Source organism: Colwellia aquaemaris (assembly GCF_057548755.1).
Genome location: NZ_BAAJLV010000012.1, coordinates 1 through 57671, shown reverse-complemented (window position 1 = coordinate 57671; position 57671 = coordinate 1). Strand labels below are relative to the sequence as shown.

At 38.4% G+C, this 57671-nt stretch carries 49 protein-coding genes, 5 tRNA genes, 1 rRNA gene and 1 pseudogene; 20 read left to right on the top strand and 36 right to left on the bottom strand.

All coding sequences use genetic code 11. The features are described from left to right. Positions 1-391: 391 nt before the first annotated feature. From AC27HL_RS19125 to AC27HL_RS19085, 9 genes are all read right to left on the bottom strand, one after another. A complete protein-coding gene (locus AC27HL_RS19125) occupies positions 392-763 on the bottom strand; it encodes a DoxX-like family protein (protein ID WP_487082651.1) in 372 nt (123 codons plus the stop codon). A 110-nt stretch (positions 764-873) separates the two neighbouring features. After that, positions 874-1224: a VOC family protein gene (locus tag AC27HL_RS19120; RefSeq protein WP_487082671.1), complete on the bottom strand. Its 351-nt coding sequence runs from the start codon at positions 1222-1224 to the stop codon at positions 874-876. 110 nt (positions 1225-1334) lie between these two features. Then, entirely contained in the window at positions 1335-1661 is a 327-nt protein-coding gene (locus tag AC27HL_RS19115; RefSeq protein ID WP_487082650.1) for a hypothetical protein, read from the bottom strand. Positions 1662-1768: 107 nt separating this feature from the next. Then, positions 1769-2104, bottom strand: coding sequence for a hypothetical protein (locus tag AC27HL_RS19110; protein WP_487082526.1), 336 nt, complete (start codon positions 2102-2104; stop codon positions 1769-1771). Positions 2105-2530: 426 nt separating this feature from the next. After that, positions 2531-2896 (bottom strand): hypothetical protein, encoded by a 366-nt coding sequence (locus tag AC27HL_RS19105; protein WP_487081932.1) that lies wholly within the window; start codon positions 2894-2896, stop codon positions 2531-2533. Positions 2897-3008: 112 nt separating this feature from the next. Continuing rightward, positions 3009-3698 carry a hypothetical protein gene (locus tag AC27HL_RS19100; RefSeq protein WP_487082649.1) on the bottom strand — a complete coding sequence of 230 codons (690 nt, stop codon included), beginning with the start codon at positions 3696-3698 and terminating at the stop codon, positions 3009-3011. A gap of 115 nt (positions 3699-3813) precedes the next feature. Then, positions 3814-4353, bottom strand: a complete 540-nt coding sequence (locus tag AC27HL_RS19095) for a hypothetical protein (protein WP_487082648.1) — start codon at positions 4351-4353, stop codon at positions 3814-3816. A gap of 116 nt (positions 4354-4469) precedes the next feature. Further along, positions 4470-4679, bottom strand: coding sequence for a DUF7336 domain-containing protein (locus AC27HL_RS19090; protein WP_487082647.1), 210 nt, complete (start codon positions 4677-4679; stop codon positions 4470-4472). Between the two features lie 459 nt (positions 4680-5138). Next, positions 5139-5510: a DUF6334 family protein gene (locus AC27HL_RS19085; protein WP_487082646.1), complete on the bottom strand. Its 372-nt coding sequence runs from the start codon at positions 5508-5510 to the stop codon at positions 5139-5141. A 248-nt stretch (positions 5511-5758) separates the two neighbouring features. On the opposite strand from AC27HL_RS19085, the pseudogene AC27HL_RS19080 reads away from it, so the two are divergent. Continuing rightward, positions 5759-6725, top strand: a pseudogene (locus AC27HL_RS19080) (integron integrase). Between the two features lie 216 nt (positions 6726-6941). Here AC27HL_RS19080 and AC27HL_RS19075 read toward each other — a convergent pair. The 9 genes from AC27HL_RS19075 to AC27HL_RS19035 all read right to left on the bottom strand — a co-directional run bounded on the left by AC27HL_RS19075 (position 6942) and on the right by AC27HL_RS19035 (position 11064). After that, positions 6942-7018, bottom strand: a tRNA-Asp gene (locus AC27HL_RS19075). Positions 7019-7062: 44 nt separating this feature from the next. Further along, positions 7063-7139: transfer RNA gene (locus AC27HL_RS19070), tRNA-Asp, on the bottom strand. Positions 7140-7189: 50 nt separating this feature from the next. Beyond that, positions 7190-7266 (bottom strand) — tRNA-Asp (locus AC27HL_RS19065). A 50-nt stretch (positions 7267-7316) separates the two neighbouring features. Next, positions 7317-7393 (bottom strand) — tRNA-Asp (locus tag AC27HL_RS19060). A gap of 49 nt (positions 7394-7442) precedes the next feature. Further along, positions 7443-7519, bottom strand: a tRNA-Asp gene (locus AC27HL_RS19055). A gap of 157 nt (positions 7520-7676) precedes the next feature. Then, positions 7677-9065, bottom strand: coding sequence for a TIGR03503 family protein (locus AC27HL_RS19050; RefSeq protein ID WP_487082645.1), 1389 nt, complete (start codon positions 9063-9065; stop codon positions 7677-7679). Further along, entirely contained in the window at positions 9053-9787 is a 735-nt protein-coding gene (dnaQ, locus tag AC27HL_RS19045; protein WP_487082644.1) for a DNA polymerase III subunit epsilon, read from the bottom strand. Before dnaQ ends, AC27HL_RS19050 begins: the two co-directional genes overlap by 13 nt. 27 nt (positions 9788-9814) lie before the next feature. Continuing rightward, entirely contained in the window at positions 9815-10306 is a 492-nt protein-coding gene (locus AC27HL_RS19040; RefSeq protein WP_487082643.1) for a DUF2919 family protein, read from the bottom strand. Between the two features lie 8 nt (positions 10307-10314). Next, complete coding sequence (locus tag AC27HL_RS19035) at positions 10315-11064, bottom strand: DUF599 domain-containing protein (protein ID WP_487082642.1); 750 nt, start codon at positions 11062-11064, stop codon at positions 10315-10317. Between the two features lie 296 nt (positions 11065-11360). On the opposite strand from AC27HL_RS19035, the gene AC27HL_RS19030 reads away from it, so the two are divergent. The 3 genes from AC27HL_RS19030 (at position 11361) to AC27HL_RS19020 (ending at position 17146) form a co-directional block, all read left to right on the top strand. Continuing rightward, positions 11361-13739: a carbohydrate binding family 9 domain-containing protein gene (locus AC27HL_RS19030; protein ID WP_487082641.1), complete on the top strand. Its 2379-nt coding sequence runs from the start codon at positions 11361-11363 to the stop codon at positions 13737-13739. A gap of 189 nt (positions 13740-13928) precedes the next feature. Continuing rightward, positions 13929-16217 (top strand): carbohydrate binding family 9 domain-containing protein, encoded by a 2289-nt coding sequence (locus AC27HL_RS19025; protein ID WP_487082640.1) that lies wholly within the window; start codon positions 13929-13931, stop codon positions 16215-16217. A 98-nt stretch (positions 16218-16315) separates the two neighbouring features. Further along, positions 16316-17146: a substrate-binding periplasmic protein gene (locus AC27HL_RS19020; RefSeq protein ID WP_487082639.1), complete on the top strand. Its 831-nt coding sequence runs from the start codon at positions 16316-16318 to the stop codon at positions 17144-17146. Positions 17147-17160: 14 nt separating this feature from the next. Here AC27HL_RS19020 and AC27HL_RS19015 read toward each other — a convergent pair whose 3' ends face one another. Beyond that, positions 17161-18384 (bottom strand): RDD family protein, encoded by a 1224-nt coding sequence (locus tag AC27HL_RS19015; protein WP_487082638.1) that lies wholly within the window; start codon positions 18382-18384, stop codon positions 17161-17163. A gap of 337 nt (positions 18385-18721) precedes the next feature. Here AC27HL_RS19015 and cysK point away from each other — a divergent pair, with 337 nt between their 5' ends. Together cysK and AC27HL_RS19005 are read left to right on the top strand one after the other, a co-directional pair. Next, entirely contained in the window at positions 18722-19702 is a 981-nt protein-coding gene (gene cysK / locus AC27HL_RS19010) for a cysteine synthase A (protein ID WP_487082637.1), read from the top strand. Positions 19703-19870: 168 nt separating this feature from the next. Continuing rightward, positions 19871-20305, top strand: a complete 435-nt coding sequence (locus AC27HL_RS19005) for a hypothetical protein (protein WP_487082636.1) — start codon at positions 19871-19873, stop codon at positions 20303-20305. Positions 20306-20389: 84 nt separating this feature from the next. Here AC27HL_RS19005 and ggt read toward each other — a convergent pair whose 3' ends face one another. Together ggt and AC27HL_RS18995 are read right to left on the bottom strand one after the other, a co-directional pair. Then, positions 20390-22147: a gamma-glutamyltransferase gene (gene ggt, locus AC27HL_RS19000; RefSeq protein ID WP_487082635.1), complete on the bottom strand. Its 1758-nt coding sequence runs from the start codon at positions 22145-22147 to the stop codon at positions 20390-20392. A gap of 61 nt (positions 22148-22208) precedes the next feature. Further along, positions 22209-22820 (bottom strand): tRNA-uridine aminocarboxypropyltransferase, encoded by a 612-nt coding sequence (locus AC27HL_RS18995; protein WP_487082634.1) that lies wholly within the window; start codon positions 22818-22820, stop codon positions 22209-22211. A gap of 285 nt (positions 22821-23105) precedes the next feature. Here AC27HL_RS18995 and rrtA point away from each other — a divergent pair, with 285 nt between their 5' ends. Beyond that, positions 23106-23657, top strand: coding sequence for a rhombosortase (rrtA, locus tag AC27HL_RS18990; RefSeq protein WP_487082633.1), 552 nt, complete (start codon positions 23106-23108; stop codon positions 23655-23657). Positions 23658-23666: 9 nt separating this feature from the next. Here the strand turns inward: rrtA and AC27HL_RS18985 are convergent, their stop codons facing one another. After that, positions 23667-25145, bottom strand: a complete 1479-nt coding sequence (locus tag AC27HL_RS18985) for an FMN-binding glutamate synthase family protein (RefSeq protein ID WP_487082670.1) — start codon at positions 25143-25145, stop codon at positions 23667-23669. Between the two features lie 345 nt (positions 25146-25490). On the opposite strand from AC27HL_RS18985, the gene AC27HL_RS18980 reads away from it, so the two are divergent. Continuing rightward, on the top strand, positions 25491-26234 hold the full coding sequence (locus tag AC27HL_RS18980; RefSeq protein ID WP_487082632.1) for a substrate-binding periplasmic protein: 744 nt from the start codon (positions 25491-25493) through the stop codon (positions 26232-26234). A 112-nt stretch (positions 26235-26346) separates the two neighbouring features. Here the strand turns inward: AC27HL_RS18980 and AC27HL_RS18975 are convergent, their stop codons facing one another. Then, positions 26347-28812 carry a S9 family peptidase gene (locus AC27HL_RS18975; RefSeq protein WP_487082631.1) on the bottom strand — a complete coding sequence of 822 codons (2466 nt, stop codon included), beginning with the start codon at positions 28810-28812 and terminating at the stop codon, positions 26347-26349. A gap of 391 nt (positions 28813-29203) precedes the next feature. On the opposite strand from AC27HL_RS18975, the gene AC27HL_RS18970 reads away from it, so the two are divergent. The 3 genes from AC27HL_RS18970 (at position 29204) to AC27HL_RS18960 (ending at position 34957) form a co-directional block, all read left to right on the top strand. After that, positions 29204-31558 carry a YgiQ family radical SAM protein gene (locus AC27HL_RS18970; protein WP_487082630.1) on the top strand — a complete coding sequence of 785 codons (2355 nt, stop codon included), beginning with the start codon at positions 29204-29206 and terminating at the stop codon, positions 31556-31558. 875 nt (positions 31559-32433) lie between these two features. Further along, on the top strand, positions 32434-34026 hold the full coding sequence (locus AC27HL_RS18965; protein ID WP_487082629.1) for an ABC-F family ATPase: 1593 nt from the start codon (positions 32434-32436) through the stop codon (positions 34024-34026). A gap of 85 nt (positions 34027-34111) precedes the next feature. Beyond that, positions 34112-34957, top strand: coding sequence for a 23S rRNA (adenine(2030)-N(6))-methyltransferase RlmJ (locus AC27HL_RS18960; RefSeq protein WP_487082628.1), 846 nt, complete (start codon positions 34112-34114; stop codon positions 34955-34957). 8 nt (positions 34958-34965) lie between these two features. On the opposite strand, the gene AC27HL_RS18955 is transcribed toward AC27HL_RS18960, so the two are convergent. Further along, positions 34966-35805 carry a LytTR family DNA-binding domain-containing protein gene (locus AC27HL_RS18955; RefSeq protein ID WP_487082627.1) on the bottom strand — a complete coding sequence of 280 codons (840 nt, stop codon included), beginning with the start codon at positions 35803-35805 and terminating at the stop codon, positions 34966-34968. 157 nt (positions 35806-35962) lie between these two features. Between AC27HL_RS18955 and AC27HL_RS18950 the strand changes: the two genes are divergently transcribed. Both AC27HL_RS18950 and AC27HL_RS18945 read left to right on the top strand, forming a co-directional pair. After that, complete coding sequence (locus tag AC27HL_RS18950; protein WP_487082626.1) at positions 35963-36412, top strand: DUF2141 domain-containing protein; 450 nt, start codon at positions 35963-35965, stop codon at positions 36410-36412. Positions 36413-36422: 10 nt separating this feature from the next. Continuing rightward, positions 36423-37988 (top strand): carotenoid oxygenase family protein, encoded by a 1566-nt coding sequence (locus AC27HL_RS18945; protein ID WP_487082625.1) that lies wholly within the window; start codon positions 36423-36425, stop codon positions 37986-37988. On the opposite strand, the gene AC27HL_RS18940 is transcribed toward AC27HL_RS18945, so the two are convergent. Then, positions 37989-38429 carry a GFA family protein gene (locus AC27HL_RS18940; RefSeq protein WP_487082624.1) on the bottom strand — a complete coding sequence of 147 codons (441 nt, stop codon included), beginning with the start codon at positions 38427-38429 and terminating at the stop codon, positions 37989-37991. It abuts the gene before it with no gap. A 441-nt stretch (positions 38430-38870) separates the two neighbouring features. On the opposite strand from AC27HL_RS18940, the gene AC27HL_RS18935 reads away from it, so the two are divergent. Continuing rightward, a complete protein-coding gene (locus AC27HL_RS18935; protein WP_487082623.1) occupies positions 38871-39557 on the top strand; it encodes an outer membrane beta-barrel protein in 687 nt (228 codons plus the stop codon). 9 nt (positions 39558-39566) lie between these two features. Here AC27HL_RS18935 and AC27HL_RS18930 read toward each other — a convergent pair whose 3' ends face one another. Together AC27HL_RS18930 and AC27HL_RS18925 are read right to left on the bottom strand one after the other, a co-directional pair. After that, positions 39567-40094: a GNAT family N-acetyltransferase gene (locus tag AC27HL_RS18930; RefSeq protein ID WP_487082622.1), complete on the bottom strand. Its 528-nt coding sequence runs from the start codon at positions 40092-40094 to the stop codon at positions 39567-39569. 44 nt (positions 40095-40138) lie between these two features. Then, positions 40139-40546, bottom strand: a complete 408-nt coding sequence (locus AC27HL_RS18925) for a hypothetical protein (RefSeq protein WP_487082621.1) — start codon at positions 40544-40546, stop codon at positions 40139-40141. A 232-nt stretch (positions 40547-40778) separates the two neighbouring features. Between AC27HL_RS18925 and AC27HL_RS18920 the strand changes: the two genes are divergently transcribed. Next, positions 40779-41117 (top strand): hypothetical protein, encoded by a 339-nt coding sequence (locus AC27HL_RS18920; protein WP_487082620.1) that lies wholly within the window; start codon positions 40779-40781, stop codon positions 41115-41117. A gap of 49 nt (positions 41118-41166) precedes the next feature. Here AC27HL_RS18920 and AC27HL_RS18915 read toward each other — a convergent pair whose 3' ends face one another. Both AC27HL_RS18915 and AC27HL_RS18910 read right to left on the bottom strand, forming a co-directional pair. Then, positions 41167-42519 carry a sensor histidine kinase gene (locus AC27HL_RS18915; RefSeq protein WP_487082619.1) on the bottom strand — a complete coding sequence of 451 codons (1353 nt, stop codon included), beginning with the start codon at positions 42517-42519 and terminating at the stop codon, positions 41167-41169. Then, entirely contained in the window at positions 42516-43178 is a 663-nt protein-coding gene (locus tag AC27HL_RS18910) for a response regulator transcription factor (RefSeq protein WP_487082618.1), read from the bottom strand. The genes AC27HL_RS18915 and AC27HL_RS18910 overlap by 4 nt, the downstream gene beginning before the upstream one ends. A gap of 141 nt (positions 43179-43319) precedes the next feature. On the opposite strand from AC27HL_RS18910, the gene AC27HL_RS18905 reads away from it, so the two are divergent. Genes AC27HL_RS18905 through AC27HL_RS18895 form a run of 3 tightly spaced genes read left to right on the top strand, consistent with a single transcriptional unit; the run spans position 43320 to position 48120 of the window. After that, on the top strand, positions 43320-44387 hold the full coding sequence (locus tag AC27HL_RS18905; protein ID WP_487082617.1) for an efflux RND transporter periplasmic adaptor subunit: 1068 nt from the start codon (positions 43320-43322) through the stop codon (positions 44385-44387). Next, positions 44387-47536, top strand: coding sequence for an efflux RND transporter permease subunit (locus AC27HL_RS18900; protein WP_487082616.1), 3150 nt, complete (start codon positions 44387-44389; stop codon positions 47534-47536). The genes AC27HL_RS18905 and AC27HL_RS18900 overlap by 1 nt, the downstream gene beginning before the upstream one ends. 23 nt (positions 47537-47559) lie before the next feature. After that, the gene (locus tag AC27HL_RS18895; protein WP_487082615.1) at positions 47560-48120 is read left to right on the top strand and encodes a YceI family protein; all 561 of its coding nucleotides are present in this window, start codon (positions 47560-47562) and stop codon (positions 48118-48120) included. A gap of 94 nt (positions 48121-48214) precedes the next feature. Here the strand turns inward: AC27HL_RS18895 and AC27HL_RS18890 are convergent, their stop codons facing one another. Continuing rightward, positions 48215-49564, bottom strand: coding sequence for a DEAD/DEAH box helicase (locus tag AC27HL_RS18890; protein ID WP_487082614.1), 1350 nt, complete (start codon positions 49562-49564; stop codon positions 48215-48217). 270 nt (positions 49565-49834) lie between these two features. Here AC27HL_RS18890 and AC27HL_RS18885 point away from each other — a divergent pair, with 270 nt between their 5' ends. Continuing rightward, positions 49835-50101: a hypothetical protein gene (locus AC27HL_RS18885; RefSeq protein WP_487082613.1), complete on the top strand. Its 267-nt coding sequence runs from the start codon at positions 49835-49837 to the stop codon at positions 50099-50101. A gap of 54 nt (positions 50102-50155) precedes the next feature. Beyond that, positions 50156-50638, top strand: coding sequence for a GNAT family N-acetyltransferase (locus AC27HL_RS18880; RefSeq protein WP_487082612.1), 483 nt, complete (start codon positions 50156-50158; stop codon positions 50636-50638). Positions 50639-50667: 29 nt separating this feature from the next. Here the strand turns inward: AC27HL_RS18880 and AC27HL_RS18875 are convergent, their stop codons facing one another. The 6 genes from AC27HL_RS18875 to rrf all read right to left on the bottom strand — a co-directional run bounded on the left by AC27HL_RS18875 (position 50668) and on the right by rrf (position 57503). After that, a complete protein-coding gene (locus AC27HL_RS18875; protein ID WP_487082611.1) occupies positions 50668-51483 on the bottom strand; it encodes a DUF3750 domain-containing protein in 816 nt (271 codons plus the stop codon). Positions 51484-51530: 47 nt separating this feature from the next. Further along, the gene (locus AC27HL_RS18870) at positions 51531-52607 is read right to left on the bottom strand and encodes an efflux RND transporter periplasmic adaptor subunit (protein ID WP_487082610.1); all 1077 of its coding nucleotides are present in this window, start codon (positions 52605-52607) and stop codon (positions 51531-51533) included. A gap of 20 nt (positions 52608-52627) precedes the next feature. Further along, positions 52628-55738, bottom strand: a complete 3111-nt coding sequence (locus tag AC27HL_RS18865) for an efflux RND transporter permease subunit (protein ID WP_487082609.1) — start codon at positions 55736-55738, stop codon at positions 52628-52630. A 276-nt stretch (positions 55739-56014) separates the two neighbouring features. After that, positions 56015-56893 (bottom strand): bifunctional methylenetetrahydrofolate dehydrogenase/methenyltetrahydrofolate cyclohydrolase FolD, encoded by an 879-nt coding sequence (folD, locus tag AC27HL_RS18860; RefSeq protein WP_487082669.1) that lies wholly within the window; start codon positions 56891-56893, stop codon positions 56015-56017. A gap of 282 nt (positions 56894-57175) precedes the next feature. After that, positions 57176-57331, bottom strand: a complete 156-nt coding sequence (locus AC27HL_RS18855) for a hypothetical protein (protein ID WP_487082608.1) — start codon at positions 57329-57331, stop codon at positions 57176-57178. 57 nt (positions 57332-57388) lie between these two features. Beyond that, positions 57389-57503 (bottom strand): 5S ribosomal RNA (gene rrf / locus AC27HL_RS18850). Positions 57504-57671: the final 168 nt, after the last annotated feature.

The window sequence follows — 57671 nt, the reverse complement described above, 5'->3', positions numbered from 1 at the left end:
TTTGTCCTTTTGAGTAACTTGTTATGTGTTTACTTGAACACCAAGCCATTACTGTTTTGCACCGTTGCCTGTGGCAATAAACGAACTATTTGAAGCCACACACTATCGGTAAAACCGAAAATAATAGCTTTGCTACCTTTGAAAAAGGTAAAGCTGCAAAGCTTATTAGTGAGAAAGCCTAACCTGAACTGGCGAGAATTACACACTACATTAAAAAACGTATTTTGAGCTAAAAAGTAGAAACCAACACAAAACTTAATAGCCATTTATTTAAAAACACATAACGCCCTGTTAAGGGGCTGATAATGTTTGGCTAAAATGTGGAGCGAAGCGAAACCGAGCCAAACTTTAGCAGTCCCGCTTGAACAGCTTGTTATACATACAATTTACACTACTGTCGAGTTTGTAATTTACTTAATAATATAAAGCTTAAACCAATGAGTGGAATGTTAGTTGTTACCGGATTAAAAGCCCCCACCAAAAGCTGAGGTTGTAAAATAGCAACAAAGGTTAGTAACCCTATTAGGCCTGCAATATTTAACACTACAACAGTACGATTTTTATAAAACACGATAAATATTAAACCAAAAACCAGCTCGCCGATGCCTGCTGCCTTAGTAATTAAATAAGATATTTCGTTAGAAAAACCTAGACTAGCAGTCATTGCCTTTTCCAATGGATCAATATGTAATAATTTAGGAAAAATACCGTGGTAAAGCCAACTAAATCCAATAATGTATCGTGCAATTTGATCAGATGGCACCTAACACTTCCTTGTATGTATAACGCCTCACTAAGAGGCAAATAATAGTTGGTTAAAATAAGCGACGAAGGAGCAAAAACCAACTGTTATTTGTCCTTTTGAGTGACTTGTTAGTTGCCAATAAACTCTGTTACCTGCCAGAGTTCACCTGAAGGTCCCCATAGAAAAATCACTTTCCCCCAACGCTCTTCTTGAATTGGATTATATTTATACTCAAACCCCTCTAAGCCAGATATTTTGTCATACGCTTCGTTAATATCTACAACTGATAATTGAAGCACTAGGTTATTTGCTAACTCTTGATTATAGAATCGCTGCAAAAAGAAAAAGCAATCACCGTTCTCGAATAATGTGAGATCGTCTGATACATAATCCATGTTGAAACCAAGTGCTTGGTAAAATGATTTACTGACTTCGTAATCCTTACTTGGAATGAACACTCTGATATCATCAACTTGCACGTTACTCTCCTTGGCAACTAACGCCCCAATAAGGGGCTGATAATGCTTGGCTAAAATGTGTAGCGAAGCGAAACTGAGCCAAGCTTTAGCAGTCCCGCTTGATTGGCTTGTTATATGCCAATACCTAACCAATTGTAAAGTATAAATAAACAAACACTATACCCTGGTATGCAGAAGAATAATGGTATACCCCAATAGTATGCTTTAGTGTTAGGTAGCTTGTCATCAAAAACAAATGCGATTGCAAAAGCGAATGTGCCTAAAATTGTTGTAGTTAAAACTCCAAGTACCCCAAACACCAAAAATAGTGCAGCGAGAAATGAACCACCATTTCCTATACCTGATTCCATTTTTGGGATATAACCCAAATAGAACGCAGAGAAAATAGTTACGCTTAGTAAGGTAAGAAACATCAATATTTGATATGAAAGCTTCATGTCGATTTTGGCATATAACGCCCCGCTAAGGGGAAATTTATAAGTTGGCTAAAATGTTGAACGGAGTGAAAATAGCCAACTGTAAATTTTCCCTCTTGAGCGACTTGTTAGGCATACTTTAACCGTTTCTCAAGCTGCTTTATTAAACTTTGCCTACCAACATTAAGCGGTAGAGATTTTAGTTTTACTAACTCTTGTTCAAGCTCGTGACGTTTTTGAACCTTAACTTTAAAATTGACTCGTTCAAGTTCTCTAGCTTGAGATGCAAGACTTTCCTGAAGTTTCGCCCACTCTTTGGGCTTACTCTTCGGGGGAACAGGAATTTTATAACCAATGTTTTTAAGTTGGCCGCCACACTCGGAACAGATAGCATCACCTGTAAACCTCGATGATTTCCTATTTGTGATTCTGCAATTAAAGCAGACCCAATTGCGATTACTCATCCTGTATGCCTAACGCCCATATTAAGGGGCTTTTTATAGTTTGCCAAAATGTGTAGCGCAGCGGAACCAGGCAAACTTTAAAAAGTCCCGCTTGAATTGCTTGTTATATGCAGCGCAATTTAAAACAAACACTACACGAATTTAAAGGCACCCGTTATAAAACGACCAACCGTGAACTTTTGAGCGTTAAGCACAACTGGCCGAACTAAATTAATAACTTTGTTACCTTTGAAAAAGGTATAAATAACAAAGTTTATTAGTGCATACACTAAACATTTTTAGCGAAAAACACTACGTAAAAATCTTTTGCTCTAAAACGTAATTCTTTGAAGCATATAACGCCGCAATAAGCGGAAAATTATAGTTGGCTAAAATGTTTGAGGAACGAAAAACAGCCAACTGTAAATTTTCCGTTTGATTGCCTTGTTATATAAAACTTTTAAATACACTCGCCATATAGAATGAAAGTAAACAAGGACCTAAAGTACCGAAAATAGCAAATGAACCGAGTAAGAACCTTAGTATTAAACTATTGCCGTACTTTACTGTTTTACCAAATAGAACAGTACGTTGATCTTTTGGCCAATTTTTGAAAGTTATGAACCAATGATATGACCAATAAGAACAAGGAAATAATAAAAATATGCCGATTTTTAGCTCTAATAAGTAGCGCTGCTCAAATATCTCATCAAGTGATAAAGAAGCATTAACTATACTTTGATGTTCGAAATAACCAAACACAAAAGCGATAACAATTAAGAGAAGTGCTAATCGCCCTAAAACTTTATGCATGCACCAAACCTCCTTGTTTTATATAACGCCCTGTTAAGGGGCAAATTGTAGTTGGCTATAATGTGAGCGGAGCGAAACAGCCAACTGCTATTTGTCCCGCTTGAACAGCTTGTTATAAGCCAACTTTTGGTAGTTTATCCGTTTTAGTTAACTCGAAGCTATTCAAGTTTAATATTGCTGAATAAGACAAACCTGACTTTTGATAAACCAAAAATAATTCCGTGTTATTTAACAGAGTATGATCCACGATAGATTCAACTTCTTTTATTAACTCTTTATAGCCCGAGCCATCTGGCTTGGTAATAGCTATTGTTGTTAAATCACCAACAGATAAACGATTATCATTATCTGAATCCAGTTGAACAAGTTGATATAAGATAGCAAGAATAGGTTCTTTGGAATTGAAATCCCCTTTTCTCAATTTATCACTACGTTCTATTAAGTAATTAGTATGATCAAACAACCACGTTTTTTGAGACGTTTCGGTGTTAATAAATAAATGGTTTCTTGTCGAGTTTGACGATTTACTGAAATAAGCACGATCGAATGATTGGTCAGAATAAAGTGGAATCATTAGTACCTTTCCATCATTTATTTTAGTTAGTTGCCCGAATCTCCAGTTTTCTTTTATTTCAGCATTTTCTTCAATATTTACAATATTTCTAGTAGTTCTTTCTCTAGTTACATCCTGAAAAAGTTGAAATGCAACAAATAATAGAACACCTACTGCAAGTACACCTGCAACTGAAATAACTAGTCCATTGAAGCGCCAAACTAATTTAAAAAACTTATTTTCTTCCATGATACTCCAAAACCTGCATTGGCTTATAACGCCACGTTAAGCGGCAAAAAATTGTTGGTTAAAATTGTGAACGGAGTGAAACAGCCAACTGTTTTTTGTCCGTTTAAACGCCTTGTTAGTTTGCAATTTTAAACTCAGGAGCCCAATCATCGCTTACCTTAAAGTGCTTGTAAAATGCATTTGTGATCTTTTTAGGGTATTTAGAAAATCGTGCACTTTGCAAACCACCAAAAACAGTAAGCGAGTCAAACGATACGTCTTTTGGCACTACACCAAATAGTTCTAAGTATTTTAAATTAGCGAGTTTTGATAAAGGGTGTAATGAATCAACTATTGTCTTTTTGCCTGATGAATCCCAACTGGGTAATGTTTCAAGAGAGACTGTTTCAAGCTGGTCTAGAACAGGAAAGCTTTCGAGAGTTGTAATATCAGGTAAATGGACAATTGATAGAAACTTTAATTTTAAACACTTGCTAAGGAAATTGAAGTTATTCTCAGGTAAAGTTGCAATAGATAATTGCTCTAAATTAACGCAATCACGTAGTTGAATAAGCGACTCAAAATTACAATGCCAGATCGTCATTGAAAGAACCGCTTCAGGTTTTTCGATTTGCGGCATACCCTGACTTTTATCTCTCATGTATTCGATGTGCACGGTGCTTCCTTGCAAACTAACGCCCTGTTAAGGGGCAAATTGTAGTTGGCTATAATGTGAGCGGAGCGAAACAGCCAACTGTTATTTGTCCCGCTTGAACAGCTTGTTATGTGTATTTACACACAAAACCCTTCAGTCCAATTATCTTGATTAATTTCATATTTATCAATGATGAAACCGTCTGGGTAATTACTAAATCCTGGTTGTTTTGCTACACGTTGTTTCGCTGATTCAGCGGATTCTTGACTGGAATAAACACCAATAAACTTAGAGTCTTCATGCTCATCATCTTCATAGCTATGCCAGAGAATATAAACTACATCCATTTGTGAGCGCCTCCATTAATACACATAACGCCCCACTAAGAGGCAAATGATAGTTGGTTATAATAGAGAGCGAAGCGAACAAAACCAACTGTTATTTGTCCTGCTTGAGTGGCTTGTTATGTGTTTTTTAAACTAAAGTTAACAACATTAAAATAACAACCAGTATAAAAAGATATATAAACGTTTTACCTAATTTATTATTGATAGCTTTTAGCTCTGGTTTTAACTTTCGAGCTTCCAAATCAGACAAATTAGAACAATGAGGGCATTTACTTTCCCTTTCATTTATTTGCAACCCACATCTAGGACATTTGCTCGAATTAATATAGCTACGGTAAAAAATAATCGACTCCAAACTATAGAAACACATAACGCCCTGTTAACAGGCAAAAAATAGTTGGTTAAAATTAGCGACGCAGGAGCAAAACCAACTGTTTTTTGTCCTGCTTGAGTGGCTTGTTATAACTCGATTACACCATACTGTGATATCGATGATCCATTTACAACAAGCTCAACTATTTTGCTATTTTCAAATTCAAACTTTAAGGCATCAGAATAACCTTGGTTATTAACCATACCCCAAGCCCAGCATAACTTTAAGCCATAACACTTGCTGAAAAATAGAGGATTATCAGTCTCCATTACTTCTTTAAGCTTAATACTGCTAGATAATTCAATTTCATCTGAGTCTTCAACTACACGAATAAAACAATTAAATGTTTCGAACTCCATTTTGATTGCAGCAATTTCATTTGGAAGCTCCTTGAAACTATATGATTGTGCATGTTTCAACTTTTCACATGAATTCACAATACTAGATAATTTCACCATAACCTCCGAGAGTTATAACAGCTTATTAGTAGGAAAATTTCTCACTTTCATGCAAGTCCCTACAAATTCACCTTGTTAAAATATACACTTACGCTAATTCTTTTCTAACAAAGAATCAATGACTAAACATAAAAATCAGGTTTTACATGCGTGAAAGTAGGAAAAATGCACACTTTCTTTTGCAGAAAGAAGGAAACAAGCTAAACTGTATAAATAAACAGTAGTCATAATAAAATAAATGGTTATTTATGTCTTCTTTATTTCTTGCACATATATCAGACAAAATGCGGGTAAAACGCTATGCAAAAAGAACTATAGAGACTTATGTTTATTGGATAATAAGCGTATATTAATTATCATAATAAGCAACATCCAAAGCTGTTTCATAACAAGGAAGTTGAGAATTTTCTTACTTATTTAGCTTGTGTACTTAATGTTGCCCCTAAAACCCAAGCTGTCGCCCTAAATGCACTCGTATTTTTATACCAGCACATATTGGAAAAGCCGTTAACACTGGAACTAACATTTAATAAGAGTACAGTGTCACCCAAATTACCTACCGTATTAACGCATAATGAAACGCGCTCTTTATTAAATGCAATACAGCATCCATACGGATTACATTGCAAGCTAATGTATGGCAGCGGGCTTAGGTTAATGGAGGTTGTCAAACTAAGAATTCAAGACATTGATTTTGATTTCAATTCCGTTTGTGTATGGAATGGAAAAGGAGGTAAACATCGACGAGTGACTCTTGCGAAAGAGCTGATAATACCACTTCAAAATCAAATTGAACTTGCAAGCGCATACTTTAAAAAAGACATTGAAAATGAAAAGTTTGCGGGAGTTTGGCTACCCAACGCCTTAGAGCGAAAGTACCCAAATGCACCAAAGCAAATTATGTGGCAATTTCTATTTCCTTCAAAGCGACTTAGCGTAGATCCCGAAACAGGAGAAATTCGTCGACATCACATTCACAGTACATTATTAAGAAAAGCTGTAAATAAAGCAGCCAAAAATATAAATATTGATAAACATGTAACTTGTCATACCTTACGGCATTCATTTGCTACGCATTTATTACAACGTGGCGCAGACATCCGTACAGTACAAGAACAATTAGGCCACAGTGATTTAAGAACAACACAAATATATACACATGTTATTGAATGCGGCGCGAACGGCGTAACTAGCCCTCTGTCGGATCTAATGTGAACTCTTGATGAGAGAAAAACACCTAAAAAACAATCAATAATACTGAGCTTAACAATAACTAATAATATTGCTATAACAAACAAAACTATATTTAAGCCTAGTTTATTTTACAAATAACAAAAGCTTAATAAAAAATACAAACGATGTTGAATTAAATTTAACAGGAATTTTTATAATTTACTGGCATAAGCAGCTAACTGTAGGTATGAAATAAATTGGCGGAGTGGACGGGACTCGAACCCGCGACCCCCGGCGTGACAGGCCGGTATTCTAACCAACTGAACTACCACTCCGCGTATTTATTCTTGAGTTTAAGAACTCCTTCTTTGAAGGCAATTGGCGGAGTGGACGGGACTCGAACCCGCGACCCCCGGCGTGACAGGCCGGTATTCTAACCAACTGAACTACCACTCCGCATACTGCTTCGCTAAATTTTAAAAGGATTTACAACCTTTGAAACAAGTTGGCGGAGTGGACGGGACTCGAACCCGCGACCCCCGGCGTGACAGGCCGGTATTCTAACCAACTGAACTACCACTCCGCATATTGCTTCGCTAAATTTTGAAAGGATTTATAACCTTTGAAACAAATTGGCGGAGTGGACGGGACTCGAACCCGCGACCCCCGGCGTGACAGGCCGGTATTCTAACCAACTGAACTACCACTCCGCATATTGCTTCGCTAAATTTTGAAAGGATTTACAACCTTTGGATTAATTGGCGGAGTGGACGGGACTCGAACCCGCGACCCCCGGCGTGACAGGCCGGTATTCTAACCAACTGAACTACCACTCCACACGTTAATCGCTGCTTTCAACACAACTCGTTGAATGCGGCGGGAATAATACGGTTAAGATTGAGTGCCGTCAACCAGTTTTTTCCATTCATTTGCCTATATGACTAATTGATAAGCAATCCGGCGTTTTAAACAGCAAATCAAGCACTGAAAACGCTATTTATTGCCTTTTTTTCGACGCAACAATAAAAATAAAATACCAGCAATTAAAATAACTATGGCGTTTCCAGCCACAATATAGATGATTGTTTCCTGCTGTTTTGCAGCAAGTTCAGCTTCTTGTTGGGCTTTGGCCAGTGCCAACTCCTCTGCCAATTGCGCTGCAGCCTTTTTTGCATCAACAATTGCTTGAGCATTTTGTTGCTCAAGGTTAAGTTCGCTGTCATCGCCATTTAGTGTTGGAACAAGCGGTCCACCGACACGGTCAACATTAAAACTAAATTCAGGTACTGTGGCTCTAAATTCTCGCCCTGTGGTTGTTTCACCAAAAACGCCTATTTTAATACGGTGTATGCCAGGTTCGGTATAAGTAATATTATAACTACGGCTTAGTCCTTGCCCTTCCATCACTGAAAAAGGCTCAACTTGTCGATCAGGAAATGTCACCTTGCCTTGAATAAGAATACTATTTGCATCAACAAAACTATCATCAATAGCGAAAGTAGCAACATGACTACCGTTTTCGTCTTGTGTGGTTTCAACAGAAATTGTAATAGGGTTTTTCTGCACAATTACTGGTGTTTGCCTTAATTCTCTGGTTGCCATAGGCATTTTTATAATATAAATCGGCTCCCACTCACCTGGTGCAAAATCTAATTCAAATTCTCCAGTGAACAAGCTGTCGTTAGCATGTTCATCTAAATCTCTGCCATCATCTCTAAATGACGTTAATCTCACAGGCTCTGCGCCAAAATTATCATAGGCAGAATTATTGGTACTAAAAAAGTCAACATCAAGCACCAGTACATCATTAAACGATGGGTTATCAATGGCCATTTCACCGTTAAATAATCGCCCTTCCATTTTTAACGTTTCACCCTGTAAAATAATTTCAGGTAGCGGTACAACTTCCAGCTTTATTTCAGACACCACCATAATTTTACTGTTAGGTGCAACATCGCCAATAACCTGCCATGGGCCAACCATAGGCGATTTTATTTTGATCATGTCAAAGGTACGATCGTCAAACCATTGCACTTTATCTTTTGGTGCACTGTTAATTTTTAGCTTAGAGCCGTCGGGGCGCACTAATATAACCGGTGGAGTGCCACTTTTGCGATAAAATAAAAAGGTAACTTCTTCTAATTGTTCATCAATGCGGAAGCGATTGTCAAAGTAAGGAATTTGATTGGTAATATTGTCGCCATCGTAATAGTCAATTTCTCCCTTAAGTTGCTGACTAACAGCAGGCAATAAACAAACACTTGATAGCACAGCACTAAAAACCATTGGCTTAACTATTGCTCTAGTTTGTGTCCAACCAGTGGTTGCTGCCATACTCATTGTTGTTACCCAGTTTTTTTTATTCCAAACTATTCCTGCCATAATGGCGTGGCCCCTTTGTCATTGACTACTGCTAACCTATTTTTATGCTCAGTTAGTTCATCGGCCGTTGCTCGTAAAACCTTTAATTTTGGGCGATTTTTATCAATACGACGAATAGCGTTAGCATCAGCCCCTTGGCCATCACCTGATTGCAAGTTTAAGGTTTCTTGCTTGCGCGTCATTTCAATATAAACAAACGCTAGCAATTGAGCATCAATGAGTGCGCCGTGATAAGTACGGTCAATTAACTTGTCAACTTTATAAAATCGCGCTAGGTAGTCTAAGGTTTTCGGCGAGCCAAATTCGTCCTTTGACACTTTAAGTGTATCGGTAACGGTACAAATATCTTCCGTCATCGGCAGGCCTGGCACCATTGAAAACTCATGGTCCATAAAGCCGACATCGAATTTAGCATTGTGAATTATTAAGCGAGCACCTTTAATAAAGTCTACAAACTCTTGCCCGATTTGTTCAAATACCGGCTTGTCTTGTAAAAACTCATCAGTTAAGCCGTGAACATCAATAACCTCTTGCTCCATCACCATTTGCATACCACTAGCCATTGGCTTTATGTATACATGATAATTGCGACCCGTTAACTGCCGATTGATCATCTCAACACAACCAATTTCTACAATGCGGTGCCCCTCACGAAAATTGATACCGGTTGTTTCGGTATCAAGTATGATCAGTCGTTCATCTTGTATATTTGCATCAATCACGTTACGTACCTTACGTATTACTGTTTATTACTTTTCAGGAAGTGTTTCTGGAAATTCAGCTAAGTTTATCGCAAAGCGCTTACTCAACATTATATAAGTTATTGCCGAAATAACGACGCCACTTTGTACTAATAGCCACAACATAGATTGCAAATGCCAACCGAAATAGCCGATGACGGATATTAGTAAATCAAAGCCAAGAGCAAAAATTAATATTAAATGGCAACGCTGCCAGCAATAGCGCACCCAATTAGCGGCATTTGGTCGGCGTAAGCTAATAACAAATACAACAAATAGCCCAATAACACCAGAAACTAAATTTAAATAAAATAATGCGGTTTGTGGAAATACCCATTGAATAATACCAACATGGTCACGCATATTTGTAACTGACATTATCCAAACAATATAAGCACGTAAAACAAATAACAAAATAAGATAAATGCCCGGCGCAAGTTTTAAACAATCAAAATTGTCAAAGTCTTTAGGCAGAAAATTGGCGTAGTACTTGGCACTCATAATACTGTTTATTGATCCGAGTGTTCAACCGTAGTGACATTTGTATAGCGCTGTACCCTTTCATACTCTAAAAAATGTTGGCCAGCGGTAATAGCTTTAACAGCTTTAGAATGAAATTCGCGATTATATAGCGTATGAACAACCAACAAACTGGCAAGTATAAAAATAGCAGGATGAAAAAACCAACATAACGCAGCAATTGAAAAATAATATGAGCGTAAGCCATAGTTATACGAGTGCGCCGCTTGGTCTTGCACTACCGCCATTTGCTCGGCATATTGTTGTAAATTTTTATTGCTGCCACTGGCGTCATACGGACAAGCGCCAATCATCACATTAACAAAGCCATACTGACGCATTGACCAAGTAAATTGAAAAAATGCCATCACAAAAATTAACGCTAACAAACTAAGCTTTAATTGGATCATGCTGTGGTTTGGAAACTCAGCATAAGGAATAGACTCTATCACCGATTCTAAGCGTTCTACCTGAGCAAATAAGGTTAAAACACCGGCCAATATTAATAGCGTTGACGAGGCAAAAAAGGCAATATTTCGCTCTAAGTTTGCTAATAATGCCGCCTCACCTACCCGAATATCACGACCAATGACTTCATACATCCAATGAATTCTATGTTGATGCAAACAACGAGCAACACAATTAGTTGTTTTTGCTTTTTTGCGAGCAAACCAGGTATAGCCAACCCAGCATATAAAAAAGCAGCTTAAGGCAATAATGTCGAGTAAAGAAAATGGCATTAGATTCGATTACTTATTACGGTATCTTGAGATAAGTTATTATGCGCTAGAAGTTTTTAAGATTCGAGAGAAAGTTACTGAATATTTTTACTAATTGTTGTGCAAATATAATGCAAAGCAAAATTTTGCTACTCTTAAATTGTATATTGCTGAAAATATAAAGGGTGATCAACAACCCTAAGTTACTTAACCTATTAAAACGTCTAACTGTCGAATTTATTTTGACTCTGAACTTAAGGTTATTCAGCATAGAAACATCTTTGTAACTTTTTGTAATTCAACTAGATGGAGCTTTAATGTTTTTCCCAAAAAAGCCAATATTATTAACTTTGGCTATGCTATTTACGCCCCATATAGCATTTTCTGCAACAGCAAACAGCAGCCATAACGAGATTATCGACATTCCCAAAATATCTGGCAGCATTGTAATTGATGCTAAGTTAAATGAGCCACAATGGAAGTCGGCAAAAAAGGTATTGGTTAATAATGTTACCCGACCATACGATAACATCCCTAGCCCAGTTCATACAGAAGCCTTGTTAATGGAGTCTGAGGGTTACTTTTATTTGGCTTTTATAGCTAAAGACCCTGACACCTCAGAAATAAGAGCATTTTTAAAAGACCGAGACAAATCATGGGGTGATGACCTAGTAGGCATTAAAATAGATACCTACAACGACCAACGCAGCGCTTATCGCTTTCTTGTAAACCCTTTAGGTGTACAAATTGATGGTATTGAAAGTGAAGTTACCGGCAACGAAAGCGATGCTTGGGACGGTATTTGGGAAAGTGCAGGAAAAATTACCCCAAAAGGTTATATTGTTGAAATGGCGCTACCGCTACGCATGTTAAATTTCCAAGAAAGTAACGGTAAACAAACTTGGGGCCTAGAGTTACTTAGATATTACCCTCGTAACGAACAACTGCGTTTATCAAATATTCATCTTGACCGCGGTAACGATTGCGAAATATGCCAAATAGCAACGGCAACAGGCTTTAAAGGCGCGAAACAAGGCAGTAATTTTACCGTAACACCGTCGTTAGTATTAGGCGCACAAGAAGAGAAAGAAAATGATGACTGGCAACGTGAAAACAATACTGAAGCCAGTTTAGATGTGCGTTGGGGTATTACCCCTGATTGGCTATTAAACGCCACCATCAACCCAGACTTCTCAACCGTTGAAACCGACAATGCGCAACTTAATATCAATAATACCTTTGCGCTTTTTAATCGTGAAAAACGCCCTTTTTTCCTCGATAATCAAGACTATTTTGACAGTGACTATAATCTGGTTTACACCCGAAACATCAATGCTCCTAATTATGGTGCAAAGTTAACCGGTCGAGAAGATAAACATGCATTCGGTTTATTTGTAACTGATGATCAAGACACTAATATATTAATTCCGGGGAATCGTTCATCTTCAATTGCCACCATTGACGACGAGTCACAAGCTGCGGCATTAAGATATCGCTATAGTTATGATGATGACATCACCTTAGGTTGGATCAGTACCCTAAGAACAAGCGAAGATTACAGCAACAATGTTAATGGCTTAGATGCTAGAGTGCGCTTAAATACTTACGACGTATTTAAGTTTCAATCGCTATTTTCAACAACAAAATACCCAAGTGATTTATACCAACAGTTTTGTAATGTTGATGACGACCAAGAAGAAAGTGCTTGCGCTACACCTGAGCAAACGGAAAATTGTACCATTGGCGACTGTATTTATAGCGAAAGTGTATTGCGAACCTTAAAGGATGATAGATTCAGTGGCAATGCCTTCAAAGCAGGTTATTACCATAGCGATAGTGAATGGGAATACCGAGTAACCTATAACCGTCAAAATGCTGGTTTTCGCGGTGATTTAGGTTTTATGTCTCGTGTTGACCACAATAAGTTCGTTGTTGGCGGCGAGCGTAAATGGTATGCGGAGCCGGGTAACTGGTGGACAAATTTTAGGATCTATTCTGATTGGGATATTACCCATAACGATGACAATGAATTAATCGAAAAAGAATTTGATATTAACGCTCAATTAAACGCCAGCTATAGTTCTTACTTTCGATTAGCTTATACCAAGCGTGAAAGTGTTGGCAGTCGACTCGACAAAAGCAATATAGCCATCGACGGAAATACCACTTTGTTTACCGAAAACCAGTATTTTCTTTTTGCCGAAACTAAACCGGTTTTGGGCTTTTACATTAATGCCAATTTAAAACTCGGCGACCAAATTGATTATCGAAATAACCGCTTAGGAGAAATTAAGCGACTAAGTAATAATATCAATTGGAATGTAAATAAACATCTAGAAATAAAGTTAAAGCAAACCTTTAGCCAATTAGATGCTGACGGAGATAATGTTTTTATTGCCCGTTTAACCGACTTACGTACAACCTATCAATTCAATGTGCAAAGCTTTTTGCGGTTAAGCATTATTTATAATAATACCAGTCGAAACCCTAGTAATTACTTATACAGTGCCCCAGAGGATATTGATCGCAAAAGTAAAGCTCTGTCTACAGAGTTGTTATACGCTTATAAAATTAACCCTCAAACGGTGTTTTACTTGGGCTACTCCGACTTCCACTATAGTGAAGAAGAGTTCAATGACTTAGAGCAGGAGCAACGCAGCTTATTTATGAAGTTTAGTTACGCATGGTTAAAGTAATTTAATCTGGGCTAACGTCTTTGTTTATAGACAAGAAGCCACCTTATTAAGGTGGTTTTTTTATACGCAATTTTCACTATTATATTGATAAGCTATTGCAAATTTGTAACAATTTACGAAAGGAATTATCGTTTGTTGATAATAAGTTAGCTAAAGCGATAACAAAATAATAAGATTGGAGTAGTCAAATTGACGTTAAATAAATGTAGCTTATCGGTAATAGCTACTGCTCTTACATTGGCAGTTCAACCAAGTAATGCCCAAGAAAATAGTGCGACACTTGCCCAGTTAAGCATTCCTCATGTAAAACAGCATATCAATGTTGATGGTGATTTAAACGATGCCATGTGGCAACAAGCACTTACTATCCCGCTTAATATTGTTAATAGCCCATGGAATAACAAGCCAAGCCCGGTGAAAACTACGGCAAAAGTTATTGAAAACGGTGAGTTCCTCTACGTTGCATTTCAAGCACAAGACCCCAACCCTGAATTAATTCAAGGCTTTTTAGGTGACAGAGATACCCGTTGGGGAGATGACTTAGTTGGCTTTAAACTTGATACTTATAATAACCGTCGTTTGAACTATGAATTTTTTGTTAATCCCTACGGCGTACAACATGACAGTATCGCTAATGAAATGACCGGCGACTCAGACTCCGCTTGGGATGGTATATGGGAATCAGTAGGTAAAGTTACAACGTCTGGTTATCAAGTAGAAATGGCCATTCCTTACCATATTTTAAATTTTGATGATAATGACGATATTAAAACCTGGGCCATGGAATTAATTCGTTTATACCCGCGTGACTCGCGTTTGCGTATTTCACATATTGAGCTTGACCGTGACGAAGCATGTTGGTTATGTCAAATCCCTGAAATCACCGGGTTTAAAGAGGCAAAAGCCAGTAAAAACTTAATGTTAACGCCAACATTAGTGGCGAACAGAAATGATACTCGTGATATTTTTTCAAACAGCAATGATTGGCAAAGTGAAAATGACATCGACGCTGGCTTAGATGTGCGTTGGGGCATTAATGCAAATACCTTATTAAACATTACTGTTAATCCAGACTTTTCAAATGTTGAGTCTGATGCAGGCCAGCTTAGTGTGAATAAAACATTCTCATTATTCTATGACGAGAAAAGGCAGTTTTTTGTTGAAAATTCAGAATACTTCTCGAGTAATTTTGACTTAGTGTATACCCGTAACATTGCCGATCCAGAATATGGTGCCAAGCTTACCGGCACACAAGGTGACCACAGTTACGGTGCCTTTATTACTAACGATACACAAACCAACATTATATTGCCCGGTAATACGGGATCTCGACTAATTTCTTTACAAGACGATAGCGAATCTGGCGCAGTAAAATATCGTTATGATGTCAATGACGACCTGTCAATTGGACTGATCAGCACCCTACGCCAAACTGACCATTATCATAACTTTGTCTCTGGCATTGATTCTAAATTTCGCCTAGATGACTCGAATGCCTTCCAAGCACAAGTGCTTTTTGCCGATACGCAAGACGCTGCCAATATGACCCTTAGTGGCAATGAAGAAAAATTTAACGATCACGCATTCAAGCTCGAATATGAGCATGACTCTGAGTATTGGAACCTTGATGCTGAACATCAAGAAATTGGCAAACAGTTTCGAGCTGATTTAGGTTTTATGCCTCGTGCTGATTACCAAAAAAGCAAAGTACTAGCAAAACGTACCTTTTATGGAGAGCCTGAAAGTGCTTGGCAAGAAATGAAATTTTCTGGCCAATGGCAAATTCTACATAATGAAAATGGTGAACTTTTAGAGCGTTCTGTATCAAGCAGCTTTAATATTGATGGCCCTATGCTATCGGTATTCGACATTATGCTTGTTGCTGCCGATAAAGTTGGTTTACGCCGCTACGAATTAGACTCAAGTTTGGCAGTTGATAACAGTATTGATGGCAACACTAATCGCTTTCAAGAAAATCAAGCCATAATATATGGTGCGATACAGCCAACGTCGCAAATTTATACAGAATTAGAGCTTACCCTTGGTGATAAAATTGATTATGGCAACGATAGATTAGGCGATATTACCGTGCTTTATGGCAATATCAGCTATAACGTCAATAAACATCTAGAATTTGAATTTTCGCACACATACAGTGATCTAGAAGCAGAAAATGCCAACGTTTACACAGAAAACTTAACGGAATTACGTGTTTCTTATCAATTTAACATTAATAGCTATCTGAAATTCAATGTTGTTTATACCGATATTGACTTTAACTTAGATAATAACCCTACGGCATATACGGCAAAAGATAATCGCCTTTCAACACAGCTGATCTATGCTTATAAGCTAAATCCACAAACAGTGTTTTATTTTGGCTATTCTGATAACAGCTATCAGGACGATAGATTAAAAAGTTTAGAGCGTAACCAAAGAACCATTTACAGTAAAATCAGTTACGCTTGGTTACCGTAATAATAATTAACAATGAGATAGTTAATATTAATTTGCTATCTCTGCTTTATTATCAAACCATTAACTAGTAGATATTAACGATTCAAGGAATTGAATAAATGCCTAACATTGCTCAGGTAATGTGGAAAATCGCTATATTGATATTGTTAGTACACTCAACACTATCAACAGCTTATGGCCGCGACCTAATAATGTTTAGCTCAGACGCCCCGCCCCATATGATAGCCGCCAGCAAAAGTGGCATTGATATCGATATTGTTAACACTATCCTCACAGAATTGGGCCATAAAGTTCACATTGAGTTTTCACCATTAAAAAGAGGCATGGAGCAAGTAAAAAAGCAAGAAGCTGATGTTTTCTTACCAACTTTCTTTCAACAAGACAGTGAGCAACTGTTTATCTCTGATGCTTTTATTCAATATCGCCCGATGATTTTCACCCTAAAACATCGCCAACTTACGATTGAAAGTTTTACCGATTTAACGGGGTTACGTATCGTTAGCTTTCAAGGCGCTACTGGCTATTTTGGTGACGCATTTAAAGCAGCTACTGAACAAGCAAATTACACTGAACTCCACGATATGTCTAAACTGCCCAATCTATTATTAATGCAACGCTACGACGTGGTGGTACTAGATTATTATATTTTTTATTACTTTTTGAAAATGTATCAAGAACAAAGCGCATTGGCTGGCACTGAGCTTTTTCCACTTATTGATAATTATTCATCACTAGTGCAACGCCATGACATAATTCCACAAGTTAATGCTTATGCGGGCTTCAATGATAAAACGTTACGGGATCAATTTAACCTAGCCTTAAAACAATTTATCAGCAACAACCGCCACAACCAAATTATAGAAAAATATATAGGCACCATTAGCAGCAGAATATTTGCCTTACATAGCCAAGCAAAAACCCTTAGTTAGTTTTTATTTGAGATTTAGCCGGTTTGTTTTGCAATTTGTGCCCGTGTCGCCTCATTATCATTTATGACAATGGTTGCGGAAATTTTATCATGAATAGCTTGTCGGTTTGGGTCCCAATATATTTGTGCAAAACCTAATAAGCCCGTTGCAATTCCAGCGCCATAACCACCATAACGTCCAAAACTGTCCCATACTGACAATGGCGTGCCATCAAGTTGAATAACGCGAACAGCAAACATTTTTTTGCCTGGAGTTTGGCCATGCCATACAGCCGTGAACATAGTGAAATAAAATGCCGCCCAACCAAAACCTATACCAAGGTCTTCAATTAATCCTTGTAACCAAGCAAAGCCTTTATATACTGGGGTGGTATCCGGATTACTTGCCGCTTGTAGGCTGGTTTTAATTTCGTTACTTTCATCATCAGCATTAGTAACAATTGGCTCATTACTTTTTAATACTGAATTATCAATATCGGCTTTTGTGGTTATCATTAATTCATGTAGTGCAGCGACAAACGCAGCTTGTTGTTCTTGACTAAATGAAGCTTTTTCTGTGGTTTTAAGCCGCAAATATTCAATAAAACCTTTTGATTCTTCAATTGTTGGGGTTAATTGTACATAACCACTTAATAAATCGGAGTTCAGTGTTAACCAGCAGTCATAATCTTTACAATCACTTTGCGAAATAGCTAATGCCGACGCTAGGGTTAAAGTACCTTTGCTAAAGCCATTGTTATCCGCTGTTTTATCAAATTCATTAACGACTTCAGATTGGTTATTGCCAGCTCTTTCAACTTGACTATTAAACTCATCCATTTTTGCAAACATACTTGGCAAGGTATCAACAAGCACAACAAATACGACAAAAGCTCCAATCACTCTTAGCGCAGTTTTGCGCAAGCCTGGCTTTTTACCAAATTTTGCGGCGCGCTTTTTACTGCCTAAACGAAATAGCGTGATAGCGACTAAAATGGCTAGCAATTCACCTGGCGCACCACTTAAAATTGCGACAAATAATAAATCAACCAAGAGTGCCATCCCTCTTCGCCAAGGTAAAGCTAATGAAATGCCAAATAACGATTGGTCAATTTTAAAGGCGAATGGCGTTAAAATCTCTCGTGTTTCTTCTGGCGATAAATTACTCGCTTTTGCTTTAAGCTTTGCCAAAAATGACGCTTGCTGATTAATTTCAGACGAATTTTTTTCTGACATTTGGTGATGTGATTTCTCTGTCACTGTTATTTCCTACTAAGCCTACTATTCCACACGACAACCCCAATAAAGATAACAATATCAAGCTACTGGTGTAACTTCAATGGCTTTAGTTGTCACTCAACAACACACCAAGTGTTAGCAAGAATTAAGTAAAAAAACCTTCTAATACTAAATAAACAGATATCTATTCCATTTTTGCATATAAGATATCTAAATATCACTTCTTTTTCTGCCATAAAGCGTTAACCTAATTGCAAAGTATTGACTAAACTCAACTAACTAATACTTGTTAATACATCTAAATAATTAATAATTCAGCTTGGTTATAGTGACTAAACTGAAACAACAGGATCAAAACATGTCGACAATATTTGAAGATAACTCTACAGCAATCGGCAATACGCCATTAGTAAAACTTAACCGCATTATTAACAGTGACAACGGCACAAATATCTACGCAAAAATTGAAGCGCGTAACCCAAGTTTTAGTGTTAAATGTCGCATTGGTGCCAATATGATTTGGGACGCTGAAAAGAAAGGCTTATTATCGGCAGGCAAGTCTATTGTTGAGCCAACGAGTGGTAACACAGGTATTGCGTTAGCATTTGTTGCTGCAGCGCGCGGTTATGACATTACCTTAACTATGCCAAATACCATGAGTTTAGAGCGTAGAAAACTACTTATTGCTTTAGGCGCAAAGCTAGTGCTAACCGATGGTGCAAAAGGTATGGGCGGTGCTATTGCTAAAGCACAAGAAATTAAAGATGCCGATCCTGACAATGTTGTTTTACTAGGCCAATTTGATAACCCTGCCAACCCAGAAATTCATGAGAAAACCACGGGCCCTGAAATTTGGCAAGACACTAACGGCAAGGTTGATTTCTTTGTCGCCGGTGTTGGTACAGGTGGTACAATTACTGGCACCAGCCGTTATTTAAAAAGCGTCGCTGAACACTCAATCACATCGGTTGCGGTCGAGCCAACTGACTCACCAGTTATTACACAAGCTATGGCAGGTGAAGAATTAAAACCAGGCCCTCACAAAATTCAAGGTATCGGTGCTGGCTTTATCCCAGGAAACTTAGACCTATCAATTGTTGATGCCGTTGAGCAAGTGTCAAATGACGATGCGATGGCAATGGCACATCGCTTAATGAAAGAAGAAGGTATTTTAGCTGGTATTTCTTCAGGTGCCGCTGTGGTCGCTGCTAAACGTATCGCTGAAAACCCTGCAAATGCTGGTAAAAATATTATCGTAATATTGCCAAGTTCAGCTGAGCGGTATTTATCAAGTGCGCTATTTTCTGAGTCATTCACCGACGAAGAACTTGTGCAATAGCTATTTTAGCCAAGCAAGACTAAAGCTAAAACATCAAGGTTTAGCGTAATGTTATTCTAAAAGACGTACTTTGTAACAAAGCACGTCTTTTTCTTTTTGAAAATACTAGGTTTTCTAATAATATTTACGGTAATATGTCTTTAATTCCACATAGATAGCTATTGCCTTATGAATTACTTAAAACTTGCCTGTTTTAGCCTAACCTTAATGCTTTTTGGTTGCGGTGAAGCTGATAAAGACAAAATCAGCAATGTTGATAATCCCGAAATTGTTGCCATTGAATTTTTCAACGCTTTATATAACGAAAAAAACATTAAAAAAGCAGCGTCTGTTTGCAGCCCACAACTCTCTCGTATCATCATGCACTATAAGTCAACAAAGGCTGTTGCTCGCCATTTGTTTAATATGTCATATGATAAAGTTGAAATTAAGCCTGATGACAGCGGAGTAAAAGTGCGAGAGCAATTTAAAGATAAAGCTGTGATCACTGTATTCTTTGATGGCTATTACCATGATGAGCATTTAAAAGATGTGAAACGTTTGTCATTGATTCAGATTGATAACAAATGGGTTATTGATAAAATTTTAAAAGACCCATTTTAAATATTATTTTACATAGTAAAAAAGGCGCTAATATTAGCGCCTTTTTATTAATTTAAACATTCTAATACAAACTCGGAGTCTCGTCTAAAAACCCAATACCACACCCTCTCGGCGTTGATCAGCGCCACCACGTAAACCACCTTTAACCAATTCTACCGCTTGAATACCACTATTTAAGTCACGTATTAGAACGTTGTGACCCTTAGCTTCAAGTGCGGGTTTAATAGCAATTAAATCCGTCCCTTTTTCTAACGTTGTCACTTTATTTCGGTTAGTTACTTTAGGTAAATTAATTGCTGATTGTGGATCAAGCTGCCAATCAAGCATGGCAATCATGGTTTGTGCTACATAGTTAATAATACGACTACCACCTGGAGAGCCAATCACTAATTTAAGCGAGTCATCTTGGTTAAATACCATCATGGGCGCCATTGAACTACGTGGTCTTTTACCCGGCTCTAAACGATTAGCAACCCACTTGCCATTTCGTTTTGGTGACAGTGAAAAGTCAGTTAATTGATTATTGAGTATAAAACCTTCTACCATCACAGCTGAACCAAACCCCATCTCAACGCTTGTGGTCATTGAGATAGCATTGCCGTTTTGATCAACAATCGAAATATGGCTAGTTGACGGCAGTTCAAAGGCATCATCATCGGCTTGTGCCAAAGCACCATGTGGCACCCCTGCGTCAGCCATGCCCATATCTTTATTGGGATCAATAAGTTCACCACGCATGGCCATATAGGTTGGCGCAACTAAGCCCTTGGTAGGCACATTAACAAAATGACTATCAGCTATATAACGATTACGATCAGCAAAAGCTAAACGTGAACTTTGGGTAAATAAATGCGTAAACTCTGGCTCAGCCATGGAAAGTTTAGCTATGTTAAAGTTTTCGAGTTGCCCCAAAATTTGGATTACCGCAACACCACCAGAGCTTGGTGGCGCCATACCACAAATTTTATATTGACGGTACGGCCCACATACCGCAGAAAGCTCCCGTGCTTGATAATTTTTCATATCAGCAAGTGTTAAACGACCCGGCGCTATTGCAGAATGTTGTACAGCATTCACTATTTTTTTTGCAAGCCAACCTTGATAAAAAACCTCAATGCCATGTTTAGCTAAGCTACGATAGACCGCCGCCAATTTTGTATTTTTAAGAATTTGTCCCGATTTGATTGCTTTTCCATTTGGGAAAAAATAGTCCTTAATTGTTGTAAGCTTAGTAATACCAGGGTTAAATTCCATAGCAACCAGTTTTTCTAATCGGGGCGAAACAACAAAACCATTTTCAGCCAAGTTTATTGCATCTTTAAATAGAACATTCCACGGTAATTTTCCGTATTTATCATGTGCTTTTTTAAGCCCAGCTAATACGCCAGGAACACCAACTGAATGGCCACCCACTACGGCTTTTATCCAAGGCATGGTTCGGCCATTTTTATCTAAGAACATATCTGGGGTAGTTGCTGCAGGCGCAGTTTCTCGCCCATCAAAGGTGGTTAACTGCTGATTTTCTTTATCCCAATGCAGCATAAATGCCCCGCCACCAATACCTGATGATTGAGGTTCAACTAACGTTAATACAAGCTGCACGGCAATGGCGGCATCTACTGCACTACCACCTTGTTTGAGTATGTTAAACCCCGCTTCACTAGCATAAGGATTAGCGGCAGCAACCATGGCATGTTCTGCAAAAACCGTTTGTTTTTTAATTAAACCTGTCGCGGCTTCAGGCTCACGATCTTCACGTTTTTTGTTTGGCTCAGCCCAAAGACTTAAACTGATAGATAACAATAAAACAGGTAATAGCCCTTTGATAGCAGAATTTGGCATAAGATTCCTTGGTTATATAGTTCACCAAACATACATTAGCACTTACTAATATACATAGATACTAGAATTTTTTAAACGACTGTTGAAATACATTAAACGCTATAAATTTTTTCAACAAAGCTTGGTATTTTTTTTCATCGTTTTCCAGCCGAGCCAAGGTATGGCAACAGGCTTCTAACGATGATAGTGCATCATTTTTTTTCGTTTTTCGAATACCATAAAGGCTCGTGATACCTGTTGGTAAAGTCAGGTGCTTTATATCACCTAGAAATGCGTTCAGCATAAACATGCGATAGGCTTTCTTCCACGTACCATCAAGAATAATAATACATTTAATAGTATCAATATCACTCGGTTCTACTATGTCCAAATTGTTATCTATGGCGGTAAAATCAACCACAGTGGCTTGTTCGCTTGGATACAATAAGGCGATATCCTTGCCATATGTCGATAACAACTTAGTTAGTTGTTCGTTATCATGAAAGTTCTCGCCAACAATTACCTGGCAGTTAGATAATGACTGCTGCAATAAGCGTACCGTACCTTTACTCTGTTTCACTTCAGCTGGGTGCTGTAATACTATGACATGAACACGATTAGTAATATTTACGGTAAAAGCACAAATACAAGCTTTTTCAGGTCGTTGGCACTGCTGACAAAGAACTCTAGACATTAAGATTCAAACAAAAGGATAAGTACCAGCAGTTTACAAAATTTTAATATTGAGCTTAAGCATTTTCTCTTGTTATCGTTATTAATTTTATACTAAACATCAAAGCAAGTTGAAATTCTTACATTTTGGCCCGCTAGCGTGATAAATAATTAGAAAACGACGGTTTCTAAAATGTTCGGCAACTGTTAAAGTCATGGCATTCAGCTATGCCAGTTATCTACTATTTTAATAATGCTTCAAATTAAGTCGTTACCAATTCAAGCTATTCACAGTTTTGGCCCCGCCGTGGTGCTAATTTTAGCCTTACTAGCCTTCATATTTGATGAGCAAATTGCAAATTTTCTGATCTATAACCGAGATTTAGTCACACAAGGTGAAAATTGGCGTTATCTTACCGGCCATTTTTTACATACCAATGGCAATCACTTTATGCTTAATGCAGCAGCTGTAGTGTTACTTTGGGCATTACATGGCCAATATTATAATCACGTAAATTATTGGATTGTTTTCATTTTTAGTGCCATTACCTGTGGCTTAGCTATTCATTGGTTTTCTCTTGATATTAACCTTTATGTTGGCTTATCAGGCGTACTACATGGTTTTTTTTTCTGGGGCGCATTAATGGATATTAAGCATCAAGAAAAAACCGGTTACTTATTATTATTAGGTGTTGTGCTAAAAATTGCTCATGAGCAATTTTATGGTGCCAGTGCCGATGTTGAAGCCTTAATAGAGTCTAGTGTTGCCACCGACGCCCACATGTTTGGCGCTATTGGTGGCTTACTCGCATTTATAGTTTGTATTATGATAAACAAACAGAATAAGCCCTTGTGTTGAATAAATTAGTTAGTCTGTACTACTTTGATAAGGGTATAATTTATCTAACGCAACCGATATGCCATTGTCTTGAATAATTCGCACATGATGACGTTCAAGTCTTCTCGCATGTTTTACCCCACAAGAATGAGCGATTAAACCGACGCCATATTGAATATATTTATGATAATTTGCCACGCGCTCTGCTTTATCCACCGGATCTAAGCCTTGCTGGAGCTTTGCATTATGCGTAGTAATGCCCGTTGGACACGTATCTTTATTACACTGTAGAGCTTGAATACAGCCCAAAGAAAACATGAATCCTCTTGCTGAGTTTATCGCATCAGCCCCAACTGCTAGCGCCCAAGCAACTTTTGATGGTGTGATTAACTTACCTGAGCAAATCACACGAATTCGCTCACGTAAACCATGTTCCACCAGTAAATTAACGACCAAAGGTAGGCTTTCTTTTAGCGGTAACCCAACATAATCCATTAACGGCTGTGGCGCTGCTCCCGTTCCGCCATCTGCACTATCAATAGTGATAAAGTCGGGGGCGAATTCCGCGCCTTGTATTTTAATTTCTTCGAGTAATGCTGTTAGCCACAGCGATTCACCAATAACCGCCTTAAAGCCAACCGGCTTTCCCGTAACATTTCTGATGCGATTAACCATAGCTAAGATGTCTTTTACTGATTTAATATCAGGGTGAGCATTAGGGCTAATAGAGTCTTGCCCTTGAGGTATACCTCTTATTTTAGCAATTTCAGCAGTCACCTTTTTACCCGGAAGGATCCCACCTTTACCAGGCTTTGCACCTTGGCTCATCTTTATTTCAAACATTTTAATTTGTGGTTTTGATGCCACTTGGGTGAGCATTTTATCGCATAACTGACCATGCTCATCTCTAACTCCATATTTAGCTGTACCAATTTGATAAATAATATCTGCACCACTAGCTAAATGATGCTCGCTAACACCACCTTCCCCCGTATTCATCCAGCAACCTGCTTTGGCAGCGCCATTTGAAAGAGCCGTTACAGCTGGGGCTGACAAAGCGCCATAGCTCATAGCCGAAATATTGAAAATAGAATCAGTACTGTAAGGAGTTCTACATCCTTGCCCAAAAGTAATGGTACTCGGCGGCACTGCATCTTCTTCTAAAGTTGGAAATGCACAATTCATAAACATAATAGTGCCAGTAGGTTCAAGGTTGCGTGTTGAACCAAAAGCTATGGTTCTATCAACGTTTTTCGCGGCACGATACACCCAGCTTCTTTCTGCTCGATTAAATGGTAATTCTTCCCTATCCATAGCAAAAAAATATTGCCGGAAAAATTCCCCTTGTTTTTCAAATATATACCTAAACCTCCCAATTACAGGGTAATTTCGTCTTATTGCTTGTTTATTTTGCGTTTTATCAACAATATACATGTATATCACGGCCAAAATAGCTAATCCTAAAAGGAAAACAAATAGTGCCGAGAGTGTTTCTAAATATCTTAGCATGCCAACCATATTGTCCATGTTTACTTCCTTACTTGTTATTGTTAAGTCTTAGATAAATGACCTGATACTAAAGTTATAATTTCATCTACAATGAATATATAGCAGGCGTTACATCAAGAAGAAAAGCCTAAGACGGTCTTGTATTACATTCATTTGGCTTTAATATTTGATTTGTATATGATGACATTGCTTGATTAAAAATAAGCCATTTGCATAAAGCGATATAGAATTTACCTAGATATATTTCTTTCATTAAGGATTATTTAAGTGTGCCAAAATAACAATAACAAATTTACTAAACTTAAAAGCCCTAAATTAGTTAGTTCGCTTTTGGCTGCCTTCTTTTTGCATACTGTTTCTGCACATGCTGAAAACAGCACTAGTCCAATTATTCACATTGTTACCGAACATTTACCGCCATACCAAATTGTTTCTGATAGACAACCTATGGTTGGTTTTGCTGTCGATATCATTAAAGAAACCATGGCACGCAGTCATTTTGCATATTCCCTAAAAAGTTATCCTTGGGTGCGGTCATATAATTTAGCGCAAGTAAAAGCTAATCACTGTATTTTTTCTATCGCAAGATTAAAATCACGAGAAAAGCTTTTTAAATGGGTTGGCCCTATTTCTCAAGTCAATAACACAGCAATATGGTCGCAAAAAGGCAAGAATATTAAACTTAATACACTCGAAGACGCTAAAAATTACACAATCGCAGTAAATCGAGATGATATTGGCCACACAGGTTTAATTGAACGCGGCTTTATTGAAAACGAACATTTATATGTTTTAGATGACGCAAAGTCCCTAGTTAATGTACTACTTACCCGGCCAGAAATAGATTTGATTGTTGCGGATGACACGACCATCAGCTTCCGAGCAGAACTCGTCGGCGCCAAAATAAACCAATTACAACGGGTGTTTGAAATTCAAGACTTACCACTAAACTTCTTCTTCGCTTGTAGTAAAAAAACCGATGATGACACCATTAGCCATTTAGCCAAGCGCCTAAAAAGTGTTCATCAAGACGCTACTTTCGATACCATTTGGCAAAAGTGGCGAGACAAGTTAATTAAGGCTGAGTAATGATTTTATGGAAAATATCGGCACTCTGCTCTTTCATACATTTATTTTATTGCTAATCAAAAGTATTTAAAAAGGCCTCAATTGAGGCCTTTTTAAATACTTTGAGTAAACATTATAGCGTATTTTCAAACAACTTATAAATGCGACGGTATTCGTTTAGCCATGAACTTGGTTGCACAAAACCATGAGGTTCAACTGGGTAAATTGCCGTTTCAAAGTCTTGTTTTTCTAATTCAATTAAACGCTGCACTAAACGTACGGTGTCTTGAAAGAAAACATTATCATCAATCATAGGCGCATTGATTAACAATGGCTTTTCTAAACCTTCGGCAAAATAAATCGGCGAACTACGCTCGTAGGCAATAGCATCATCACCAGGCATATTTAAAATATTAGAGGTGTAGCCGTGATTATAATATGCCCAATCAGACACTAAACGCAGAGCAGAACCCGACTGGAATAACTCAGGGTCAGTAAACATTGACATTAATGTTAAGAAACCACCGTATGAACCGCCATAAGTACCAACCCGTTTAGCATCAACGTTAGCATTTTCAACTAACCATTCAACACCATCGCGCATATCTTGTACTTCTGGCTTACCCATATGGCGATAAATCGCCGTACGCCAGTCTCGGCCGTAACCTTTCGATGCACGGTAATCCATATCAATAACAACATAGCCTTGCTGAACTAACATGCTATGGAACATATATTCACGAAAGTAACCTGACCATCCTAAATGTGAGTTTTGTAAATAACCTGCACCATGGCTAAACATAACTGCTTTATTTTTGGTTGTGGTTTGGTCATAACCTTTTGGTAAATAAACTTTTGAATAAATCGGCTGCTCTTGGTGCGATGACTCAATAGCAACCACATTTGGCGCCGCCCAAGGCATAGCAAGAAATTCTTCAGATACTGTGTGTGTTAAACGAATTGCATCTGTGTTATTCGCAATATCTTTAACATACAATTCTGGTGGCATAGTTATTTCAGAATGTTCAATCAATAACTTTGATTCATCTGGGCTTAACGAGTAATCATTCATGCCGCCTAAATCAGTTAATGCGGTCATTTTCGCAGAATTTACATCAACTTTGTAAATCTCGTAAATGCCTGGGTGTTTTTTATTCGCTTTAAAGTAAATACTTTGCTCATCAGCAGAAAGGGTTAAATCATTAACTTCATAGCTGCCTGATGTTAATGCTTTCGCTTTGCCATATAACGGCTTAACGTATAAGTGCGCATAGCCACTTTCTTCAGAAAGGTAATACAAGCTATCGCTATTATCTAACCAGCCCATTTCATTGAAGGTATAGTTAACCCAAGCATCATCATGTAAACGGTGCTGAGAAACTAATTTTTTCTCGGTAAAATCAACAGTTGAAATCCAGCGGTCTTTGTTGTCCCACGCTTCAAGCATAATAGCAACTTGCGCACCATTTTCTTGCCATTTGATTGGATTCCACGCTTGCATTACATGAATATTACGCGGTGATTTTTTAGCGGTGTATTCTTTACCTTCACGAGCATAGTTTTCTTCACGAACTGCCGCTAAAACGTCTTCATCAAACCCAGGTAAACTGTCATAGCTTAATAACGTTTTTGTACCTTGGCTTAAATCTAACATATATAACTGTTCGGCATACTGACGGTTGTCAGCCACACGAGCACGTACTTTTTCAGCTTTTACATGGCCATCACCCGCAATATAATTTGGCATAATATCGCTATCTTTACGTGATGATTTCGCCGGAGCAACGCTAACAATCATTTTATCGCCTGCAGGTGATAAACTTGCGTGCACAACACGATTACCTTTACCTAAATAAAAGTTAGTTTGCGTAACTGTACTGTTTTTAACACGTAATTGACGCTTCTGCTCTTCGCGAAGTTCTTTATTACGCTTTTGCAGTGCAACATATTCAATAAGTTCATGTTGTTCATTACCAATGTAACTAGTGCTGGTGTTATTGGCTTTTTCACCGCCGGTTAGTTTTAAATTTGCTAATTCAATAACTTTCTGGCTCGTCATATCTTGAGCATAGAAAATATTACCAACACGGTAAGCAACATTGCCATTCGTTAAAAACATTACCGATGATTCAACTGCCGATGTGTAAGTTAACTGCTGAACTTTCTGTGTTAATAATTCTTTAACAAATACATTACCTTCGAAAGTGTATGCTTCGTGTGTGCCAGCACTATTTAATACCGCGTTGCTATCAGCAACCACATGCATTTGTGCAAGTTTAACTAAGTTACCATTTCCTTGAGTTGCCAAGTCTTTTTGCAACAAGTCACGCAGTGGATTACCAACTCGTTTTTGCTTATAAAAAATGGTTTCGCTGTCATCACCCCAATACCAAGATTCAGGCGAACGACCTAGCCAATCAGGATCAGACATAATTTTTTCTAAGGTGATGATTGTTTTGCTTGCTTGGCCGGCAGCGGCATTAGCAACCACATTAGCTGTAACTGGTTTTTTATTTTCTAATGCAACTTTTTTTTGTTCTGTTGTGGCACACGCCACTAAAGAAAAACTAATAGCAGCAGCGATTAATTGTATTTTCATAAGATAGTTACTTATTTTAAGTTGGATAATTGGCTTATTTGTCTAAACCGTTGAATAAGTGTTAATAAACCATTAACAAAGTACGTTTTTATAATTCATATTTCTGGCGTCTAGTTATACTAAGCTATGAGTCAATTTTCAACGTATGTGCGGTACAACAAGACCAATAACTGTTTTTATAAGATGAAATTTCATTTTGTAAACAAAGTAATCATTTTATTTTTCAAAGCAAATATCGTCAAAGTTGGGCATAGTGATAATTTTTGCTATAATCGCGCGCCGCATAAATGTGACATTTATCATGCAAACATTTATACGATATAGAATATACCTGCAATACTCGTAGGTAATTGTGCATAAAGTCACAGCTCAACATTAATTTAGGTATGGTATGAATTTAGCGTCAACACAAAAAGTAACTCCAAAACTATTCGATTACCCAAAATATTGGGCTGAATGTTATGGCACAGCGCCTTTTCTACCTATGTCGCGTAAAGAAATGGACCAGCTCGGTTGGGATAGTTGTGACATTATTCTGGTAACAGGTGATGCATATGTTGATCACCCAAGTTTTGGCATGGCAGTCATTGGGCGCATGTTAGAGTCACAAGGATTTCGTGTTGGCATTATTGCGCAGCCTGAATGGAAAACCAAAGATGCTTTTATGAAATTAGGTAAGCCTAATTTATTTTTTGGTGTTACCGCCGGCAATATGGATTCCATGATCAACCGCTATACGGCCGAACGCCGTATGCGTCATGACGATGCCTACACGCCAAATGACGAAGGTGGTAAACGCCCTGACCGTGCCGTAACTGCCTATACACAAAAATGTAAAGAAGCCTACAAAGGTGTTCCTATTGTTATTGGTGGTATTGAAGCCAGTTTACGTCGAATTGCGCATTATGATTATTGGTCAGACAAAGTGCGCCAATCCGTATTATTCGACTCAAAAGCTGATTTACTCATTTATGGTAATGCTGAGCGCCCACTAATTGAAATTGCTCATCGCATTGCCAACGGTGAAGATGTTAAAACCATAACCGACGTACGCGGCAGTGCCTTTTTAACCAATCAAGCACTTCCTGGTTGGAAAGGTATTGACTCTCGCAGTATCGATAAACCAGGAAAAATTGACCCTATTCATAGTCCTTATCAGGATATGACTTCACCTGATTGTGCAACAACATCGGCTGAACAAGCGGTAAACGCGGCACAAGATTCGCTTTCCAAAGACGTTACCAAAACAGCTCAGCCTGTTCAATTAAGCGAATATCGTGCTGCTACGCATAGAAATAAATCGTGGTCAGAAAAGAAAAAGCCATGGGAAACCACCTATATTAACTTGCCAACTTTTGAGCAAGTAAAAGACAATAAAGTGCTTTATGCCCATGCTTCACGTATTTTTCATCAAGAAGTTAACCCAACATCGGCCAAACCATTAGTACAAAAACACGGTAGCCGCCTTATTTGGTTAAACCCACCCGCGAAGCCATTATCTGAAGACGAGATGGATGGCGTGTTCGGTTTACCTTATCAGAGAGTACCGCATCCAGCGTACGGCAAAGCGAAAATTCCAGCGTATGACATGATCAAAACCTCAATCAATATTATGCGAGGTTGTTTTGGTGGTTGTACTTTTTGCTCAATTACAGAGCATGAAGGCCGTATTATTCAAAGTCGCAGTGAAGACTCTATCATTGCTGAAATTGAAGACATTAAAGAAAAAGTGCCCGGCTTTACCGGCGTTATTTCAGATCTTGGCGGCCCAACCGCCAACATGTATAAACTCAATTGTAAAAGTGAAAAAGCCGAAGCTACATGTCGTAAGCCGTCATGTGTTTGGCCAACTATTTGTGGTCATTTAGACACCGACCACACACCGACCATCAACTTATATCGTCGTGCGCGTAAAATTAAGGGGATTAAAAAAATACTTATTGCATCTGGTGTAAGGTATGACTTAGCGATTCAAGACCCAGAATATGTAAAAGAGCTGGCTACTCATCATGTCGGTGGTTATTTGAAAATTGCACCAGAGCATACCGAAGAAGGTCCATTAAACAAAATGATGAAGCCTGGCATGGGAAGTTACGACAAGTTTAAAGAAATGTTTGATCATTACTCAAAACTTGCCGGTAAAAAACAGTATTTGATCCCCTACTTTATATCGGCTCACCCAGGTACAACCGACAGCGACATGATTAACCTAGCGCTATGGTTAAAAGAGCACGACTTTAAACTAGATCAAGTACAAAACTTTTATCCATCACCTTTGGCTAACGCAACCACGCTTTATCATACTGAGTTGGATTCACTGCGAAACATCAAAAAAGACAGTGCTTCTGTACCCGTGCCTAAAGGTGCTATTCAGCGTCGCTTGCATAAAGCCATATTACGTTATCACGATCCAGCGAACTGGCCAATTATTCGTGAAGCGATTACGAAAATGGGCCTAGCAAGAAAATTAATAGGTAGTAAGCCTGGTTGTTTGGTACCGCATGAAACCCGTGGTGAACAAAACCAACTACATTATAAAAATAATGGTAGAGGTAAAAATAACGCGCAAGGTAATAAAACCTCTCCGGGGCAAGTGAAACGCTATGGTAAAAAGCCAGTAGCGGGCAAACGTACTAAGCCAGGCGAAAAAGCCAAACAAGGCTTAACACGCTTTAGTGACAATCAATTTAATGATAGAAAACCGAAAAGCTCGACGAAGAAAAAGCGTAGTAACCACCCGCGTTAAAGTTCACCTTTAACCATGTCTACATCCTGCTGTTGCTTAGCTTTGCTCAACAGCAATTACATAACATCAAAAGCATAGCTGATAAATAACGCTGAACCATTAATTTATTTATCAGTATGCTGATTTTCCAACATTAAAAAACAAAAATTACACAGCCACGATTAAAAAAAATCCACTTCATTAGCCTCAGTTCAATGTCATTTAGCAATAAATAATGAACAATAAAGGCATAATTTGTAGTTTAATAAAACTGCATAAAAACCTTCACAATCATCACGTAGCTTATCAATACTAAATCTACATGCTGAATTATTCATGGCTAACATTATTGTGGAAATTTATGTTTAATATATGTGAAAAGATAGATATTGTTGATGCTGTCATTGAAAATTCATTAGCCTTAAACCAACACCCATATACAGTGTTAAAATCATCCATACAGTCTTTTGATTTACCAGAAGAAGATGCGATTACTCTTTATCTTGAATGCAAGTTAATAGTAAAAAGCAGGACCAGAAAATTACCTTAGTGCTTAAACTAACGCTAAAACAACATAATTAACTTGAACTCGGTTTAAGAGATAACTAACAGCATAAAATATAGAAGAAAGTAATCTTGTTTAATCTATAGCTTGATAGTTTTTCTTAATTCAAGGCAAATTCCGCGTTAATAGCTGCTCTATTGCAAGTAAATTTAACGCTGAAGTAAGTAAAAAAGCAGCTAGAGAAATATTTGTTAAGCCGAACTCAGGTTAATTATAGACTTACAATCCTTTCACAAGACATCACCACCACAAGTCTGTATAATCGCGCGCATTATTTTGACTTCGAGTTAACACTGAATTAGCTCGTTAAATTATTCGCTACGGAACTTATATGTTAGCTGCAAACAATATTACCCAACAATTCGGCGCTAAGCCGTTATTTGAAAACATTTCACAAAAATTTGGTGGCGGAAATCGCTATGGTTTAATCGGAGCCAATGGTTGTGGTAAGTCTACCTTTATGAAAATTTTAGGTGGTGATTTAGAGCAAACATCAGGCAATGTTAGCTTAGATCCTAACGAACGCATTGGTAAGCTTCGTCAAGACCAGTTTGCTTTTGAAGAATATTCCGTTGTTGATACCGTTATTATGGGCCACACCGAGTTATGGGCAGTAAAAGAAGAACGTGACCGTATTTATGCATTACCTGAAATGAGTGAAGAAGAAGGTATGCGTGTTGGTGACTTGGAGTCTGAATACGCTGAGATGGACGGCTACAGCGCAGAAAGTCGTGCTGGCGAATTGTTAATGGGTGTTGGTATCCCCGTTGAGCAGCATTATGGCTTAATGAGCGAAGTCGCCCCAGGTTGGAAACTACGTGTGTTATTAGCACAAGCGCTGTTTTCTGATCCAGATATTTTATTACTCGATGAGCCAACCAACAACTTGGACATTCACACTATCCAATGGTTAGAAGAAACGCTAAACGAACGTGATTCAACTATGATCATCATCTCTCATGACCGCCACTTCTTAAACAGTGTTTGTACGCACATGGCTGACTTGGATTACGGTGAACTTCGTGTATTCCCAGGTAACTACGACGAATACATGCTAGCTTCAACTCAAGCACGCGCCCAACTAATGGCTGACAACGCCAAGAAAAAAGCGCAAATTAGTGAGTTACAAGCCTTCGTTGCGCGTTTCTCAGCTAATGCCTCAAAAGCAAAACAAGCCACATCACGCGCTAAGCAAATTGATAAAATTCAATTAGCAGAAGTAAAAGCGTCAAGCCGTGTAAACCCGTTTATTCGTTTTGAGCAAGAAAAGAAATTATTCCGAAACGCCCTTGTGTTAGAAAACATGAACAAAAGCTTCGATGATAATCATGTATTGCACAACATGGACTTAATGGTGGAAGTGGGTGAACGCATTGCAGTTATCGGTGAAAACGGTATCGGAAAAACCACCTTCTTACGCACCATAATGGGTGAGTGCGATTACAAACCTACATCAGGTTTATACACTTGGTCAGAAAACGTCAACATAGGTTACTACGCACAAGATCATGCCCACGAATTTGAAAACGACATGACCTTATTTGAGTGGATGAGCCAATGGCGTCAACCAACTGACGACGAGCAAGCGGTACGTGGTTACTTAGGCCGTTTACTATTTTCAGCCGACGATATTAATAAGTCAGTAAAAGTGTTATCTGGTGGCGAGCAAGGCCGTATGTTGTTCGGCAAAATCATGATGCAAAAGCCAAACATACTTGTTATGGATGAACCAACTAACCACATGGATATGGAGTCTATTGAGTCATTAAACATGGCAATGGAAAAGTTTGAAGGTACTATTTTATTTGTCAGTCATGACCGTGAATTTGTCTCAAGTTTAGCAACGCGTATTGTTGAATTAAAAGAAGGTGGCTATAACGACTTTGCTGGTACATATGACGAATACTTAGCGTCACAACAGTAAGCAAGAATAGTTTACTTCATAAGGCATTACTACTTTTCAGCATAGTAATGCCTTAACACATTCATATCACCGTTAAGGAAATAACGTGCTTAGTTATCGTCACGCTTTTCACGCCGGCAACTTTGCCGATGTATTAAAACACTCGGTACTGACCTTAGTACTAGAATACATGACCCGCAAAGATAAGGGTTTTTATTACATTGATAGCCATTCTGGTGCTGGCATGTATCAACTTGAAGACGAGTACGCGCAAAAAACCGGTGAATATAAAGACGGCATTGCAAAGCTGATCAACAATAATGATATTCCTGAAGCATTACAGCCTTATATCGACTTAGTCAGTGATATTAACAATGGCAATAACGAAGAATTGTCACTCTACCCTGGCTCGCCTGGCATTGCTCGACAATTCACCCGCCGTCAAGACAGCGCACATTTATTTGAATTACACCCTACCGATATCGAGCACTTAAAAACCTATAGCCAACGTTGGAATAAATCTCACGTTAAGCAGTCTGACGGTTATCAAGGCGTTTTAGGTTTAGTGCCACCACCAAGTCGACGTGGCGTTGTGTTAATCGACCCACCATACGAGCTTAAAGAAGATTACTTAAAAGCCGTTCGTACTATTGTTAATGCTTATAAAAAATTCGCTACCGGTACTTATATTTTATGGTACCCGGTCGTTAAGCGTGAACTGGTAGAACAAATGCAAGACGCATTTCTTAAAAGTGATGTGCGCAATGTATTGCAAGTGGAATATTGTCAAAGTGCAGATACGCAAGAATACGGCATGACAGGCACTGGTTTATTTATTGTTAACCCGCCATGGCAGTTAAGTAAACAGTTAGCAGAAATATTGCCATATCTAGCTGCAAAACTGGGTAACAAAGAAACACATTTTAGTTTAAAGCAGTTAATTAAAGAGTAATAAATGACTTAGATAAAAGCTTTTACTTGCGCTAAAAAGCTTCGTGAAACAGGTACAAGTTGTTGATTAACAAGTTTAAGCAGCAACTTTCGCCCTTCTTTTTCTTCCGAGACTATAGCCTCTTTTGCAACCCACCACGATCTATGTGTTTGTACGCCTGGATATTCTTCTAAACATGCCAAAGCATCTTTAAAGCGCATTAATAATAAATGATGACCTTTGTCTGTATGAACCTTCAAATAGTGATCATCCATTTCTAAACATAATAACTGACCACGTTTAGCTATCGGTAGCTTTGCCATAAAATCATTAAATTTTTTGTTCGAGTGTTCTTCGCTACTTTCTTCTTGCTCTGCTAGCTGCTTTTGTTGCTGTAATAGTTGCTGCTTTTGCAGTTGAAAATAATTTTTCAAGGTGTGAATAAATGAAATTAATCCACCCATGATAAAAGTTCTCAACATCATTTGCGGTACCAAAGACAAGTAAGGTGCGGGAATATCAAAGAACAATATAACGACAAACGGCACAACAAAACTCATAATCACACTTGCAATTGCCGCTAAAAAAACAATTCGACACCAATATTTCGAGAAAACACCTGCGGCTCGCCTTTGCAAATATTCGTTACCAAAATAGATAAGTGGTGAATAAATAAAATAACCACTAAAGCAAAGCACCAACCAAAAAAGCCACCCGTGTAACATGCCCACTTGGTTCATCCCAAACGGTGTTAACAACGCCAGAACACTTGCAATGACAACAATTAGTACAGAATCTGTTTTAATTTTATTCCTGTCCCATTTTATAGTTTTATCTTTATTTTCAATGGGTAATTCACGATTCGTCAATGGTACATCGGCCTTTTTGGTTATTTTTACGAAGAATTTGTGCTACTTCACGAACTGTTAATTTTCTTTTTAATTTTGCCATTTTATCCTCTTTCCTCATCGAAGCAATGGCAACTACTTATATAAACCGCAATAAGATAATAGAAAGGAAAATAAAATGAAATCAGTAATAGCAAAAGTTTATACAATCGCAATGTTATTTACGACTCCACTTACATCAGCGAAAACACTAGAGTTTAAAATTGAGGGAATAAAATCAAGTAAAGGAAAAATATACGTACAATTGTTTAAGGGTGAAGAGAGTTATCAAAATAACACAGCATACCTTTCTAGCATTGCCAAGGCTAAACAAGGGCAAGTAACCATAACGTTCAACGACCTTGATTTAGAAGACATAGATAACGCTCCCTTAAACGATTACGGGATTCGTTATTATCACGACGAAAATGACAACGCCAGCATGGAAACCAATTTATTTGGCATGCCACTTGAAGGCTATGGCTACTCAAATAATGCCAAAGCAAACTATGGCCCTGTTGATTATTCACAAATAAAATTTCATATGACCAATGAAACCCAAGTGAACACTTCTACTATTGTTTATTAGGATTAATAATATGCAACGTCGTCAATTATTAAAAAATATTGTTGGTGTAGCTGGAATAGGCGCTAGTAACTTAGCAATGAGTAACCCTATCGCAGCGTTGGCCCATACCAGCACGAATGCAAGCACGAAAACTAAAACAAATTTACTGGTCAATGCTCAACAAGCGTTTAACTGTGCGTTAAAAACCAGCCCGACATTACTCGGGTTAAAAAACACTGTAGGTAACTTTCCAACGCAGCAACTAACCATTGAAGGAGAGCTACCTAAAGATATCAGCGGTGTACTATACCGTAACGGCCCAGCTAAGTTTGAACGAAATAATCAACGTTATTTACATCAGTTTGAAGGTGACGGTATGGTCAATAGTTTTACCTTTTCAGAGGGTAATATTTATCATCAAGGTAAGTTTGTAGAAACGACTAAATTTATTAAAGAACAACATAGCGGTAAGTTTTTATATTCAGGCCCTCAGAGCCTGCTAGAAAATAGCCTTAGCGTGTCACATGCTGACGCCGTAAACACTGCCAATATAAATGTTATTCCCGTTAATAATGAAGTATGGGCATTATGGGAATCTGGCTCAGCGACAGCGCTAGATGCTAAAACGCTAGCAACCAAACGTCGAGTAAACTTAGGCGAAAACAGCCAGTACGGTAACAAGCTTAAAGGCTTAGCATTTTCAGCACACCCTAAAGTGGAAGCAAATGGTGATATCTGGAATTTTGGTTTGAGCCTATCGGGTCATATTGCTTTATATCAATTATCTGCCAAGGGCGTTGTTAAAAATGTTGGTATGATCAACGCCCGCTACCGAGGAAAAATGCTGCATGATTTTTTAATTACACATAAGCATATATTACTGATATTGCCATCATTAACAGCAAAACCGTCAAACACCCCTAACGCTAAAGGGCTTTTTAATAGCATCCAATACGACAAAGATTTACCTATGCAAGTTTTAGTTATCGACAAGCAGTCCTTAACGCTGAAAAGGCAATTTGAACTAGATGCAGGGTTTGCCTTTCACTTTGGGAATGCTTGGGAGGAAAACGACGGAACCATACATTTTGACGCCAGCATCAATGACAATTTCGATGTCATGGATGAATTGTCCGAGCTAATGTTTGGCAAACTACGCAGCTTAGAGAATTCACCTAATACTGTATTATTTACCTTGCATGCAAACGGCGCGACGAGTAAATCAGTTATTGAAGGTGATAGCGAATTTCCGCGCGTGTACGACCATTTAGTGGGACAACGTAATCGCAAGCTATATACCCTTTCACATACCGAAAGTAACTTCTGGCGTGATACGGTTTGTTGCCTCAATACCGACAATGGTGAAAAAGATAAGTTTATATATGGCAAAGACTTTATTGCTGAAGAGCACATTATTGTTTCAAGTCAGGCAAAAGAAGGCTCAGGTTATTTAGTAGGAACGGCATTACATATACCAAGCAAACGCAGCTGTTTAAATATATTTAAAGCGAACCAACTTAGCGCGGGGCCCGTTTGTCGTGCATGGTTACCTTATCACCTACCTTTAGGTTTACACGGTAATTTTAAACCCACTTAACTACTTATTTTCACGATAACGCTGAAACTTGGCTAACGGGTCGTGCGGTGAATACCAGCCCACTTTGCTTTCAAGATAAATATGAGCGTCAGGTTTTACATTCGGCTCATTATCAAAACAAGCTAATGCTAATTCAACTGTGTTAGCTTGTTGATTAAAAGTTGAAATAAACATAAGGCTTGAACCACAATACTGGCAGAATTTTCTTAACGAGTTATTCTCTGCTTGATAGGTTGTTAAATCGCTTTCACCGTTTAGCCAAGTTAAATGTTTAAGCTTTACCTCTACAAAAGTAGAAAATGCTGCACCATGAAATTTACGGCACATACGACAATGGCAATGACCCACTAAGGGTTCAAATTCACTTACTGAAAATGCGACTTTGCCGCACAAGCAACTGCCCCGATAGCAGGTTCCTTTATTGCTTTTACACTCTTCCATACACCTAACTATTGATAAATTAAACTCAAGCAATATCCAGACAAACTAATTTACAAGGTAGTTTAAATACCCACACTAGGTTAATCGTTAAGTGCAATAATCAGAACAACCTCGAGCCATTTTACCGATGTGACCAGCTAGTACTTTCTAATTAAGTATAATAACAGCTCTCGTTTAACAATTTTTTTATTTAAGCGAGAACCCTAGTAGCTTTTTATTGTAAAGCTCAAAGTTGTACATTTACACTAAAAACAAGTAACCCTTGCGATACAAAAATAAAATAAACCTTTCTTATATTTTATTTCAAATCTTTGATTTACCTACACTATGTGTATTATCATCGCATTCAAAGAATAACAGTCTACAACACAAATCATGGCTGTATTTAATAATAAAACTTTAAAAACAATAATTATATAAAACCATTTCATAGGGATTTCAATGAAAAAGTTAACGACAGGAATAGTATTGCTATCACTGCCATTCTCAACATTAGCCAAATCAAATTTTGTAACAGAGGCTTTAGTTGGGCAAGCGAGTCACGACATAAGCGCAACAACAAGTTCCTTACAACGTAGTAATAAATTTACGTCTAAAGAGAACGATACCTCGTTAGCATTTCGATTTGGCTACCAATTTACCGACAATTATACTGTTGAATTGGCCTACCATGACCATGGACAAGTAACGAATAAGTTTGAATTACGGATACCAACCCCTGCTCCCCCTTCTTCTGGCGGAGGCTGTTGTTTAGGCCCTGAACACGACACCATTGTGAACGGCATTATTCCAACCGACGTTGATTCAATAAGATTAGGTGTTAAAGGCCAGTGGCAGTTATTTGATAGTTTTTCTGTTAACGCAAGATTAGGTGTTGCGCAATGGCAGTTTGGCAAGTATTCGCCGACAAATATAGGTAACCCAGGGGCAGTAACTAAGTCAAATGAAGATGGCTACGATATGTATTATGGTATAGGTGCTGAGTATCAATTTACGCCAGATTTTTATCTTGGTGTTGAATATTCAGTGCTTAAAATACAAGATAGCTATACCTACTCAGAAGAATCTAGCGGTTCATTCCAGTATGATGTAAATGATTTCTCACTGGTATTGGGTTGGAAGTTTTAATAGTTACGACTAAAGCTCTTTTATCATATGCAGCATTTCAGGTGCAAAGCCAAGGTTTTTATAAAAGCCTTGGGCTTTACTATTATTGGCAAACACCTCTAAATGCAATAATCGATAGCCTTGTTTCAGTGCCCAGTTTTCAGCTGCACTGATAAGTAATTTACCAACACCACTTCCCTGTGAGGTAGGATGAACTGCTAATAGTGTCACTGTGCCGCAAATTTCACCTGAAATGTCATCTTTGCGTGCACCAACGTGAATATAACCTAAAGCTTGCCGTTCTTTTGTTTTATGGCTCTCAGAGTTCTGTTCTGCTACTAGTTCGACAACTTGTTCTGCAACTAAAAATACTTCCGGTGTTGTCGAGTCATCCAACATGCTATCAACCATATCGGCAATGTAATCATCTTGCATTTTTTGTACAACATCATCGCTATGCCAAGCCAAAGCGGCAACTTCAGCTAAATTAGGTGATAAACTGAAAACAAACTCACGATCTGAAGCGACCAACTTTCTAATTTTTATATTGTTTACCATGACTTCCTTATACCTAATACTTTATATTGCTGTTAACTGCCGCTTTATTCACGAATCCAACCTTTTTCTGGTACAACGTTATATAAACACTTTTTGCCACTCAAAACTAATAAATGCACCCACGACGAATAAGGAATAGAAGAAACTGCATCAGGGTCGCCCTCACACCATTTACGCAGTGTTTTAGTTTTATCCTTACTTACCGTTTTAATGCCGAGTAACCTTGCAACATCAGTTTTTTTAAATCCAAGGAAAGCCATAGTATCAATGATCTCAATAACTTCTACATTAGTTGGCTCTCGATATTCTGGATCGTCAATATCGCGATACGAATCATGTTTAATGTTATTCATAAAATAAACAATGCCAACATGGCGCTTCATTTTACGAAAGCTTTCCATGACTTCTTGTTCATCGATATCATTCATGTCATTTAAATCATTCGCCTTCATTGCCACGCCTCTCAATCCTGCTAACAGCCAACATTTGAACACTTTACTTTTTAAGAGCATATGCTTAATGCAGATGCTTAAATCACCTTGCAAACTTAACTACACTTAGTATTAAAAGCACAACGTGAACTTAGTTTTTGATTACAAATAAAAACATTTAAAGGAGGGTTTTTAACTGAATTCCCTCCAATAAGGAGGATAATGATATTTATCAAATCAAGCAAGAGTAAATATGATGAATGCAATTACAAAGAATACTCAAACACATGTAAAAAACGCTTTGTCAGCAGTTACCTTAAGTGCGGTACTTAGCCTTGGATTATCTTCAGTAGCTCACGCAGGTCTAGACGAAAAAATTGCCGCAAGCTTTGCTGCAAAATATGAAGTTTGCTCAAAGAAATTGGCTGATAAAGGTATGCTAATTCGTGCGCTTAAACTAAAAGCAAAAGCCGACGAAATTAGTCGTGACAAATTAGGCGGTGGTGGCTATATAGAAGCTATTATTAAAGAAAAGAAAAAAGCGTGGTTAATTCCTATTAAAAAATGTAAAAAATTTGCAGATAAGCTTTAAATTTATAAAGGTTATGACAAAATGCATTAATTATCATGGTTAATGCATTTTACTTTGAGAAAATATCAATAAACACACTTGTACCTTCGCCAGTTTCACTTTCAACATGTACGTGCCAGCCTTGTTTTTCACTTAAGCGGCGAACAATATTTAAACCGACACCAGATTTCTCTAATACGCTGGTATTTATTGGTGACTTGTTATTTTCATTCATACCGTCTCCGGTATCACGAACAAGTATGCAGTTATTCTCAATTAATACCGACACCTCGCCTTCGCTAGTATGCTGTAAGGCATTACGCACTAAATTATCAATAATAATGGCAAGAGACTGTCTGGCACATGAAACTTCCAAAGACCTTGCTATGTTATTTACACACCGTATTTCAGAGTGTTGCTTCAAATAATCATGCTTGGCAAAACAGTCATTTACTAAGTCATGTAAGTTAAATTTAACATTGTTTAATTCTTGGTGCTTTTCGCGACCTAAAATTAGAAAGGTTTCGATCAGATGTGTCATATCTCGGTTAGCACGACTGACTCTTAAAAGAAATTGATGTAACTTTCCTGACTGCCCTTCAGAAGTCGACAATGCTAATTCAATAGCAGCACGACTACTTGCTACAGGTGTTCTTAATTCATGGCTAACATCTCGAGAAAATGCTTTTTCCCGTTCAACAAATTTGTGCGTTCTCATTACAAATGAGTCAATTCGCTTAGCAAGAAAGCCAATTTCATCATCAAAATATTTTTCTGTATTTTCAAGATAATGTTGATGGTCAACACCATCAACAGCATTTGCGAGTCGCGTAAGTGGTGACACTACCATTTTCGCCAAAACAAAGCCTATGCCTAACGCTAGAGCCATAATAAAAACTAATATTTTTAAGAATAACTCGGCAATATATTGCTCTGAATGATTGTCGTAATTTACAAAGTCACTAACATCTACCATGTAATAAAAATACCGAGCATTCTCTTGTGTTAAAGACGACTTGAGAATATGTATTGTTTTCTCATCAGCACTAAATTCATAAATAATATAGCCTTGTTCAGTGGTAAATTTTGGCCCCGGAACTTGTACATCGGCAAAATCGTGTTCTTGCGTGAATTTCCTGCGTGTTACATCACTGGTAAAATAATTTGCTGCTATGGAAAGTGCGTTTTGTTCATCACTTACAAAAACATTAGCGGTACTTATTTGTTTGAAGGTCAGCGAGGGATCTTTTTCATATTCATTAATTAGCAGTTCAGCTTCTTGAGAAATATACCAATTAAATATTTCATCAGAATTATACTTAACACCATAGAATGTAACCCAGCCATACCCTAAAGTAACAACAATAGAGAAGATGACACAGGCGATAACGATACGAAAACGAATGCTTTGTAGTAATCTCATGAAATGCTAAAACCTCGCCCTTTTGCTGTTTTAATCAGTGCTTGAGCATACGGTTTATCAATTTTATTGCGTAGTTTATAAATATGACTACGCAATGAATCGCTATCAGGTAAGTTATCTCCCCACACTAAGTGCTCTAACTCTTGTCTAAGTACGACGTCAGGCGAACGTTGCATTAACACCACCAATAATTTGTATGTATTAGGAGAAAGAGAAATAACATCATGACCTCTGATCACAGTTTCTGTTTTCAAATCAACGGATAAATCAGCGAGCTGTAATAGCTTTTTCACACCAACGTAGCGATTATAAATAGCTTGAATGCGCATTAATAATTCACTGAGGTCAAATGGCTTTACCAAATAGTCATCAGCGCCTGCAGAAAAGCCAGCCTGTTTATCTGCTAACGTATCACGCGCAGTTAAAAACAGAACCGGCGTGTCATCATTATAACGCTCACGTAGTAGCTGGCATAAGCTTAGTCCATCCATTTTTGGCATCGCAATATCAAATACGTACATGTCGTACGTATTATTTAATGCTGTTTGCAAGCCCGATTTGCCATTATTTGCTAGGTCACAAATATGCCCTTTCATTTCAAGATAATCAGCAATACTTGCCGCTAAATCTGTGTTGTCTTCAACAAGTAAAATCCGCATACGAGCCCTCAATAATCATCGCCTTTATTATAAACTAACTGTATGTGATTAGAACGTGAACTTTGTCACGTTCTGTTCACATAAAGTTGAGTAAAGTACTCTTAAAATCACTCTTTTGTATCGCATAAAAGGAAAGTACAAATGCGCCACTTATTTATTCAGTCAATGTTACTACTGTTTTTGTTTGCTAACGTCAACACATGGGCTGAAACAACCAATGTGCAAGTTGTTTATAGTAAGCAAGAGATTAGCAATAAAGAATTGATATTAACTGGCAATATTACGGCCCTAAACGACGCCTTGTTAGCTAGTCTAGAATCTGGTGTAGTTAATACCGTAAAAGTTGATATTGGCGATCACGTAGCAAAAGGCCAAGTGCTAATGACTTTAGACAGCTCTTTGGCAGAAATAGAGCTAAAACAAGCTAAAGCAGCCTTAGCATCAGCACAAGTGACATACCAAGAAAATTTACGTTTATATAATGAAATCACCGAACTGGCAAAAAATAAGGTCATAGCAAAAACGCTACTGGCTGAACGCAAATCAAACGTCGCACATAGTAAAGCCATGCGTGAGCAAACCGAAGCTACTGTCGCTCGTGCTCAAGAAATTGTAAACCGTCATACTCTTATTGCCCCCTTTGCAGGTACCATAGCGCAAAGAACTGTAGATATTGGCGAATGGGTTAGCCCGCAAAATACTGTATTTCAATTAGTCTCAGACAATAATTTACGTATTTTCGTGAATATACCACAGCAATATTTTAATGATGTTGCACAAAGTAGCACTATAAATACAATTGTTAGCCCTGATGCTCAAAAGAAACAACCGCTGCAAATACCATTAACAGCCTATACTCCTGTATCAGACCCACTTAGCAGAACCTTTTCTGCCCGTATCGATTTACCTAATGATCAACAGCTAATTTCTGGCATGTCAGCAAAAGTTCAGTTATTGCTACCTTACGAAAATCAATCTCAAGTTAGTTTACCTAAATCTGCGTTAAAGCGTCACCCTGATGGCAGTTACAGTGTTTACTCTGTTGTTAATAATCAAGTTAAAAGAGTTGCTATCACACTATTACGCAGTGGTCTTGATAACGTTGTAGTTCAAGGGATTGACGATAACATTGCTGTTATTACCTCTGGCAACGAGCTGCTTATTGAAGGCGCTACGGTTAGCATTGATAAAGTTCAAGGAGTGAAATAGTGTTTAAGGCCGTTATCAACAAAGGTACTTTAGTTGCAGTTATTGTTGCCATAACCTGTATTTTGGGCATTGTTGGCTCGCTCAATATACCTGTACAAATGATCCCAGATTTAGAAGTAAGAACCATTACCGTACGCACTGGTTGGGCTGGTGCTACGCCACAAGACGTTGAAAAAGAAATTCTTATTGAACAAGAGAGGTATTTAAGAAGTTTGCCCAATTTAAAGCGCATGACCTCGTATGCCGCTATGGGTCGAGCCACCATTGAGCTTGAATTTCCATTTGGTGTTGAAGTTAATGACGCCATGATCAATGTCAATAATGCCTTAAGCCAAGTATCTTCATACCCTGAAAATGTTGACCAACCACGCTTAATTTCTAGCTCATTTTCCAGTAATGCTTTTATGTATTTTTCACTTAAACCTGAGCGTGGCAATCCGCTAGGTTTAGATATGGACCTAATTCGTGATTATGCGGAGGATTTCATTAGGCCTCGTATGGAAAGTGTTGCGGGCGTTTCTGAGGTTAGAGTAAATGGTGGCGCGGCAAGACAGATACAAATTAAAGTTGACCCAGCTCGCCTTGCTCAACGCGGCATCAGCATCAGTGCGGTTAGAAATGCGATACGAAATCGCAACAAAGATGCGTCAGCCGGTGATATAGAAACTGAAAAAGAGCGTTATTTAATTCGTGTTATTGGTCGTTTTAGTAATATCACAGAACTTGAGAATATTATTATTCAACGTAATAACCAGGTAAATATTTATCTAAAAGATGTAGCAGAAGTCATTCTTGATCATTACGAAACACGTAGCCTGTCTTTTCTTGATGGTGAACGAACGATTAGCTTGTCGGTGCGTCGTGAAAGCGGTTCAAATGTACTTGATATCAAAAAGAATATGCTCACAGTTGTTGAACGTATCAATAACGACCTGCTTCAATACAATGGCCTTGAACTTTTACTGGTTAGCGACGATGTAGAATACGTTAAAAGCTCATTAGGAAATGTTTGGTTTAACTTATTTCTTGGTGGCTTACTTGCCACTATTGTGATGTTTTACTTCTTGCGTTCAGCAAAAGTTACCGCTATCGGTATTATCGGCATTCCTATGTGTACTATCGCTGCCTTTATTGGCTTAATGCTATTTGGCCGCACCATTAATGTTATATCGCTGGCAGGTGTTGCGTTTGCAATTGGTATGACAGTAGATAACACCATAGTTGTATTGGAAAGCATAATGCAAGCGCGCAAACGTACTAAAAATAGTTTTGCCGCCGCCATTGCTGGTGTAAAAGATGTTTGGCCCGCAGTACTCGCTTCTACAGCAACAACTATACTAGTGTTTGCACCAATATTATTTGTAGAGCAAGAAGCTGGACAACTTTATTCTGATATTGCCATTGCCATTTCAGGTGCCATTATCGCATCAATGTTAGTGGCTATTTTTGTTGTGCCAGTTACTATTGCAAATGTCACTAAAAATACTACAAGTCGCGTAAAGCAACAATTAACCCTGTCTAAAAAATGGTTAGCTTTTGTTGATATCTTTATTAAAAGTAAAGCACGTGCAATCACTACTGTTGTAACTTTTTCAATACTTACCTTAGGCTCAGCCATTCTGTTTATGCCAGCAGCAGAATACTTGCCTGAAGGTGAAGAACCAAAAGCGTTCTCTATGATGATAGCACCGCCAAGCTATAACCTTAGCGAAATGCAGCGTATTGGTGAAGAACTAAGAGCTTATTTTGATCAATACATTAACGTTTCCAACGAGGCGTTTGAAAGTGGCGCAACCGAAATGCCACCACTGAGCTACTACTCTATGTCTGTTTCAGCGGGCCGCATTTGGGTGCTAAGTAGGCCTGTTGATGCCGAAAACATTCAAAATATGATGGACACCATCACCAAAAAATTTCGTAGTTACGACAATATGCGTGCATTTTCATCCCGTGGCTCAATTATATCAAGCAACGATGGCGGTACGAGAGCAGTTGCGGTCGATATTTCAGGCCCAAACCTTGTAGAGCTATATCAAGCCGCTGAAGCCGTTTATGAGCAGGCTAAAGTTGTTTTTGATAACCCTCAAATTAATTCACAGCCAAGTTCGTTAAGTTTAAATCAACCGTTAATTGAGGTTATGCCACGTTGGCACCGACTTGCTGAATTAGGGTTAAGTAACAGTGAGTTAGGTTACGCTATTTCGGCATTAAGTGACGGCGCTTATGTTGATGAGTTCATTCTAGATGATGATAAGGTCGATATTTTTATCTTTAGCAATGCTGGCAATAAGCAAAATATCACTCAACTTGAAAACTCCCCTATTATTACGCCAGCCGGACAAGTGATGCCACTAAATGCACTGGCTGATATGCAAGCTAGCTATAGCAGTGACAGTTTGCGTCGAGTTGATGGCAACAGAACCGTTTCTGTGTATATTATACCGCCACGTAACGTCGCTTTAGAAAATGCCGAGCAAATGGTAAGAAGTGATTTAATAACTCAGTTACGCCAACAAGGAAAAATTGCCCAAGGTATTAATCTCACCATTAGCGGTGCTGCAGATCAACTGGAAGCAACAAAAACTTCATTATCTGCGAACTTTGTAATTTCTATTATATTAAGTTACTTGTTATTGGTGGCCATTTTTACACACTGGCGCTATCCACTGTTTATTTTAACCACTATACCCCTGGGCATGGCCGGCGGCTTATTAGGCCTTATTAGTGTTAATGTTATCAATTCATTACTTGCAACAGCTGGCATAGCGGTTTTTCATCAACCCCTAGATATGATCACTATGTTGGGTTTCTTAATATTGCTCGGTACTGTGGTTAACAACCCTATATTAATAGTCGATCAGACTCGAAAAAATATGCAGCAAGGCACTATTGATGTCAGAGCAGCAGTAAAGTCGGCCGTTGAAAAACGCTTAATGCCAATTTTAATGTCTACATCAACAACAGTGTTTGGCTTAGCACCTTTGGTGCTTATTCCTGGCGATGGTACCGAATTATATCGTGGCGTGGGTATTATCGTACTTTCCGGCATTATATTTTCAACCTTACTAACGCTATCATTTTTACCTGCGTTACTCGTCAGTTTAATGAAAGCGCCAGTGCCAACAAACAAATTACAACAGCAAATATAATAAACAAATCATAAGGGAAACTAATGAAAAAACACCTTTTAGCAACCGCTCTTTTATCGGCTTCAGCTTTATCTTCTGCACAAGCGGCAGACTATGTAATTGACACTAATGGCGCACATGCGTCTATCAACTTTAAAGTTAAACATTTAAATTATAGTTGGTTAACAGGTCGATTCGATAAGTTCTCTGGCGAATTTAGCTACGATAAAAATGACATTAATAATGCCAAGATAACACTAGAAATTGACGCAGCGAGTGTAAATACTAACCATGCTCGTCGTGATAAGCACATCCGCACTAATGATTACCTTGATAGCAATAAATTTACTACCGCTACATTTGTTAGCACCAAAATTATTGATCTTGGCGATGATAAACTTAAGGTCATTGGCGACTTAACCCTGCATGGCGTAACAAAGTCTATCACCATTGATGCCGAGAAAATTGGCGAAGGTAAAGATCCATGGGGCGGCTACCGTGCGGGTTTTTCTGGAAAAACACAAATCTTAATGCCAGATTTTGGAATTGATAATAATTACGGTGCGGTTGAGTTTGACTTGCACATAGAAGGTAAGCGTAAATAGCTTTAAGCCAACAGCTTCAATTACTGAACCACGCAATTGAAGCTGTTGAAATATTTATGCCGTTAAATATGCGATTTAACAAAATAAGAATCGATTAATCTATCTCTTCTAAGTCGCTATTTTCAATATCTTTTGGGGCAACGGTTTGTTTACGCTTTAATACTGGTAAGTCACCGGCATCTTGCGCTAAAAAGCTCTTCTTCACAATTTTCTTGGTTTTTGCTTTTTTAGCGGTAGCGTCTACCTGCTTGCTCGTTTTAACTTTATTTGCACTTTTAGCTTTTTTCGGTTTCAAGCCTTTAAATTTAGCTTTTAGGCCATCAACTACATCAAAAGTTAGCTTTTGTTGTAAGAAGCCTTCAACATTTTTAAAACTTAACCAGTCTTTTGGCCCAACCAACGAAATGGCATCACCTGTACTGCCAGCACGACCTGTACGACCAATACGATGCACAAATTCTTCGGTATGCTTTGGCATATCAAAATTAATCACGTGTGATACATTCACTAAATCTAAGCCACGTGAGGCTAAGTCAGTGGTGATCAATATCTTCTGCTGACCTTTACTAAAGCCGTCCATAATTTGATTACGTTGGCTTTGGTTTAGTTCACCACTTAGCGCTACCGTACTTAAACCTTGCTCTGTTAACAATTTTGCAAGTCTGTCGGTATCAGCACGTGTAGCCGTGAAAATAATCATTTGTTGATGATCTTCAGCGGCAATAAAGTGCTGAAGTAAGGCTTCTTTATGCGTTAGATTGTCACAAAGATAAAAACGCTTGGTAATGTCTTTATGCTCGGTATGCGCACTACCAATAGCAATTCGTTTAGGTTTATTGAGCAAAGCTAAAGCAAAGTCATTAACTTGTGCATGATCTAATGTCGCAGAAAACATTAAGGTTTGACGTTTACGATGATCGGCGGCTTTGTTAATTTGCGCTAATTGCTCTGCAAAGCCTAAATCTAACATACGGTCAGCTTCATCAAGAATTAACAGTTCTAAACCATTTAAATAGAAATGCCCTTGGCTTAAGTGGTCCGCTAAACGTCCTGGGGTGGCAACAATAAAATGTGGGTCTTTCTCTAAGGTTTTTACTTGGTCATTAAAGTTTTCACCACCAAGAATAAGCACGGCTTTAAACTGTGAACCCGAGGTAAACATTCTTAATTGGTTAAATACTTGCTTAGCTAATTCACGAGTAGGCGTTAAAATGACCACTCGAGGGTCACGTTTACTTAAGGCTCGATTTTTCGACAAACGCTGCATAGCAGGAATTAGAAATGCGAGCGTTTTACCTGAGCCTGTTTTAGAAGATGCGATTAAGTCCTGCCCTGTCATGGCAGCAGGAATAGCCTGTTGCTGAATTTCAGTCGGCGCAGTGAAACCTAAATGTTCCACCGTTGACATTATCTTTCTATCTAATCCAAAATCACTAAACTGCAAACTTACTCTCCACTATTTTATTTAGTTTATTTATTAAACTTAATGCTAATCGTTACCTAACGATAAATACTATAGCGCTATTATAACCTGTAAATGCCGACATTTAGCTAGGCTATTTAGTGAAAAAAACAAAATACTTTTTGCGTATTTAATTTACGGCTCGCAATTTTTTGCATAATACAGCAATACCAGCTTAGTTTGCGCTAACGCAAAGCACATATTTACCAAACCTATTAAAGTACCAATGAATTGACTAAACCAGCAGGTATTATGAAGCCTAAACCAAGCGCCGCTATGCATAAGCTCATTGAGCAAGTACGAATTGAATTTCCGTTTACATTACCGGAAGCGCAAATATGCGCGGGAAAGTGTGTTGGTTGTCCAAAAAAGTTACTTGAACTTGCAGATACAGAGCTAAGTGACTGGGAAAGTCGTTTAGCTAATAATGAACAACCATTACTGGGTGATATCAGCCGACTAGGCAAACTTTGTAAAAATATTCGCCGTGGTTTGGTACGCAACAACTTACTTAAATAGCCTGACTACTATAAACTTGGCTATTTATTTTTCATTAATTTAATGTGCGACTTTATGGGCTTTGATACCAACAATGCTATAGCGAACTATGTAAAGGCAAGCAAAGCAGATAAAAAAGACATTTTACGTTTTTACAAAGCGCAACATTATCCAGCTGCATTTATTGGTCATGACCAAGCATACCTTTTAAAAACAAATAATAATATTATTGCCAGTGCGATAGTTTCTGCAGGTAAAGCGCTTTCCGATTACTGGTTATTACACGCTTTAGTTACTGACAAAACGTGTCGAGGCAAAGGCTATGCGAGTAAATTATTGCAGATAATTTTAACCGAAAAAACTCAAGAGAATACCATAAGGTACAATAAGCTAATTTGTTTTGCTGAAGACAATTTAGCGTCATTTTATCTTGCTAATCAGTTTAAAACATTTAATGCCGACACGGATATTGCTACGCTGCCTAAAGAGTTTCAACAACGCTTAAAAAGTTACCAAAAGAAACAACCAACACTGAGTTGTTTCTGTAGTTTTAATTAAACTGTAACGCCAAGCAGTGAAATAAACACTTAATTGGCGACATCTTTTGCAGACTCATTTATACCACTTGATGCCTCCGGCGTTTTCATAGCTTTCAAAGGCGCGGGCGAATGTGCGTTATCTGCAACCACATCTGAGCCTATACGCCCAACACCGGGCAATTCTATGGCAAGGTCAAATAAATCTATCTCAAAATTTAAGCCTAAAATATTAATTTCAAGGCCTTCTTCAATACCAAGAGTAACACCAAATAAACCGAATAACGACGCTTGTACTCCGCTGCCTGACGATGAGCGGCCGAATATTTCAGCCAAAGGTTTATAGTCTTTTCCTATCGCCGTGGAAGGCAAGTCTAAACCCAACTCAGGAATGGCACGACCAATACTTGCAGTAAAGGTATTACTATTTGGCCCAGGGTAAGCTTGATATTCTTGTTTATAAGGATAGTTTTCAACCACTTGTTCAATTCGCTGAATAAGCAAATCGGCATCTTTTTCGCGGTAGTCCAACAATAATTCAGGCTGATGCCCCCACCAATCTCTATCGGGTGTGTTGTGCCTAATCACTAAAGCAGTATTACTCCTACGTAAACGCCAACCAATAATTTCATAACTGGTGTAGTTTGCATCGCCACTTCTTTTAACACTAACCCACGTATGCACAGCTACTGCCTGTTTAGCTCCCCAAGTACGTGCTGAGTAAACTTGGATAACGCCACCTTTATAGTTGTTAGGTTTCGGCGCTAACATGCCACTAGTCACTTTTTGATCACTTGAACAGCTACTTAAGAAGCCAAGTGTTAAAATTAAACTAATTGTTACGAGTCCAATACGAAAGTAACTCATAAACCTCCTTAAATATTATTATTCTTAGTAAGATCAACAGTAGCTAATTATCGCTGCGCAACTAATGATTGGCCTTTTCTCACTTTTTGCCCCTCTTGCAAACGCTCACCACCACGAATAATCACTTCATCACCAGCCCATATCGCACCGGAAACCGATATCCAACTACCACTACCTTGACCAACAAGAACATTAACTTTTTTAGCGTTATTATCTTCGTCAATGGTCAATACAAATGTCTCTTTCTCCCGCAGCACTAAGGCATCTCTAGGCACTAATGTTGCCTGACTAACCTGCTCTTTCGGCAGAGAAACCGTCACTGCCGAGCCTGCTAGTAACGTTAAATCTTTAGCTGATAGCCTGACATCGAAAGTACGTGAAGACTGAACACCTGCTTTACTCCATGTTCTGACCGGAAGTTCCACTAGTTTATTTTGCCATTTCACTAAAACTTTAGCGTCTTTCTTTAAAAATGGCGCGATGGATATTGGCGCAGCTACCATAATATCTAAGTTGTTAGTATCAACTAATTGCACGAGTGACCGCCCTATGGTGATCAACTCGCCAACATGAGCAAAGCGTTGGCTGATGTTGCCGGAAAATGGTGCAACAATAGTGGTTTTTTCAATGGCCAATTCGGTTTGCTTGATCTGCATTGTGAGTGCAAGTACTTCACTTTCAGCAACGGCTAAATCTTTAGTAATACGCTCTAACTCACTAATAGCAGTATTATTTTTTTGACTCAACGCCGACATTCGTTTTTTCTGGCTGGTAAGATATACTACATCTGCTTGAAAACGTTTAATTCTTGCTTGCTGACCAGAAAGTTGTAGTGTTAAGTGACGATTATCAATTTTGGCTATCACCTGACCTTTCTCTACTTGCGTACCAACATCTTCAATCCACAATAACTGACCAGTTTGCTCTGCGGATATTGGTGCATTCATTCGGCTAATAACGTTGCCTGGCAACCACAACGTTGGGTTAACCTGCTCATTTTTAGCTTTTTCAACACTGACCAATTGCCCGGGGTTTTCGGCCTCTTCGGCTAATACTTGGCCACCAATAATTAAACTAGACGTGAATGTTAACAGGTTTAAGTAATTACAAAGTTTATTCATCATAATCTCCAAAAAATTTCTCTTTATTTGTCAGCAATTAGCTTAATGTGAGCTGGCTTTTCAATATGGGTTTTGGCGACGACACCAATTAGGAAGTCATTTCGATTTAATCTTAATAAGCAAGGCAGTAATACAATGGTAAATAAAGTACTTACCGCTAGCCCACCAACAATTACCGCAGACAAACCACGATAAATAACACTGCCAGCACCAGGCATAAGTAACAGTGGCAACATACCAAAGAAACTAGTGGCGGTACTCATAAAAATTGGCCGCAACCTTAATGTTAATGCTTGCTGTACGGCATCTACTCGTGACATACCATTTTGTTGGGCAATGCGAGTTTGATGTACTAACAAAATGGCATTGTTTACCACCAAACCAAGTAGAATGACAAAACCTATCATGGTTAATAAATCTAATGGCTGGAAAATAAAAGTATTGAGCAATTGTAAGGCCAATATACCGCCTACAGTTGCTAAAGGAATAGTGATCAAAACTAAAGCACTGTCTTTAACCGAGCGAAATAAAGCCGCCATCAGTAAAAATAAAATCACTAACGCAAAGGCAAAATTCTCAGCCATAACACTGATGGCTTTTTCTAATTGGTCAGCACTACCGCCGTATAAAATATTCGCATCGTTAGGTAAGCTCGCTTTTAACTGAGGTTCAACTTCTGCTTTTAAGGTTGCTATAGTTTGCTCTAGCGACCATCCTTCTGGCGGGTTTACATTTAAAGTAATAGTACGATTACCGTCAATACGCGTTAGTCGTGTTGGGCCAACCGTGCGTTGAATATCAACTAGCTCAGATAATTGAGTAATAGTGCCTGTGCCAGTTACCACAGGTACATCCCCTAAATTATCAGGATCATCCCAGCCTTCGGCACGTAAAATCATATTTAGACGCTTACTACCATTAAAGTACTCGCCTACAAACAAACCGTCCCCCATAGTTCTCACTACTCGGCCAAGGTCTCTTCGGTTCCAACCTTGTTCTAGAATACTTCTATCATTTGGTGTTAAACGTAATTCAGGCTCTGCCATTTCAGTACCTGGGTTAGCTTGTACTCTCGAGCCAGGTATCGCCGCTTTAACCCACTCTATGCCTTGTCTTGCAGTATTTTGTAGCGCACGTGTATCTTTAGATTGCAAATGGACACTGACTTGGCGACCACCACCAAAACCGCCAAACAAATTTCCCTGAAAAGCAAATGCTTGCGTGTCTGGCAAATCTACTAAAATTTCATTTCTAACAATATCAAGTAATTCATTTACTTTTGATTGATCTTTAGCACGAACTCCTAAACTGCCGCCAAATGGGCCGGAAAATAAATAATAGTTTTTAAGTGCCGGCTCTTTAGTACCGTCCATATAAGGCTTTAATCTTGCAACAATCGGGTCAACCACTTCTTTTTCGACCGTATTAACGTTTGCGCCTGGTGGAAAACGTAAGTTAGCATCAACCGCGTCACGTTTCACCGGCGGTAAATAATCTAAAGTAGGCATAGCGACATAGGTAACCGCTATTGGCAGCGCAAGTAAAACACCTGCAACTATCAATCTTTTTTTAGATGAAGAGGTTATGCGCATAACAAATGCGGTAATGCGTTGCCAAACTTTTTCATTAGGATCTTGCACTGATTGCTGCTTCAAAAAATATTTCGCTAATACCGGTAACAAAACCACGGCAACAATTAATGAAACCGAGACCGCGATAGCTATGGTTAACGCCAAATCACCAAAGAGTTGCCCTTCAATATCCTTTAAGAAAAATACTGGTAGAAATATTGCTACGGTTGTCGCTGTAGAAGCGAGTAACGCTCCCCAAACTTGTTCAGCACCTTGCTCAGCACTTTTGTGGTTATCAGCACCTTTATCGCGCATTCGCAATATATTTTCTAACACCACAATGGCAGCATCTAACACCATACCGACGGCAAACGCTAAACCCGCCAATGAAATAACGTTAAGTGAACGTCCGGTAACTTCTAAAACTATAAATGTGCTTAATAAACTAACAGGAATGGCCGTTGCAATAATTAAGGTTGCACGCATTCGCCTGATAAAAAACCACAACACGGACAAGGAGAGAATTACCCCAGCAAATAAATTGCCAGTTACAAGGTTAATTGCACGATAAATAAATACCGATGCATCAAATGACTGCACCATCACTAACTGTCTTTCAGCTAAAATTTCAGTGTTTATTAACTCAACTTCATTTTTAACTCGATTTAAAGTCTCTAAAACATTAGCACCGTTAGCACGATTTATGCGCATTGAAAACGCGGGATTGCCATTTTGTACCGCTAAATTTTGTCGGTCATTTCTTCGAACTTCAACGGTTGCAACATCACTTAATTTAATATTACTGCCGTTTCGAGATTCAAGTATTAAGTCAGAAAGCTCATCTACACGATATTTGCCATTAAAGCGTAACGTATATTGCCTACGCCCTACATCAACAAAACCACCAGAAACGTCGTTTGATTCCGATACTAAGGCTATTAATGCAGGAATTTGAATTCCATATTCGGCGGCTTTTACTGGGTCAAAGCGAATTTGTAACTCTTCTCGATTTTGCTGAGTAAAGGTTTGTACGCTTGAAACCCCTTCTATTGACTCAATTCGAGGCCTTATCGTATCGTTTGCAAAGTCAATGTATTCCGAAATAGGTTTATCGTTGCCCGGCAAAGCCTGTAAAAAGAAGAAGGTTAAGGCTGGAGTTCCACCACCAAAACCGCCTAGCATTATTCTTGGTGGTCGAGCATCTCTCGGTAAATTGGGCACACGAGTCATGCGGCTGATAACTTCAATCAGCGTTTGTTCCATGTTGGTATCTACACCAAACTCTAAATTTATAAATGAGCTACCTCTATTAGCAAAGGCATTCATTGAACTCAAGCCAGGAATTCCACGTAACACTTGTTCTTGTGGCTCTATTAACTCCGACTCTACTTCTTGTGGTGATGCAGCGCGCCAAAACGTTTGAATGGCTATACGAGGTCTTTCAATATCAGGAAATAGCTGCACCGGTAACTTAAACAGGCTAAGCATACCTACGAGCAAGATAAGCGCTACTCCAACAGAGACTGCTGCTGGGCTAGAAAGAGCGTTTGACGTTAGCTTCATTGTATTTTCCAGTTATTTATCATTTACCAATAACACTGTATTGGTAGTAAATGTCATAACTAAAAAATAACAGTAGATAACAATTTAGAAAGTAAGCATACGATTAGTGGTCAGTAATTCGAGTCAAACAACCAAGTCGACATTGTTTGCAATGCACAGACATAGTTTGAAATATTTGCTTGAATAGAAAGGTATGGTTACATGAAATTATGATCAAAAAGCTTATAATTGTATTGGGAGGCTAGGTTTAGCCTCCACAGCATAAATGAAATTAAACTAACTAATACCAACCGAGCGTTTTGCTGCAGTTAGGGTGTTTTTTAATAAACAGGCAATTGTCATGGGACCAACACCACCCGGTACAGGTGTAATAGCACCGCACTTATTAGCAACCCCATTATAATCGACATCGCCAACAAGCTTTGCTTTTCCGTCACTTGTAGTAATACGGTTAATGCCAACATCAATGACAGTCGCACCTTCTTTTACCCAGTCAGGCTTAACAAATTCAGCGATACCAACAGCGGCGACTAGAATATCTGCTTGCTGGCAAACTTCAGGTAAATTCTTAGTACGAGAATGCGCGATAGTAACCGTGCAATTCTCTTGCAATAACAACATAGCAACCGGTTTACCAACAATGTTAGAACGACCAATAACTACGGCATGCTTTCCAGATAAATCCTGCCCTAAATGTTGTTTTGCTAACATAACACAACCTTGCGGAGTACAAGGAACCAATGCGCCAGGCTCCCCGTTAAATAAACGTCCAGAATTCATGGCATGGAAACCATCAACATCCTTATCTGGATTAATAGCTGCAATTACCACACTTTCATCTATATGCTTTGGCAATGGCAATTGAACTAAGATTCCATGTATATTGCGATCATTATTTAAATGCTCTAAGTATTTTAACAATTCAGCTTGTTCGGTATTAGCGGGCAACTTAATTTCATCAGAAATCATGCCGATCTCTTGAGTCTGCTTTACCTTATTTCTCACATAAACCTGACTTGCTGGATCTTCTCCAACAAGGATAACGGTAAGTTTAGGCTGAATACTATGGTCAGACTTTAGATTTGATACTTCAACAGCTAACTGTTCACGCAAATTCTTTGCTGTTAATTTTCCATCAATATTCATTGTTATTATTCTCGTTTATTAAATAGAAGAAAAATGTGCTACTTCGAAAAATAATTCAGCAGCAATTTATGCCCTTATCCTATGAAAAATAAAGCTAAGATACAAAGACATTAAGAGTAAAATTGTTGAATAATTTTTCTTTACCGATCTATATCAATTTTATAGAACTGGTTTAGAGCAAAAAAGAGCGACTTGCAGATCTATATTGACAAGGCACACCTGAATATTTTATATCGCAGTTGACGAGAAGCCAGGATCATTTGAATTGGATTTCTTACTTGTAAAGGTGAACTAGTGTCGTGATGCCATAGATGATTTTGCATAAGCTTTTGATGTGAAAGGATGCTCTAATGCAACGATGCCATGGATGGCAATGAGTTGTGTCTTGCTCTCACATAAAGAGATAAACACCGACACGCTATTACCATTGGCGTTACTGCATTTCATTTTAATATCTAGAAAGCAAAAAGGCTATCCGTTAGGATAGCCTTTCTTTTAATAGGAGCCTAGCAATGTCCTACTCTCACATGGGAACTCCCACACTACCATCGGCGCTACTGCATTTCACTTCTGAGTTCGGCATGGGATCAGGTGGGTCTACAGCGCTATTGTGGCTAGACAAAAACAACGTGTATGGACACACTAGTGTCGCGGTGCCATGGATGGCAAAGAGCGACGTGTATCAACACACTTAATAATCTTAGAAAGCTGAACTCTTTTACGAGCTATAAATACGTTTTAATCTCTTATTCACACAATATGTACGTGATGATTTGTCAAACTTACC

Bases quoted from the DNA above. Each gene is read 5' to 3' on its own strand.
- AC27HL_RS18940 (WP_487082624.1), bottom strand. From the start codon at position 38,429: ATGGAAGAGTGTAAAAGCAATAAAGGAACCTGCTATCGGGGCAGTTGC.
- ggt (WP_487082635.1), bottom strand. From the start codon at position 22,147: ATGCCAAATTCTGCTATCAAAGGGCTATTACCTGTTTTATTGTTATCT.
- AC27HL_RS18875 (WP_487082611.1), bottom strand. From the start codon at position 51,483: ATGAGTTACTTTCGTATTGGACTCGTAACAATTAGTTTAATTTTAACA.
- AC27HL_RS18870 (WP_487082610.1), bottom strand. From the start codon at position 52,607: ATGATGAATAAACTTTGTAATTACTTAAACCTGTTAACATTCACGTCT.
- AC27HL_RS18950 (WP_487082626.1), top strand. From the start codon at position 35,963: ATGAAATCAGTAATAGCAAAAGTTTATACAATCGCAATGTTATTTACG.
- AC27HL_RS19085 (WP_487082646.1), bottom strand. From the start codon at position 5,510: ATGGTGAAATTATCTAGTATTGTGAATTCATGTGAAAAGTTGAAACAT.
- AC27HL_RS18885 (WP_487082613.1), top strand. From the start codon at position 49,835: ATGAAGCCTAAACCAAGCGCCGCTATGCATAAGCTCATTGAGCAAGTA.
- AC27HL_RS18995 (WP_487082634.1), bottom strand. From the start codon at position 22,820: ATGTCTAGAGTTCTTTGTCAGCAGTGCCAACGACCTGAAAAAGCTTGT.
- AC27HL_RS18965 (WP_487082629.1), top strand. From the start codon at position 32,434: ATGTTAGCTGCAAACAATATTACCCAACAATTCGGCGCTAAGCCGTTA.
- AC27HL_RS19040 (WP_487082643.1), bottom strand. From the start codon at position 10,306: ATGAGTGCCAAGTACTACGCCAATTTTCTGCCTAAAGACTTTGACAAT.
- AC27HL_RS18985 (WP_487082670.1), bottom strand. From the start codon at position 25,145: ATGCTAAGATATTTAGAAACACTCTCGGCACTATTTGTTTTCCTTTTA.
- AC27HL_RS18935 (WP_487082623.1), top strand. From the start codon at position 38,871: ATGAAAAAGTTAACGACAGGAATAGTATTGCTATCACTGCCATTCTCA.
- AC27HL_RS19115 (WP_487082650.1), bottom strand. From the start codon at position 1,661: ATGAAGCTTTCATATCAAATATTGATGTTTCTTACCTTACTAAGCGTA.
- AC27HL_RS18945 (WP_487082625.1), top strand. From the start codon at position 36,423: ATGCAACGTCGTCAATTATTAAAAAATATTGTTGGTGTAGCTGGAATA.
- AC27HL_RS18920 (WP_487082620.1), top strand. From the start codon at position 40,779: ATGATGAATGCAATTACAAAGAATACTCAAACACATGTAAAAAACGCT.
- AC27HL_RS19105 (WP_487081932.1), bottom strand. From the start codon at position 2,896: ATGCATAAAGTTTTAGGGCGATTAGCACTTCTCTTAATTGTTATCGCT.
- AC27HL_RS18895 (WP_487082615.1), top strand. From the start codon at position 47,560: ATGAAAAAACACCTTTTAGCAACCGCTCTTTTATCGGCTTCAGCTTTA.
- AC27HL_RS18855 (WP_487082608.1), bottom strand. From the start codon at position 57,331: ATGAAATGCAGTAACGCCAATGGTAATAGCGTGTCGGTGTTTATCTCT.
- AC27HL_RS18975 (WP_487082631.1), bottom strand. From the start codon at position 28,812: ATGAAAATACAATTAATCGCTGCTGCTATTAGTTTTTCTTTAGTGGCG.
- AC27HL_RS18880 (WP_487082612.1), top strand. From the start codon at position 50,156: ATGGGCTTTGATACCAACAATGCTATAGCGAACTATGTAAAGGCAAGC.
- AC27HL_RS19030 (WP_487082641.1), top strand. From the start codon at position 11,361: ATGTTTTTCCCAAAAAAGCCAATATTATTAACTTTGGCTATGCTATTT.
- AC27HL_RS18930 (WP_487082622.1), bottom strand. From the start codon at position 40,094: ATGGTAAACAATATAAAAATTAGAAAGTTGGTCGCTTCAGATCGTGAG.
- AC27HL_RS18910 (WP_487082618.1), bottom strand. From the start codon at position 43,178: ATGCGGATTTTACTTGTTGAAGACAACACAGATTTAGCGGCAAGTATT.
- AC27HL_RS19100 (WP_487082649.1), bottom strand. From the start codon at position 3,698: ATGGAAGAAAATAAGTTTTTTAAATTAGTTTGGCGCTTCAATGGACTA.
- AC27HL_RS19020 (WP_487082639.1), top strand. From the start codon at position 16,316: ATGCCTAACATTGCTCAGGTAATGTGGAAAATCGCTATATTGATATTG.
- AC27HL_RS19110 (WP_487082526.1), bottom strand. From the start codon at position 2,104: ATGAGTAATCGCAATTGGGTCTGCTTTAATTGCAGAATCACAAATAGG.
- cysK (WP_487082637.1), top strand. From the start codon at position 18,722: ATGTCGACAATATTTGAAGATAACTCTACAGCAATCGGCAATACGCCA.
- AC27HL_RS18925 (WP_487082621.1), bottom strand. From the start codon at position 40,546: ATGAAGGCGAATGATTTAAATGACATGAATGATATCGATGAACAAGAA.
- AC27HL_RS18970 (WP_487082630.1), top strand. From the start codon at position 29,204: ATGAATTTAGCGTCAACACAAAAAGTAACTCCAAAACTATTCGATTAC.
- AC27HL_RS19050 (WP_487082645.1), bottom strand. From the start codon at position 9,065: ATGGCAGGAATAGTTTGGAATAAAAAAAACTGGGTAACAACAATGAGT.
- AC27HL_RS19035 (WP_487082642.1), bottom strand. From the start codon at position 11,064: ATGCCATTTTCTTTACTCGACATTATTGCCTTAAGCTGCTTTTTTATA.
- AC27HL_RS19005 (WP_487082636.1), top strand. From the start codon at position 19,871: ATGAATTACTTAAAACTTGCCTGTTTTAGCCTAACCTTAATGCTTTTT.
- AC27HL_RS18915 (WP_487082619.1), bottom strand. From the start codon at position 42,519: ATGAGATTACTACAAAGCATTCGTTTTCGTATCGTTATCGCCTGTGTC.
- AC27HL_RS18905 (WP_487082617.1), top strand. From the start codon at position 43,320: ATGCGCCACTTATTTATTCAGTCAATGTTACTACTGTTTTTGTTTGCT.
- AC27HL_RS18865 (WP_487082609.1), bottom strand. From the start codon at position 55,738: ATGAAGCTAACGTCAAACGCTCTTTCTAGCCCAGCAGCAGTCTCTGTT.
- AC27HL_RS19090 (WP_487082647.1), bottom strand. From the start codon at position 4,679: ATGGATGTAGTTTATATTCTCTGGCATAGCTATGAAGATGATGAGCAT.